At 70.2% G+C, this 55363-nt stretch carries 58 protein-coding genes and 1 tRNA gene (1 of these 59 cut by a window edge); 29 read left to right on the forward strand and 30 right to left on the reverse strand.

Features of this window, described 5'->3' with window-relative positions:
* Positions 1 to 435: 435 nt before the first annotated feature.
* Complete coding sequence (locus G5S38_RS04975) at positions 436 to 960, reverse strand: VOC family protein (protein ID WP_165065238.1); 525 nt, start codon at positions 958 to 960, stop codon at positions 436 to 438.
* A gap of 102 nt (positions 961 to 1062) precedes the next feature.
* Between G5S38_RS04975 and G5S38_RS04980 the strand changes: the two genes are divergently transcribed.
* On the forward strand, positions 1063 to 2040 hold the full coding sequence (locus G5S38_RS04980; protein ID WP_165065241.1) for a helix-turn-helix transcriptional regulator: 978 nt from the start codon (positions 1063 to 1065) through the stop codon (positions 2038 to 2040).
* Positions 2041 to 2106: 66 nt separating this feature from the next.
* On the opposite strand, the gene G5S38_RS04985 is transcribed toward G5S38_RS04980, so the two are convergent.
* The 7 genes from G5S38_RS04985 to G5S38_RS05015 all read right to left on the reverse strand — a co-directional run bounded on the left by G5S38_RS04985 (position 2107) and on the right by G5S38_RS05015 (position 10190).
* Positions 2107 to 4203, reverse strand: a complete 2097-nt coding sequence (locus tag G5S38_RS04985; protein ID WP_201276584.1) for a hypothetical protein — start codon at positions 4201 to 4203, stop codon at positions 2107 to 2109.
* A gap of 43 nt (positions 4204 to 4246) precedes the next feature.
* Positions 4247 to 5323: a glycoside hydrolase family 130 protein gene (locus tag G5S38_RS04990; RefSeq protein WP_165065244.1), complete on the reverse strand. Its 1077-nt coding sequence runs from the start codon at positions 5321 to 5323 to the stop codon at positions 4247 to 4249.
* Positions 5320 to 6168 (reverse strand): carbohydrate ABC transporter permease, encoded by an 849-nt coding sequence (locus G5S38_RS04995; protein ID WP_235928907.1) that lies wholly within the window; start codon positions 6166 to 6168, stop codon positions 5320 to 5322. Before G5S38_RS04995 ends, G5S38_RS04990 begins: the two co-directional genes overlap by 4 nt.
* Positions 6168 to 7154 carry a carbohydrate ABC transporter permease gene (locus G5S38_RS05000; protein ID WP_165065247.1) on the reverse strand — a complete coding sequence of 329 codons (987 nt, stop codon included), beginning with the start codon at positions 7152 to 7154 and terminating at the stop codon, positions 6168 to 6170. The genes G5S38_RS04995 and G5S38_RS05000 overlap by 1 nt, the downstream gene beginning before the upstream one ends.
* Positions 7155 to 7162: 8 nt before the next feature.
* Positions 7163 to 8461, reverse strand: a complete 1299-nt coding sequence (locus G5S38_RS05005; RefSeq protein WP_165065250.1) for an extracellular solute-binding protein — start codon at positions 8459 to 8461, stop codon at positions 7163 to 7165.
* Positions 8462 to 8515: 54 nt separating this feature from the next.
* Positions 8516 to 9559, reverse strand: a complete 1044-nt coding sequence (locus G5S38_RS05010; protein ID WP_165065253.1) for a LacI family DNA-binding transcriptional regulator — start codon at positions 9557 to 9559, stop codon at positions 8516 to 8518.
* A gap of 118 nt (positions 9560 to 9677) precedes the next feature.
* Complete coding sequence (locus G5S38_RS05015) at positions 9678 to 10190, reverse strand: GNAT family N-acetyltransferase (protein WP_165065256.1); 513 nt, start codon at positions 10188 to 10190, stop codon at positions 9678 to 9680.
* A gap of 147 nt (positions 10191 to 10337) precedes the next feature.
* Between G5S38_RS05015 and G5S38_RS05020 the strand changes: the two genes are divergently transcribed.
* Genes G5S38_RS05020 through G5S38_RS05045 form a run of 6 tightly spaced genes read left to right on the forward strand, consistent with a single transcriptional unit; the run spans position 10338 to position 13978 of the window.
* The gene (locus G5S38_RS05020; protein WP_165065259.1) at positions 10338 to 10973 is read left to right on the forward strand and encodes a MerR family transcriptional regulator; all 636 of its coding nucleotides are present in this window, start codon (positions 10338 to 10340) and stop codon (positions 10971 to 10973) included.
* On the forward strand, positions 10973 to 12049 hold the full coding sequence (locus G5S38_RS05025) for a hypothetical protein (protein ID WP_235928908.1): 1077 nt from the start codon (positions 10973 to 10975) through the stop codon (positions 12047 to 12049). Before G5S38_RS05020 ends, G5S38_RS05025 begins: the two co-directional genes overlap by 1 nt.
* Positions 12046 to 12411 carry a DUF2834 domain-containing protein gene (locus G5S38_RS05030; protein ID WP_328796237.1) on the forward strand — a complete coding sequence of 122 codons (366 nt, stop codon included), beginning with the start codon at positions 12046 to 12048 and terminating at the stop codon, positions 12409 to 12411. The genes G5S38_RS05025 and G5S38_RS05030 overlap by 4 nt, the downstream gene beginning before the upstream one ends.
* Before the next feature lie 9 nt (positions 12412 to 12420).
* Positions 12421 to 13110, forward strand: coding sequence for a nucleotidyltransferase domain-containing protein (locus G5S38_RS05035; RefSeq protein WP_165065262.1), 690 nt, complete (start codon positions 12421 to 12423; stop codon positions 13108 to 13110).
* The gene (locus tag G5S38_RS05040; protein ID WP_165065265.1) at positions 13107 to 13592 is read left to right on the forward strand and encodes a GNAT family N-acetyltransferase; all 486 of its coding nucleotides are present in this window, start codon (positions 13107 to 13109) and stop codon (positions 13590 to 13592) included. Before G5S38_RS05035 ends, G5S38_RS05040 begins: the two co-directional genes overlap by 4 nt.
* Positions 13592 to 13978 carry a hypothetical protein gene (locus G5S38_RS05045; RefSeq protein ID WP_165065268.1) on the forward strand — a complete coding sequence of 129 codons (387 nt, stop codon included), beginning with the start codon at positions 13592 to 13594 and terminating at the stop codon, positions 13976 to 13978. Before G5S38_RS05040 ends, G5S38_RS05045 begins: the two co-directional genes overlap by 1 nt.
* A gap of 97 nt (positions 13979 to 14075) precedes the next feature.
* Here G5S38_RS05045 and G5S38_RS05050 read toward each other — a convergent pair whose 3' ends face one another.
* The gene (locus G5S38_RS05050) at positions 14076 to 15380 is read right to left on the reverse strand and encodes an ABC transporter permease (protein ID WP_165065271.1); all 1305 of its coding nucleotides are present in this window, start codon (positions 15378 to 15380) and stop codon (positions 14076 to 14078) included.
* Positions 15377 to 16078, reverse strand: coding sequence for an ABC transporter ATP-binding protein (locus tag G5S38_RS15640; protein WP_165065274.1), 702 nt, complete (start codon positions 16076 to 16078; stop codon positions 15377 to 15379). The genes G5S38_RS05050 and G5S38_RS15640 overlap by 4 nt, the downstream gene beginning before the upstream one ends.
* A gap of 160 nt (positions 16079 to 16238) precedes the next feature.
* On the opposite strand from G5S38_RS15640, the gene G5S38_RS05060 reads away from it, so the two are divergent.
* The 4 genes from G5S38_RS05060 to G5S38_RS05075 all read left to right on the forward strand — a co-directional run bounded on the left by G5S38_RS05060 (position 16239) and on the right by G5S38_RS05075 (position 20940).
* Positions 16239 to 17513, forward strand: coding sequence for a histidine kinase (locus G5S38_RS05060; protein ID WP_165065277.1), 1275 nt, complete (start codon positions 16239 to 16241; stop codon positions 17511 to 17513).
* Positions 17510 to 18175, forward strand: a complete 666-nt coding sequence (locus tag G5S38_RS05065) for a response regulator transcription factor (RefSeq protein ID WP_165065280.1) — start codon at positions 17510 to 17512, stop codon at positions 18173 to 18175. The genes G5S38_RS05060 and G5S38_RS05065 overlap by 4 nt, the downstream gene beginning before the upstream one ends.
* Positions 18176 to 18265: 90 nt before the next feature.
* Positions 18266 to 19168: an alpha/beta fold hydrolase gene (locus G5S38_RS05070; protein WP_235928909.1), complete on the forward strand. Its 903-nt coding sequence runs from the start codon at positions 18266 to 18268 to the stop codon at positions 19166 to 19168.
* Entirely contained in the window at positions 19165 to 20940 is a 1776-nt protein-coding gene (locus tag G5S38_RS05075; protein ID WP_165065283.1) for a sensor domain-containing protein, read from the forward strand. Before G5S38_RS05070 ends, G5S38_RS05075 begins: the two co-directional genes overlap by 4 nt.
* A 189-nt stretch (positions 20941 to 21129) precedes the next feature.
* Here the strand turns inward: G5S38_RS05075 and G5S38_RS05080 are convergent, their stop codons facing one another.
* Positions 21130 to 22407: an LCP family protein gene (locus tag G5S38_RS05080; protein WP_165065286.1), complete on the reverse strand. Its 1278-nt coding sequence runs from the start codon at positions 22405 to 22407 to the stop codon at positions 21130 to 21132.
* Between the two features lie 119 nt (positions 22408 to 22526).
* Between G5S38_RS05080 and G5S38_RS05085 the strand changes: the two genes are divergently transcribed.
* On the forward strand, positions 22527 to 22898 hold the full coding sequence (locus G5S38_RS05085) for a hypothetical protein (RefSeq protein WP_165065289.1): 372 nt from the start codon (positions 22527 to 22529) through the stop codon (positions 22896 to 22898).
* On the opposite strand, the gene G5S38_RS05090 is transcribed toward G5S38_RS05085, so the two are convergent.
* The 6 genes from G5S38_RS05090 to G5S38_RS05115 form a co-directional block, all read right to left on the reverse strand.
* Positions 22888 to 23208, reverse strand: coding sequence for a DUF7882 family protein (locus G5S38_RS05090; protein ID WP_165065292.1), 321 nt, complete (start codon positions 23206 to 23208; stop codon positions 22888 to 22890). The genes G5S38_RS05085 and G5S38_RS05090 overlap by 11 nt on opposite strands.
* Before the next feature lie 3 nt (positions 23209 to 23211).
* Positions 23212 to 23415, reverse strand: coding sequence for a hypothetical protein (locus G5S38_RS05095; protein ID WP_165065295.1), 204 nt, complete (start codon positions 23413 to 23415; stop codon positions 23212 to 23214).
* Positions 23416 to 23465: 50 nt separating this feature from the next.
* A complete protein-coding gene (locus tag G5S38_RS05100) occupies positions 23466 to 24881 on the reverse strand; it encodes a CoA transferase (RefSeq protein WP_201276586.1) in 1416 nt (471 codons plus the stop codon).
* A gap of 9 nt (positions 24882 to 24890) precedes the next feature.
* Positions 24891 to 25865: a ribose-phosphate diphosphokinase gene (locus G5S38_RS05105; protein ID WP_165065298.1), complete on the reverse strand. Its 975-nt coding sequence runs from the start codon at positions 25863 to 25865 to the stop codon at positions 24891 to 24893.
* A 42-nt stretch (positions 25866 to 25907) separates the two neighbouring features.
* A complete protein-coding gene (glmU, locus tag G5S38_RS05110; RefSeq protein WP_165065301.1) occupies positions 25908 to 27353 on the reverse strand; it encodes a bifunctional UDP-N-acetylglucosamine diphosphorylase/glucosamine-1-phosphate N-acetyltransferase GlmU in 1446 nt (481 codons plus the stop codon).
* A gap of 47 nt (positions 27354 to 27400) precedes the next feature.
* Positions 27401 to 27472 (reverse strand) — tRNA-Gln (locus tag G5S38_RS05115).
* Positions 27473 to 27624: 152 nt separating this feature from the next.
* On the opposite strand from G5S38_RS05115, the gene G5S38_RS05120 reads away from it, so the two are divergent.
* Complete coding sequence (locus G5S38_RS05120; protein WP_165065304.1) at positions 27625 to 28116, forward strand: MarR family winged helix-turn-helix transcriptional regulator; 492 nt, start codon at positions 27625 to 27627, stop codon at positions 28114 to 28116.
* Between the two features lie 54 nt (positions 28117 to 28170).
* On the opposite strand, the gene G5S38_RS05125 is transcribed toward G5S38_RS05120, so the two are convergent.
* The 6 genes from G5S38_RS05125 to G5S38_RS05150 form a co-directional block, all read right to left on the reverse strand.
* On the reverse strand, positions 28171 to 30018 hold the full coding sequence (locus G5S38_RS05125; RefSeq protein WP_165065309.1) for an ABC-F family ATP-binding cassette domain-containing protein: 1848 nt from the start codon (positions 30016 to 30018) through the stop codon (positions 28171 to 28173).
* A gap of 60 nt (positions 30019 to 30078) precedes the next feature.
* The gene (locus tag G5S38_RS05130) at positions 30079 to 30501 is read right to left on the reverse strand and encodes a DapH/DapD/GlmU-related protein (protein ID WP_165065312.1); all 423 of its coding nucleotides are present in this window, start codon (positions 30499 to 30501) and stop codon (positions 30079 to 30081) included.
* A 212-nt stretch (positions 30502 to 30713) separates the two neighbouring features.
* The gene (locus G5S38_RS05135) at positions 30714 to 31193 is read right to left on the reverse strand and encodes a molybdenum cofactor biosynthesis protein MoaE (protein WP_201276587.1); all 480 of its coding nucleotides are present in this window, start codon (positions 31191 to 31193) and stop codon (positions 30714 to 30716) included.
* Positions 31186 to 31734, reverse strand: coding sequence for a MogA/MoaB family molybdenum cofactor biosynthesis protein (locus tag G5S38_RS05140; protein ID WP_165065315.1), 549 nt, complete (start codon positions 31732 to 31734; stop codon positions 31186 to 31188). The genes G5S38_RS05135 and G5S38_RS05140 overlap by 8 nt, the downstream gene beginning before the upstream one ends.
* Positions 31731 to 32237, reverse strand: a complete 507-nt coding sequence (gene moaC / locus G5S38_RS05145) for a cyclic pyranopterin monophosphate synthase MoaC (RefSeq protein WP_165065318.1) — start codon at positions 32235 to 32237, stop codon at positions 31731 to 31733. Before moaC ends, G5S38_RS05140 begins: the two co-directional genes overlap by 4 nt.
* Entirely contained in the window at positions 32230 to 33501 is a 1272-nt protein-coding gene (locus tag G5S38_RS05150; RefSeq protein WP_165065321.1) for a molybdopterin molybdotransferase MoeA, read from the reverse strand. The genes moaC and G5S38_RS05150 overlap by 8 nt, the downstream gene beginning before the upstream one ends.
* Before the next feature lie 151 nt (positions 33502 to 33652).
* Between G5S38_RS05150 and G5S38_RS05155 the strand changes: the two genes are divergently transcribed.
* Positions 33653 to 34516 (forward strand): MTAP family purine nucleoside phosphorylase, encoded by an 864-nt coding sequence (locus G5S38_RS05155; protein WP_235928910.1) that lies wholly within the window; start codon positions 33653 to 33655, stop codon positions 34514 to 34516.
* Positions 34513 to 35607: an NAD-dependent epimerase/dehydratase family protein gene (locus G5S38_RS05160; RefSeq protein ID WP_165065327.1), complete on the forward strand. Its 1095-nt coding sequence runs from the start codon at positions 34513 to 34515 to the stop codon at positions 35605 to 35607. The genes G5S38_RS05155 and G5S38_RS05160 overlap by 4 nt, the downstream gene beginning before the upstream one ends.
* 270 nt (positions 35608 to 35877) lie before the next feature.
* On the opposite strand, the gene G5S38_RS05165 is transcribed toward G5S38_RS05160, so the two are convergent.
* Entirely contained in the window at positions 35878 to 37614 is a 1737-nt protein-coding gene (locus G5S38_RS05165) for a molybdopterin-dependent oxidoreductase (protein WP_235928911.1), read from the reverse strand.
* 71 nt (positions 37615 to 37685) lie between these two features.
* Between G5S38_RS05165 and G5S38_RS05170 the strand changes: the two genes are divergently transcribed.
* From G5S38_RS05170 to G5S38_RS05185, 4 genes are all read left to right on the forward strand, one after another.
* Positions 37686 to 38582: an SMP-30/gluconolactonase/LRE family protein gene (locus G5S38_RS05170; protein ID WP_165065330.1), complete on the forward strand. Its 897-nt coding sequence runs from the start codon at positions 37686 to 37688 to the stop codon at positions 38580 to 38582.
* Between the two features lie 92 nt (positions 38583 to 38674).
* Positions 38675 to 39379: a glycosyltransferase family 2 protein gene (locus G5S38_RS05175; RefSeq protein WP_165065333.1), complete on the forward strand. Its 705-nt coding sequence runs from the start codon at positions 38675 to 38677 to the stop codon at positions 39377 to 39379.
* Entirely contained in the window at positions 39376 to 40026 is a 651-nt protein-coding gene (locus tag G5S38_RS05180; protein WP_165065336.1) for a TIGR04282 family arsenosugar biosynthesis glycosyltransferase, read from the forward strand. The genes G5S38_RS05175 and G5S38_RS05180 overlap by 4 nt, the downstream gene beginning before the upstream one ends.
* Complete coding sequence (locus G5S38_RS05185; protein ID WP_235928912.1) at positions 40023 to 40739, forward strand: methyltransferase domain-containing protein; 717 nt, start codon at positions 40023 to 40025, stop codon at positions 40737 to 40739. Before G5S38_RS05180 ends, G5S38_RS05185 begins: the two co-directional genes overlap by 4 nt.
* 6 nt (positions 40740 to 40745) lie before the next feature.
* Here G5S38_RS05185 and G5S38_RS05190 read toward each other — a convergent pair whose 3' ends face one another.
* Both G5S38_RS05190 and G5S38_RS05195 read right to left on the reverse strand, forming a co-directional pair.
* Positions 40746 to 41243 (reverse strand): hypothetical protein, encoded by a 498-nt coding sequence (locus G5S38_RS05190; protein ID WP_165065339.1) that lies wholly within the window; start codon positions 41241 to 41243, stop codon positions 40746 to 40748.
* Complete coding sequence (locus tag G5S38_RS05195; protein WP_165065342.1) at positions 41243 to 42493, reverse strand: molybdopterin-dependent oxidoreductase; 1251 nt, start codon at positions 42491 to 42493, stop codon at positions 41243 to 41245. Before G5S38_RS05195 ends, G5S38_RS05190 begins: the two co-directional genes overlap by 1 nt.
* 114 nt (positions 42494 to 42607) lie before the next feature.
* Here G5S38_RS05195 and G5S38_RS05200 point away from each other — a divergent pair, with 114 nt between their 5' ends.
* The 8 genes from G5S38_RS05200 (at position 42608) to G5S38_RS05235 (ending at position 49562) form a co-directional block, all read left to right on the forward strand.
* Positions 42608 to 44023, forward strand: coding sequence for a glycosyltransferase family 87 protein (locus tag G5S38_RS05200; protein WP_165065345.1), 1416 nt, complete (start codon positions 42608 to 42610; stop codon positions 44021 to 44023).
* A gap of 29 nt (positions 44024 to 44052) precedes the next feature.
* Positions 44053 to 44478, forward strand: a complete 426-nt coding sequence (locus tag G5S38_RS05205; protein ID WP_165065348.1) for a TOBE domain-containing protein — start codon at positions 44053 to 44055, stop codon at positions 44476 to 44478.
* Between the two features lie 104 nt (positions 44479 to 44582).
* Positions 44583 to 45281, forward strand: coding sequence for a molybdate ABC transporter substrate-binding protein (gene modA, locus G5S38_RS05210; RefSeq protein WP_165065351.1), 699 nt, complete (start codon positions 44583 to 44585; stop codon positions 45279 to 45281).
* Complete coding sequence (locus G5S38_RS05215) at positions 45259 to 46113, forward strand: ABC transporter permease (RefSeq protein ID WP_165065354.1); 855 nt, start codon at positions 45259 to 45261, stop codon at positions 46111 to 46113. Before modA ends, G5S38_RS05215 begins: the two co-directional genes overlap by 23 nt.
* Positions 46110 to 47180 carry an ABC transporter ATP-binding protein gene (locus G5S38_RS05220; protein WP_235928913.1) on the forward strand — a complete coding sequence of 357 codons (1071 nt, stop codon included), beginning with the start codon at positions 46110 to 46112 and terminating at the stop codon, positions 47178 to 47180. The genes G5S38_RS05215 and G5S38_RS05220 overlap by 4 nt, the downstream gene beginning before the upstream one ends.
* Positions 47181 to 47345: 165 nt before the next feature.
* Complete coding sequence (locus G5S38_RS15835) at positions 47346 to 48035, forward strand: hypothetical protein (protein WP_165065358.1); 690 nt, start codon at positions 47346 to 47348, stop codon at positions 48033 to 48035.
* A 193-nt stretch (positions 48036 to 48228) separates the two neighbouring features.
* Positions 48229 to 49305 carry a GTP 3',8-cyclase MoaA gene (gene moaA / locus G5S38_RS05230; RefSeq protein WP_165065362.1) on the forward strand — a complete coding sequence of 359 codons (1077 nt, stop codon included), beginning with the start codon at positions 48229 to 48231 and terminating at the stop codon, positions 49303 to 49305.
* Between the two features lie 2 nt (positions 49306 to 49307).
* Positions 49308 to 49562 carry a MoaD/ThiS family protein gene (locus tag G5S38_RS05235; protein ID WP_328796251.1) on the forward strand — a complete coding sequence of 85 codons (255 nt, stop codon included), beginning with the start codon at positions 49308 to 49310 and terminating at the stop codon, positions 49560 to 49562.
* Between the two features lie 15 nt (positions 49563 to 49577).
* Here the strand turns inward: G5S38_RS05235 and moeB are convergent, their stop codons facing one another.
* Positions 49578 to 50735 (reverse strand): molybdopterin-synthase adenylyltransferase MoeB, encoded by a 1158-nt coding sequence (moeB, locus tag G5S38_RS05240; RefSeq protein ID WP_165065365.1) that lies wholly within the window; start codon positions 50733 to 50735, stop codon positions 49578 to 49580.
* Positions 50736 to 50850: 115 nt separating this feature from the next.
* Here moeB and G5S38_RS05245 point away from each other — a divergent pair, with 115 nt between their 5' ends.
* Together G5S38_RS05245 and G5S38_RS05250 are read left to right on the forward strand one after the other, a co-directional pair.
* Positions 50851 to 52347 carry a glycosyltransferase family 39 protein gene (locus G5S38_RS05245; RefSeq protein WP_165065368.1) on the forward strand — a complete coding sequence of 499 codons (1497 nt, stop codon included), beginning with the start codon at positions 50851 to 50853 and terminating at the stop codon, positions 52345 to 52347.
* Between the two features lie 43 nt (positions 52348 to 52390).
* Complete coding sequence (locus G5S38_RS05250; protein ID WP_165065371.1) at positions 52391 to 52672, forward strand: hypothetical protein; 282 nt, start codon at positions 52391 to 52393, stop codon at positions 52670 to 52672.
* Between the two features lie 43 nt (positions 52673 to 52715).
* On the opposite strand, the gene G5S38_RS05255 is transcribed toward G5S38_RS05250, so the two are convergent.
* The 3 genes from G5S38_RS05255 to G5S38_RS05265 form a co-directional block, all read right to left on the reverse strand.
* Complete coding sequence (locus G5S38_RS05255) at positions 52716 to 53651, reverse strand: 4-(cytidine 5'-diphospho)-2-C-methyl-D-erythritol kinase (protein ID WP_165065374.1); 936 nt, start codon at positions 53649 to 53651, stop codon at positions 52716 to 52718.
* Between the two features lie 75 nt (positions 53652 to 53726).
* Positions 53727 to 54593: a 16S rRNA (adenine(1518)-N(6)/adenine(1519)-N(6))-dimethyltransferase RsmA gene (gene rsmA, locus G5S38_RS05260; RefSeq protein ID WP_235928914.1), complete on the reverse strand. Its 867-nt coding sequence runs from the start codon at positions 54591 to 54593 to the stop codon at positions 53727 to 53729.
* An 8-nt stretch (positions 54594 to 54601) separates the two neighbouring features.
* Positions 54602 to 55363 carry the 3' portion of a TatD family hydrolase gene (locus G5S38_RS05265; protein WP_165065377.1) on the reverse strand. It continues 198 nt past the right edge of the window, so only the last 762 of its 960 coding nucleotides appear in the window; its start codon lies beyond the right edge, outside the window; it ends in the stop codon at positions 54602 to 54604.

A 55363-nucleotide genomic window follows, 5' to 3' on the forward strand; every position in this document is an offset into this window, starting at 1 on the left:
GGGGGCGGGGCGCGGCGTGGGCGTGGGGGTGGGGGGGGCGCTCGGGGTCGCGCCCCCCGCTCTCGGGCGGGCGCCCGGGCCGAGGGGGGGCTCTTTGGCGGGGCCCCCGCTGCTCCCGCCGTTCCCATTCGGATCGATGGACGTGACGGTGACGCCGCTGCAGGGGCAGTGACAGAGACGGGGGTCAGTGGCGGGGGCAGTGGCAGCGACAGGGGCAGTGACGGTGACGCGGGGTCGCTTTCACCATTCAGGAACGCGCCGCGCGAGACGGCGGCGTGAGGGGGTGGATGCCGCGGTGACGGGCGATTTCGGAGGCGAAACGGGTGCTGCAGCATCCAATTTCCTGAATAGTGCAATTCCCGCAGAAGCTGTTCCTGAATGATGCAACTTCTGCGGGCGCCGTTCCTGAATGATGAAAGGTGTGTGGGGGCGGGGTCAGGCGGCGGCGTCGAGGATCCAGGTGATGCCGAAACGGTCGGTCAGCATTCCGAAACCCGGGCTCCACGCCGACGCGGCGAGGGGTTCGACGATGGTCGCGCCGGATGCGAGCGCGCTCCAGTAGCCCTCGACCTCGGCAAGGGTCTCGCCGCGCACCGAGACGAAGAACGGCTGGTCGGTGATGGTGACCCCGTTGGCGCGGTGGGTGGATGCGGCGGCTGGCCGGGTGCCAGGGTCGGCGCTCCCGGCGTCGCTCTTGGCGGAACCGGCGCTCTCAGCGGAACCCGCGCCCTCGGCGGCGCGGTCTCCCTCCCCCGGAATGTCGTACGCCATCACGCGGAAGCCCGCGTCGGAGACGACCTGCCCGAACACGACGTTCGCGGCACCGGGCGCTTCGGCAGGCATGCCGAAGTCCCCGTAGGTCGCGATCGTGAGGTCGCCGCCGAACACGGACTGGTAGAACTCGAGCGCAGCCCGGGCGTCGCCGTGGAAGTTGAGGTGGGTAGTGGTTGTGATGGTCATGACTGCTCCTTGTGAGATGACGCCGGGGCCATTCCCGACATCACTGACACTTCCACCCGTCTAGGACAGGTTCGGTCCTGCACTCGGCATAGCATCGAACTCGTGCCCACGACCACCGCCCGCCTGCTCGAACTGCTCTCGCTGCTGCAGCTGCGGCGGGACTGGCCGGGCCCGGTGCTGGCGGAGAAACTCGGCATCAGTCATCGCACGGTCCGTCGTGACGTCGACCGGCTGAGGGAGATGGGCTACAGCATCCATTCATCGATGGGGCCGGATGGCGGCTACCGCCTCGATGCCGGAACCGAGCTGCCACCCCTGCTCTTCGACGACGACCAGGTGATCGCGTTGGCGGTCGCGCTGCAGGCAGCCACGGCGTTCAACGCCGGAATCGAGGAAGCGGCCCTGCGCGCCCTGACCACGGTGCGGCAGGTGATGCCGTCGCGTCTGCGGCACCGGCTCGACGCGATCGAGTTCACCGCTATCGGGCGGGGGCCCGGCGAGGCGCCACCCGAACCGGTCGCGCCGGAGGTGCTGGTCGCGGTGTGGGCTGCGGTGCGCGCCCGGAGCGTGCTGCGGTTCGACTACGCGGGGTCCGATTCCGAACCGACGACGCCGCCGAGACGGGTCGAGCCGCATCACCTCGTGACCTCTCGAGGCAGGTGGTACCTCGTCGGGTGGGACCTCGACCGCGACGACTGGCGGATCTTTCGCGCTGACCGCATCGCCCCGCGGTCACCGACCGGCCCGCGCTTCGCGCCGCGGGAGGTGCCGGGCGGCGACGTCGTCGACTACGTGTCGGGGCGCTTCAGGGGTTCCGATGGGGGCAACCGGTGGCCGTGCACCGGAACGGTGATCGTGCACCGGCCGGCGAACGAGGTGCTGCCGTTCGTGGGCGACGGTGTCGCGGAAGACATCGGCTCGGGTCGGTGCAGGCTCGAAACGGGGTCGTGGTCGTGGGTGGCGCTCGCGGCATCCATCGGTCGATTCGATGCCGAGGTCGAGGTGGTCGGCCCGCCGGAGTTGCGGGAGGCGTTCGCGCTGCTCGCGGCTCGGAATGCGGCGAGCGTGACTGTGACCTGAGCGCGAGGGCGGCGTGAGCCCGGGGCGCCGACTAGACGACACCCCGGGCCCGGCACCCCATCACGATCAGCGTGTCACCACCACGAACCCTCCCCCAAGCAGCTGCACGGACGTCTCGCCGCGGATGTCGCGCTCCTCGACCAGCACGCCACTCGAGTCGTAGCTGCGGAGTACCGCGCGCGTGCCGCGTTCGCCGACCCTCGTGCGCTGCGCTTGCGGCGATGTCGAGTGCACGAGCTGGGTTGCTGCGGAATTGCCTGCAAGACTCAACCGCGACACGAATGGGCGCAGCATCACGGCGTCGAGGTCGACTGTTCCGCGGGCCGCCGTCACCTGCACCGAACTGCGTGAACCCTGCAACGCCGTGGCGAGGGTCTGCGGCAGGATCGCACCGGGCGCCGCCGTGATGCCCTGCTCGCCGACGCCGTGCCGGAGGAGTCCGAGCGGTCGCCTGTCGCCACGCCACTGCGATGACACCGTTCCTGGATACGGTTGCAGCGTCACTGGTTCGACGTGACGAGGGCCGTCAGCGACGCCCACCTCGATCGTGGCCGACTCTCCGCGTTCCATCCGGAGGTATGCCCCGCCGCCAACCTGCGATTCACCGGTCCACGCCGATTCCGGCGTCACGACCTCACCCGTGGTCGATGTCGCCCCCTCGGCCTGCACGACGGTCAGGCCGGAGCGGTCGACGACCTCGATCGCGCCCTGGGCTGCAGCTGAGACGTCTGGATTCGCATCGAGCGCGATCATCGACAGCAGCCCGTGGATAGTGCTCTCCGCGCCGCTGTTGCGGTTGATCGTCCCGTCGGCCTGCACCCCGTCGTAGGTGACACCGGTCGCCGGGTCGTAGACGGGCTCGGCGGCCTTGTTCATGCCGAAGTACCAGGCACCCATGATGCCGGCGAGTTGGCGTATGCCGTCACGGTCGGTGGCGTCGGCGACCGCGAGCAACGACTGCAGTCGCGAGTCCGCGCCGTAGGCGATCTGCACGGTGTCGACCGGAGTCGGGAACCAGCCGTTGTCCGGGCCACCCGCGGTCAGCAATGTCGGCGTGAACTGAACCGAGTCGGCGATGGCGGGCTGCAGCAGCTTCTCGTCGCCCAGAACGATGGATGCCTCGGCGAGCGCCGCTGGCATCTGCGACGCCCAGGCGTGCCACATCGACCGCGACTGGCCCCACGGAAGAACCGCGCCGTACGGCCAGGTCTGCACGTCGCCTGCCGCCATCTTCGCGATCCCCTCGGCGAGTTTCGAGAGTGCAGACCGGGCGGCCGCGTCGTCGGGCGCCGCCTCCGAATACGCGGCGAGTCCGAGCACGGCTTCGGCCGACGCATCCGCCCCATCGACGATCAGCCAGGCGGGGACACGCACGCCGTCGGCGATCTCGTACTGCCCGTAGGCGTCGAGCGTCTGCCGCTCGAGCGCGCCGACACTGAGCTGGAGTCGCTCCTGCAGGAACGCGGCGAACTCCGGATCCTCGGCGGCGAACGCGGCATACCCCTCGCCGAGCGCCCAGATGGTGCGGGCGAGCCAGTAGCTTTCGCCGCTGTCCGAGGGATCGGGCAGCTCGACGGGCTCCGGGCTCGGGTTGAACGTGCCGTCGGGTTGCATCCACAGCACGACGTTGCCTGCGTTCGGGCCCGTCGTGGTCTGGAAGTAGGCGACGCTGCGCAACAGCTCGTAGGCCTTCTCGCGGCTCTCATCGGAACCGGTCAGCTCCCAGTGCCGGAGGTAGACGACGGCGGTGCGGGTGATGTCGTCGGAGTTATAGGCGCCTTGGCCCCAGTACCCGGTTGCCGGGTCAAGCGGGCCGCCGCCGACCCGCTCGAAGGTACCGCCGTCCCGGGCGTCGGCGTAGGTCCACGGCATGGTGATGTCGGGCTCGGTGTCGAGGCGGTAGGTGGTGTGGCCATCGACCTCACCCGGCGTCGCGGTGTCGAGCAGGAAGTCGAGGTGCGCCACGTTGGTGAGCGCGGCGGGCGCGGGGGTGCCAGGGTCAGCGGGAGCACTCGGGCCGGGGTGACCGAGTGCGGCGCCGCGGGCGATCGAGCCCGCTGGCGTCGTGGTGACCGCCGCCGCTCCGGCCGGGATGGCGAGGGCGATGCCCGCCACCATGCTCGTGGCGGCGGCGAGGGCCATCCACCGTTTTCTGTTCTCCATTGAACTTCTCCTTGCGTGGTCGTGCGTTATGGGAGGAGCCGGGTCACGAATTGACCCGGTCGAGTCGCGCTACTCCGATCTTCGAATCGGCCATCCCGTAGAACACCCACTGCTGCCCATCGATGCTTTCGATGGCGGTGGGGAATACGACATTCGGCACGATGCCGCTGCGCTCGTCGTCGGTCTCCGGCGCGAGCAGGGGTTCGCTCGTTCTCGCGAGCACGATGGTGGGGTCATCGGCGTCGAGAATCATCGCGCCGGCTGCATAGTTGACCTTCTGCTGCTGCCCGAAGGCTCCCTCGATGACTCCGGTGACCCCGTGATAGATCACGAGCCAGCCCTCGTCGATGCGTACGGGCGGTGGCCCACCGCCTATCTTGAGCTCCTCCCAGGCGGTCTCCGGGCCGGCGAGAAAGCGGTGCCCCCGCCAGTTGACGATGGAGCGGATGTCGGCGAGCACCTCGTCGAGAGGCACGTAGCTGATCCAGATGCTCTGCCTGGTGTCGTCGACGCCGGCAGGTACGCGGATGCCCTCGCCGGGGCGTACTTCGCCAATGTCCCACATCGGTCGGTGCAAGACAGCGAGGCTGGTCACCCCGTCGGGTGCGGTGACGGGCTCGGGAAAGAAGACCGTGTCCTTGTTGTGGAACAGGTTGAGATCCATGTCGAGTGCATCGTCGTAGGCGAACAGCGCGGGCCCGAGTCTCGTCCATTCGCGCAGGTCAGTGGATGTCGCGACCGCCGTACGAGGACCGAGCGGCCCGAACGCCACGTAGGTCATCACATGGAGTGACAGCGCGGGGATGAACGTGACCCTCGGGTCCTCGACCCCAGAATTCGTGGCGCCCCGCTCCCACCCGCGGTCGGGTTCGAGCACAATGCCCTCTCGTTCGACGCCGACCGGAACGCCGTCCTCGAGGATGACCCTCGCAAGACCGACCCGGCTGACGTTGCCGGTCGCCACCATGCGGGGCAGCAGGTACAAAGTGCCGTCTGGCGCGTGCCCGGTAGCGGGGTTGAGCACCCCTTCTGCCTCGAGGGGGTTGCCCGGTTCGGGAGTCATGATGACGCCCGCCCTGGTGAGGGCATAGGGAAACTGGGTTTGGTTGTGTGTGGTCATCCTTTGACTCCTGAGCCGATGTCGTTGGAAATGAAGTAGCGCTGGAAGAAGATGAAGAGAAGTACTACAGGGCCGGCCAGCACGACGGCACCCGCAAGCGTCGCGCCGAACGGGTTGGCCGCCGAGGCCGCGACATTCGAGATGTAGTTCGCGAGCGATACCGCGAGAGGTTGCAACGCGGCATCCTTCGTAATCAGGAACGGCCAGAGGAACTCGTTCCACGGACCGATGAACGTCAGGAGCACCACGGTGATGATCGCCGGGCGCACGAGCGGCAGCGCGATCCGCCACAGCAGGGCCAGTTCTCCCGCACCGTCGATCCTGGCCGCTTCGAAGAGCTCCTTGGGGAGCTGCAGGAAGTACTGCCGGAAGATGATGACGGCGGCCGAATTGATGAAGAACGGCAGGATCATGCCGAGGTAGTTGTCCGACAGGCCGTAGTCGCGTGCGATCAGCACGTACAGCGGAATGATCAGCAACTGGAACGGCACCACCTGAACGAGCAGGGCGAGCGCGAACGTCGCTCCGCGTCCCCGCCACTGCAGCTGGGCGAGCGCGTAGCCCACGAGTAGTCCGAAGACCATGGTGCCGATGAGTACGCCACCAGTGAAGATGCCGGAGTTGACCAAGCCCTGGAACAGGTTGATCCGCTCGTTGATGGCGACGTAGTTCTCACCGGTGAGGTTGCCCGGGTTGGGAAATGCCCCCGCGACGGTCGGGTCCGGTTCGGTTTGCAGCGAGCCGATGACCATGTAGTAGAACGGGAACAGGAAGACGAGGGCGCCGATGGCGAGCACCGTGCCGCGCAACCTGACCTGGAATTTTGACATCGTGCGGTCGGTCATCAGTCCCTCTCCCCCGCGAATCGGTTCTGCAGGTAGGCGATGATGAGCACCAGCACAACCAGGATGACGCCGATTGCGGCGGCGACATCGGGTTGCCCCTGCTGCAAGCCCTTTTGATACATGATCAGCACCGGTGACGCGGATGCCCCGTTCGGGCCGCCCCCGCCGGTGAGCAGGTACGGCTCCGTGAAGAGATTCGCCCCGGTAACGGTGGCGAGCAACAGCACCAACACCGTCGCGGGTCGAACGCCGGGAACCGTGACTGAGAAGAAGGTGCGTATGGCACCCGCTCCGTCGGTCGATGCCGACTCGTACAGTTCCTTCGGTACCGCCTGGAGTGCCGCGAGGTAGAGCAGGATGTAGAACCCGAGGCCCTTCCAGGTCACGAAAAGCGCGATCGTCGGCATTGCCCAGACGCTGCTGATGAGCCAGGACGGATCGGGGGCCAGGGGCCCGAGGACCTGGTTGACCAGGCCGCTGCCGTTGAACAGGAAGATCCACACCGCGACGATGGCGACGCTCGCCGCGACGTATGGCAGGTAGAAACTCACCCGCAGGAACGTGCGAAACCGCACCACCTTGTTGAGCGCGGTCGCGAGCACCATCGACAGCACGACGGTCAGTGGCACGTTGATGATGAGGAACACGCCGACGTTGACGAACGACTGGCGCACGGCGGAGTCGCCGAGGGCGGTAGCGAAATTGTCGAGGCCGACGAATGGTCGGTCGACCTCGGCTCCGGGAGCAGTGAAGAAGAAGTCGTGGAAGGAGATCCACACCGAGTATCCGAGAGGGTACGCGAAGATGAGCCCGACGAACACGAGGTACGGCGCGCTGAATAGCAGGCCGATGGGGTTGCGGCCGAGGGGCCGCCCCCGGCGGTTGGTACCGCCGGGAGCACCCCTGCTGTCGCGCCTACTGCGCTTGCCGCCGGTTTCGGGGGCCGGGGACCCTGGGGTCCCCGGCGGTGTCGCGATGGCAGTCATGGCGTCGCCTACGGCTGCTGCGCGATCTCGGTGACCTCGGTGGCGACCGCGTCGAGGGATTCGCGCACGTCTCCCTCACCGAAGATCACCGACTCCGACCACGCGTCGCGGAACGCCTGCAGCATCTGTACGGTGTTCGGCCCGGGCGGCACTTCGACCGTGCGAGATGCCTGGTCTCCGAATGCGGTGTACGCCGGGTTCGCTTCGAAGTAGTCTGCGTACGTCTCCTGCAGGTTCTCGCGGAGCGGCATCTGGCCGGTCAGCTCGACCAGCTGGCCGTCCTGCTCCTCGCTGGTGGAGAACTTGAGTACGTCCCATGCAGTCGCCTGGTTGTCACACGCGGAGTACAGGCCGACGTTCTTGGCGTCGCTGAACGTCCAGGTCTCCTCGGCGCTGATGCCCTCGCTGGTGGGTACGGGAACCGAACCCCAGTTCACGCTGTCGTATACCGAGACCGCCCACGGGCCGACGATGGCCATGGCGGCGTCTTCATCGGCGAACGCGTCGCCCTGGGCCTGCTCCCTGCCGGACAGTCCCTCTTCGTACATAGTCGCCCAGAACTCAGCGACCTCGTATCCGGCCTCATCAGCGAATGTGGCTTCGCCATCCTCGACGATCTGGGTGCCGCCCGTCGCTGCGGCGTAGAGCGGGTAGAAATCGAACTGGGTCTGGAAGAACTCGCTGGTGGGTGCCGGCAGGATCGCGTTTGGCGCAACACCCGACTCGACCAGGGTTCGCGAAGTGGCGAGGAAGTCGTCGTACGTCGACAGGGCCGGGTTCTCGGCGTCGAGGCCTGCCGCGGTGAACATGTCCTTGTTGTAGAAGATGACAACGGGGTTCGATTTCCAGGGCATCTGGAAGTACGCGCCTTCGGTGTTCTGGTATTGCTCGGCGAGGTCGCCGCTGCGCTCTTCGATGTAGTCCGCACCGTCATCCATGCTCGACAGGTCGACGAGTCCGCCCTGCTTCTCGAACTGGCCGACGGCGGCAGGAGCTGTGTTGTAGATCAGGCACGGGGCATTGCCCGCGGTGATTGCGGCACCGATGACTTCCTCGCTGCTCGTTCCGGCCGGGATCTCCTGGCCGCTGATCTGCTCATCGGGGTTGTCGGCATTCCACGCTTCGACCATCTGCTTGCCCCATGCGACCTCTGATTCGTTGTTGGAGTACCAGATGGTGATGTCGCCTCGGCCGTCGGCGGAATCTCCTCCGCCTCCTCCGCCACTGCAGGCGCTGAGGGCCAGTATTCCGACGGCGAACACGGCCGTGGACACGACCGCTCGAGTGCCTCCCGTTTTCTGTGACACGGTTCTCTTCCCTTCGTTGCGAACGGCGTCGTTGCCGTTCTTCCTCGCGAGCGGCTACATGGCCGATCGGATGGTTGCGGTACCCGGGCGAGCGCTGGATTCTCTAATTACGAGCGTCGCGGGGGTGAGTTCGATGTCGTCGACGGTCTCGCCGGCGATGACGCGGAGCAGGGCCTCGGCTGCCTGGCGTCCCCAGGCCTGCGCCTCGGTCGTGACGGTAGTAAGAGCGGGATGGATGTACTGGCCGACTTCGCTGCCATCGAACCCCGTGATCGACAGGTCACCTGGCACCGTGAAGCCGGCGCGCTGGGCGATGCCGAGGCCGGCGATTGCCATCGGGTCGTTGGCATAGACGATGGCCGTCGGCCGGTCGGCGAGTGCAAGAAGGTCGCGTGTGGCGCGGGCACCGTCAGCCGCGCTGTAGTCCGTTTCGACAATGGGACCTGGCTGCAGGTCGAGGCCGGCGAGTGCCTGGGCGAATGACGCACTGCGGCGCGACCCATGCAGCATCCGGGACGGACCGCTCACGTGCGCAATGCGACGGTGCCCGAGCTCGACGAGGTGAGCGACGGCGGACTGGATGCCGGGTCCGTCGTCGAGCGAGACCGCGGGCAACGCCGACGGAATGTCAGGATGCCCGAGGGTGACCGCCTTGAGTCCCAGCGACTGCACGAGGGCAATGCGTGGGTCGGCGCGGCGGAGGTCGCTCAGGATGACGCCGTCGACGCGGGCGTGCGACGCGAGTTGGCGGTAGGTCGTGATCTCCGACGCCTCATCACCGACCATGCTCAGCACGAGCGCCTGGCCGACCGGCGCAAGTGCGCTTTCGACACCGGCGATGAAAGCGGGGAAGAACGGGTCGCCAGAGATGATCTCGGGGTCACGGGCGATGACCAGCCCCAACGCGAACGCCCGGTCTGAACTCAGCGACCGGGCTCGAAGACTCGGGCTGAAGCCGAGGTCCTTCGCGACCGCGAGAATGCGAGTCTTCGTCTCAGCCGAGACTCCGGGCCGGTCGTTCAGGGCGAACGAGACGAGTCCCTTGCTTACGCCCGCCTCGCGGGCAACGTCGGCGATGGTCGGTCGTTCTCCCACCACGGCTGCCCTCCCCCTCGAGTCACGGTCGAACCCTCAGTGTCCTTAACCGGTTTAGCCGGGACTCTATACCGGTTTAGTGGACGGGGGCAAGCATTTTCTGATCACGGGGGCGCGACCTCTACCCCACCGGGTACTTGAACCCGCGGTGCGACCCCACGAACCCGAGCCGGTCGTAGAACCGGTGCGCGTCGGTGCGCGCCTCGTCGGAGGTCAGCTGCACCAGCGACACATCCAGCGCGGGCGCCGCGACGTCGGTGACCCAGCGCATCATCGCGGTTCCGATACCCGCCGACCGCTGGTCGCTGCTGACGCGGACGGCCTCGACGGTCAGCCGGGTCGCCCCGCGACGGGCCATTCCCGGGATGCGCGTCAACTGCATGGTGGCAAGTGGATGCTGCGCCGCATCCACCGCGATGAGCAACTCGTTCGCCGGGTCGGCAGTCACGTTGAGGAGCGCCGCGCGGTAGGCCGCCGCATCCGCGTCGCTGGCCAGGTCGCCGCGGGAGGCGCTGATCGGATCGTCCGAGAGTAGGCGCATGAGCGCGGGCAGGTCGGACTCGTCGGCGCGACGCAGGGTGATGTGGCCGGAGCGCATGGCGAGGTCGACGGGGAGGGTCAGGGCGGAGAGCACGCGTTCATCCTCGCAGTCGCCGAGCGCCGCGCCGGGATCGCCGGGTGCGTGGCCAGGCTGGTGCCAGCCCGGCGGGCGGCAGCATCCACTTTCAAACACTGAAACTCCCACTGGTAGCACCACTATCGATAGCGCTACTATCAGTTCATGCTGATCGCCGAACTCGCGGAACTCTCCGACACCCCTCCCGCCACCGTCAAGTACTACGTGCGCGAGGGGCTCCTCCCCGCGGGGGCACGCGAGCGCGGCAATCGTACGAGCTACGACGAGTCGCACGTGCACCGGCTGCGCCTGATCCGCGCGATGCTCGAGGTCGGAAAGCTCTCCGTCAGCTCGGTCGCCGCCGTGCTCGCGGCGCTCGACGACCAGACCACCACGATCGGCGAGACGTTCGCCGTCGCGCAGAACGCGCTCTCGCGCGACGCCGTCTCGACCGTGAGCGAGCCCTCGCCCGAGAGCATCGCGCGCGTCGACGCCCTGGTCGAACGCGTCGGCTGGCCGCCGTGCGGCGACAACGTGGGCGTGCGGATCGTCGCACAGACCATCGACGGGTTCGCGAAGGCGGGGCATCCACTCGCCGACGACTACCTCGACCGCTACGCCGAGGCAGCCGCCGTCGTAGCCAAGGCCGACCTCGACGCCGTCACCCCGGGAGCCCCCGGAACCGACGACGAGGCCGACCTCACCGAGCTCATGGTGGTCGGCACCGTGCTCGGCGACACGCTCTCCCTCGGCCTGCGGCGCATCGCCCAGGCCACCCTGACCGCTGAGAGGAATCTCTGATGAGCACGAAACCGCGCACCAGCGCGAGCACAAACCCGCGCACGCGCACCAGCACCAGCACCACCCGGATCATGACAAGACCAGTGGATGCTTCCCCCGCCCGCTCCCCTTTGATGCGCGCCTATGACTGGCATCGACCCCTCATGCTGCTCGCCGCGCTGATGGCGGTCAGCACCGTCGTGTGCCTCGTCGGCATCGCGGTCGACTCCCGGCAGGTGCTCGGCGTCGACACCTGGATCAAGCCGCTCAAGTTCTCGATCTCCGGCCTCATCTACGGCGTCACCTGGGCGTGGCTGATCGCGCACCTCCCCCGGTTCCAGCGCCTCACGCACCGCGCCGGAACCGTGATCGCCGTCGCCCTCGCAATCGAGCAGGTCCTCATCGTGGGCATCGCCGCCGCCGGAACCACCAGCCACTTCAACGTCTCGACCGCATTCTCGACCGCGCTGTGGAGCATCATGGCGACCTCGATCACCGTGCTCTACGTCGCGACCTTCGTCACGACCGTGGCCGTGCTGTGGCTGCGCCTGCCCACCCGCTCCCTCACCATCTCCGTGCGCGCCGGCGCCCTCCTCGCGCTCGCCGGCATGGGGCTCGCGTTCCTCATGACGGGGCCGACCGCCGACCAGCTCAACGACTTCCAGGGCATCGCCGGCGCACACACCGTCGGCGCGAGCGACGGCGGACCCGGCCTCCCCCTCCTCGGCTGGAGCACCGTCGCGGGCGACCTGCGTATCCCGCACTTCGTCGGCATGCACGCGCTGCAGGTGATCCCGCTGCTCGCGATCGCCCTCGACGTGCTCGGGCGGCGCGCGAAGGTGCTGGCCGACGACCGCACCCGCACGCGCCTCGTCGTGGTGGCCGTCGCCGCGTACACCGCGACGCTGGCGGTGGTGACCGCGCAAGCGCTCGCGGGGCAGTCGATCGTGCAGCCCGCGGGCGTGTTCCTCGCCGCGGGGTGGGCTGTCGGCCTCGGGGCTGCGGTGGCGGCGGGGGTCGTGCTGGCGGTGGGCTGGCGGCATCCACTCGACGTTTCCGTGGACGAATCGCGCACCGACGCCGAGGTGCAGCGATGAGGTGGATGCGGGGCGGCTGGACCCCCGCCGCGATCGTCTACCTCGTGCTCGCGATCGCGGGACTCGTCGGCACCTGGACGTTCAACGTCATCGCCATCGTCGAACAGCGCGACTTTCTCGGCGAATGGTTCGGCAGCGGGCCCTCGGTCGGATCGCTCGGCGTCGACCTGGGCGTGGTGGCGATCGCGGCGGTCGTGTTCATGATCGCGGAGGCGGCGCGGCTGGGCATGCGCCGCGTCTGGGTGTACATCGTGGTGGTGCCGTTCGTGGCGATGGCGTTCGGCTTTCCGCTGTTCCTGTGCGCGCGCGAGCGGCACCTCGAGCGGGACCGGAGGCACGCCGCGACGCAGCCTGTCTCCTAGGCTGGAACGATGGATCCCATTGCCGCGGCGGGCCGCTTCATGGCCGCAACATTCCCCAACGCGGAGGCCGCCGTCGTCGCCGGCAGTGCGGCCAGGGGAACCCGCACGCGCACCAGCGACATCGACATCCTCGCGGTCGGCGGTGACGACCTGTTCGACGACGACCGCGACGCGCTCGCGGCGACCTTCGATTTCGAGGGGCAGCCGGTCGAGGTGTTCGCCTATACGCGCGAGGGTTTCGAGCGCTGGGCGAATCCCGGCATGACGTTTCGTCCGACGATCGTGCGGATGCTGGTCGAAGGCACCCCGATTCGCGGCGACCTCGAACTCGCGCTGCTGCGCGCACGCTGGAAGCCCGTGCTCGACGCCGGCCCCGACCCGTCACCGCACGAGCTCGCCCGCCGCCGCTACGTGATCACCGACCTGCTCGACGACCTGGTCGACGCACAGGACACCCTCGAGCAACGCGTGATCGCGGCATCCCTCTTCGAACGCACCGCCGAGCTCATGCTGCTCTCGCGCCACCGCTGGCTCGGGCAGGGCAAGCACCTCGTTCGCGAGCTGCGCGAATGGAACAGCGACCGCGCCAACGCCCTCGCCCGGCCGCTGCTGCAGCTCGATTTCGCCGGTTTCGCCGAGCGGGTGCAAGCCGAATTGGATGCCGCGGGCGGCCGTGTGCAGGCCGGATTCGTTCGGTGAACCAGCTGGTCATCGACCTGACGCAGCCCGGAACACCCTCCTCCGACGAGATCGTGCGCACCTACATGACCGACGTCATGACGCTGCACCGCGGCCGGCCGGTGCCACCGGAGGACGTCGATGGTGCGCTCGCGAGTGAGCCGTACCTCGACCTGCAGGGTGAGACGGGGGCGTTCCTGACCGCGGTGGAGGACGGGGCTGGCGGCTACCCGGTGGCGTGCGTCGGGGTCCGATTCCTCGGCGATGTGGCCGAGCTGACGAAGGTGTTCACGCGTCCGGGGGCACGCGGGCGGGGCGTCAGTCGGCAGCTGATCGCCCGCGTGGAGGAGCTGTGTCGGGAGCGCGGCATCCACACCCTGCGTCTCGATACCCACAGCAGGTTCGCCGCCGCGTGCGCGCTGTACGAGCGGCTCGGTTTCGTGCAGACGGCGCCGCACAACGACGTGTCGTACGCCGACCGCTGGTACGCGAAGCAGCTGTAGTGGGCGGGTCTGCGGCGGCACTCGACGTGCTCGAAGCGGTGTTTCCGTGGCTGGGGGTCGCGCTGTTCGTGGGCTCGCTGGTGATGGTTCTCGTGGTGTATCCGCGGCAGCTGCGAAAGCCCGATCGGCTGCGCGACCTGCAGCTGGGCCTGAACGCGACCCCGCGCATCACGATCGTCTCGGCGGTATTGCTCGCGGGATATGCACTGATGACGGCGCTGCTCGGCATCGCGTTCGTTGCAGCGGGCTACACCTTCGCGTGGGGCATGTTCCCGATGGCGGCCGCCGCGGTGCCGTACCTCGGCGCGTTCATCTACCTGTGGCGCCTGCCGTTCCCCGGTTTTGACGACGGGGACGACGTCGGCCACGGCACCGTCGCACACTGAGCGCCCGCACGGTGAGCGTCCCGCACGCGCAAGAGGGCCGACCCATCACGGGCCGACCCTCCCCCAGCACCGGACGCGAACCGCCCGGCACCACTCACTACTCGTACCGCAGCGACTCCACCGGGTCGGCCCGCGCCGCGCGAACCGCGGGGAACGTGCCGGCGAGGAACGCGATGCCCGTCACCAGCAGGATGATCGCCGCGACCGAGACCGGGTCGAACGCGATCAGCGTGAGGCCCGGCAGATCGGCGAGCAGGGTGTCGGCGGCCGCGGCGCTGATGCCGGAACCTGCGACCATCGCGATGCCGACGCCGATCGCGCTGCCGAGCAGTCCGAGGAACGCCGCCTCGAGGCTGAACAGGGTGAACACCCGGCCGGAGCCCATGCCCATCGCCTTCATCAGGCCGATCTCGCGGGTGCGCTCTTGCACCGACATGTAGAGGGTGTTGACGATGCCGAACGACGCCGCGAGCAGCGCGATGATCGCGAACGCGTTGAGCACGAGCACGATGCCGTCGATCACCGTCGTGACGATGCCGAGCTGGTCGGCGATCGTCGTGCCGGTGAAGCCCTCATCGGCCAGGTTGTCTTTCAGCACCTGGATCTCGTCGTCGGTCGCGGCCGGGTCGAACCAGACCGTCGCCGAGGTGTAGCGGTCGGCCTGTTCCGCGGTGAGTCCGGTGCTCTGCAGGTCGAACAGCGCATCGCCGAGGGCCTCGTTGGTGAGGATGCTCTGGCCGGTCGGGCTCGCCAGGGCCTCCTCGGTCACGCCCACCACGGTCGCCTCGACGGTGTGCTGGGTGCGCTCGGCGTCGGTGATCGCGAGGGTGACGGTCTGCCCCACGGCATCGTCGTCGCTCGAGAAGCCGAGCGGTTCGACGTAGGCCACCGGAATGGCGACCTGCAGCTCGGAGGCGTCGGCGTCGGGTTCCGCGCCCGCCGCGAGCACCGTGGTTTGGCCGGGCACCAGGCTGCCGACAGTCGCCGTGTACGGCGTTCCGTCATCGAACTGCACGTAGTCCGGGGTGATGGTGCGCTGCGCGTCGACCCGCAGCACCCCGTCGACGCCCTCGACGGTGTCGATATCGTCCGATGTCATCGCGGTGACCGACTGCCCGGGGATACCGGTGTCGACGGCGTTCGCGTCGTACTCGGCCGGTTCGTCGCTGCCGGCCCCGGGAAGGGTGGCGGCATCCTCGCTCGGCTTCGTGACGGTCATCGCGTCGGAGGCGCCGACCCCACTGACGGTGTCGGCGAGGTAGGCGTTGATTCCGGTGCCGAGCCCGCTGGTGAGGGTGAGCGTGAACGCGCCGACGAAGATCGCGAGGATGGTCAGGATGGTGCGGGTCTTCGACCGGAAGGTGTTCGAGACGGCCGAGCCGATCAGGGCGGTGGTTCTCATGCTGCGACCTCCGCACGGGAATCCTCGACGATGCGACCGTCGCGGATGAGGATGCGCCGGTCGCAGCGCGCAGCGAGGTCCTCGTCGTGGGTGACGACGATGAGGGTGATGCCGTGCTCGCGGTTGAGCCCGAACAGGATGTCCTCCACGACCGCGCCGGTGGCGGTGTCGAGGTTTCCGGTGGGCTCGTCGGCGAAGATGATGCGCGGGTTGTTGACCAGCGCACGGGCGATCACGGTGCGCTGCTTCTGCCCACCGGAGAGGTTCGCGGCCTTGTTCTTCGCCTTGTCGGCGAGCTCCAGCTGTTCGAGGGCGGCCATCCCGCGGCGCCTGCGTTCGGCACCGCCGATACCGGCGATCTTCATCGGCAGCACGACGTTCTCGAGCACCGTGTTGCTGCCGGTGAGGAAGAACTGCTGGAAGACGAACCCGAACGTCTTGTTGCGGGTTCTGTTGAGGCGCGACCCGCGCAGTTGTGCGGTGTCGTTGCCCTCGAGGGCGACCGTGCCGGAGCCCGGCACGTCGAGCAGCGCGAGGATGTGCATGAGGGTCGACTTGCCGGATCCGCTCTTGCCGACGATCGCGATGCTCTCCCCCTCGCTGATGTCGAAGCTCACTCCGCGCAGCGCGTCGAAGCGGTTCTGTCCCCGGCCGTACGACTTGTGCACGTCGCGGACCGAGATGATCGGGGTACTCAATGGGGCTCCTTGGTAGTGGTGTTCTGACGGTGTCCAGCGTGCCCGCGGCCCGCCCGCCGCACGTCCCCCACCGGCGGTCACTCGTATACCGCGATCGCGGTATGGGTGGATGCTGCGCCGGGGCGACCCGTCGGCCTCGCGCCTCCTGCACACTGGGAACGTGAGCAATCCCGACCGGAACGGCAGCGTGCACTCCGACGCGCCGCATTCCGCGAGCGACGCGACGACCGCGGCGCCCGCGACGTCTGCCGCGACGACCGCCGTGCCCGTCGACCCGCACCCGCGGGTTCCGAACTGGGTGAACGACGTCGTGCTCAGCGTGCTGATCCTCGGCGTGACGTTCGCGCCGGCGCCGGTGGCCGGCCTCAACCCGAGCGGCCCGCTGGAGACCGCGATCGTGCTGTCGCCGCTGCTGATCCTCCCGTGGCGCCGCCGCTGGCCCCTGCCCGTGCTCGCGGTGCTGCTCGGCCTGTTCGGCGTCGCAGCGTTGCTCGGCACCCTCTCCCCCGGCATCGGCATCGCGGTGGCCGCCGCGGTGTTCAACGTCACCAACCGGCTCCCCCGCCGCATCGGCCTCATCGCCACGGGTGTCGCCGTCGCCGCGGTGATCGTGCTTAGCCTGCCGGCGTCGCTCGGCGACGTGTTCGAGCCCCGGGTGGTGCAGTTCGGCCTGTTCGTGGCGCTCGCCGCGGCCGCGGGTGACGGCGGACGCTCCCGCCGCGACTACATCGCCGCGATCACCGAGCGCGCCGAGCGCGCGGAACGCACCAGGGAAGACGAAGCCCGCCGCCGCGTCACCGAGGAACGCCTGCGCATCGCGCGGGACCTGCACGATGCGGTCGCGCACCAGATCGCGGTGATCAGCCTGAACGCCGGGGTCGCGTCATCCACCATCGACAGCCGCCCGGAGAGGGCGAAGGAGGCCCTCGCGACCATTCGCGGTGCCGCCCGCAGCGTGCTCGGCGAGATCGGCGACCTGCTCGGGGTGCTGAGGGCGGACGACGACGTGGATGCCGCGGCACAGCCCCAGCCCGGACTCGACCGTCTCGACGAGCTCGTGGCCCAGTTCGCGAGTACCGGCCTCGACGTGCACACCCGCATCGACGGCGACCTGTCGCGCGTGACGGGAACGCCATCGCGGGTCGGCTACCGCGTGCTGCAGGAGGCCCTCACCAACGCACACAAGCACGGGGTCGAGCACCGCGCGCACGTGCTCGCCGAGGTCGACGACGCCACGCTCGCGCTGACGGTGACGAACCCGACCATGGGGGCGGGAAGTGTCACGGGCACCACCGACGACACGACGCGCTCGGGTCTCGGCCTGATCGGGCTGCGTGAGCGGGTGACCGCGGCGGGCGGCACCGTCGAGACCGGGCCCGCGGCCGCCGGCTGGAAGGTCGTGGCACGGATGCCGCTGCGGGAGGGCGCACGATGATCCGCGTTCTCGTGGTCGACGACCAGGCGCTGATCCGCCAGGCGGTCACCGACATCCTCGCCGGGCAGCCCGGCATCGACGTGGTGGGCGATGCGACGAACGGGCGCATGGCGGTCGCCCTAGCCGCGCAGCTGCGTCCCGACGTGATCGTGATGGACATCCGCATGCCCGAGCTCGACGGCATCGGCGCGACCGAGCGCATCTGCGGTGACCCGGCGCTCGCCGAGTCGCGCGTGCTCATCCTCACCACGTTCGAAGAAGACGAATACCTGGTCGCCGCACTGCGCGCCGGGGCGAGTGGGTTCGTGGGCAAGGGCGCGGAACCCGAGGAGATCGTGCAGGCCGTGCGCGCCGTGCACGCGGGCGACGCACTGCTGTCGCCCATCGCGACCCGCGCGCTCATCGACCGGTTCCTGAAGAGCGCCCCCGACGCCGACCCGACGACGGAACCCGCCCTGCAGCACCTCACCGACCGCGAGCGCGAGGTGCTGTTGCTCGTTGCCCGCGGCCGCTCCAACCAGGAGATCGCCGACGACCTGGTGATCTCCCCGCACACCGCGAAGACCCACGTGAACCGCATCATGACCAAGCTGCACGCGCACGACCGGGCGCAACTGGTGATCATCGCCTATGAATCGGGGCTGCTCACCCCCGGCAATTGACTGCAAGCCCCCGTTCAGCCGCGCCGACCCGTGCAACTATTGGCAAGCCTGGGTCAATCGCGGGGGTCGCGAACCAGCAGGGGGAACAGCATGACGATTCTGCACGGGGAACGCTCGCCCGAGAGCATGACCGCGAGCGCGGCCGAGAGCGCGGTCAGTGCAGCCGCGCCGAGTGCGCACGCGCGGAGCGTGCTGGCGCGCAACAACGTCTCGATCCTCGGCCCCGACGACGGCCCCGTCATGGTGCTCGTGCACGGATTCGGATGCGACCAGCACATGTACCGCCGCATCCTGCCGTTCTTCACCGACCGGTTTCGCGTCGTGCTCTTCGACCACGTCGGGTCGGGCGGCTCGGCGATGGACGCCTACGACCCGGTCGAGTACGCCACCGTCGACCGCTACGCCGCCGACCTGCTCGAGCTCTGCGACGCGCTCGGGCTGCGCGACATCACCCTCGTCGGCCACAGCGTCGGCGCGATGATGTCGATCAGCGCCGCGGTGCAACGCCCGGAACTGTTCAGCCGGATGCTGCTGCTCGCCCCGTCCCCGTCGTACATCGACGACGACGCGGCCGGCTACACCGGCGGTTTCTCGTCCGACGACGTGCAGGAGCTGCTCGCCTCGCTCGACGACAACCACCTCGCCTGGGCCGCGGCCATGGCGCCGATGATCATGGGCGCGGGCAATTCCGCGGAGCTCGCCGGGGAACTCGAGACGAGCTTCTGCCGCGTCGACCCGCGCGTGATGCGCACCTTCGCCAGGGTGGCGTTCCTCTCGGACATGCGCGGACGGCTCGGTGAGGTCACGGTGCCGAGCCTCGTCGTGCAGTGCGCGAACGACCCGCTCGCCCCGGTGTCGGTCGGGCGGTACCTGCACGAGCGGCTGGCCGGCAGCGAACTCATCGTGCTCGACGCCGCCGGGCACCTGCCGCAGGTGAGCGCACCCGTCGCGACCGCCGAGGCGATGCTGCGCTACATCGACGCGACGCCGTGACCGGCGGCGCCGGCGACGGGCCGGACTTCGAGGCGCTGTTTCGGGCGGCGCCGATCGGGTTCGTCGTCACGGCCCCCGATGGCCGCATCATCGACGTCAACGACGCGTTCGCCGCGTGGTCGGGCCTCGACCGCGATCGACTGCTCGGAACGCCGTTCCTTCGACTACTCGCGGTCGGCGACCGCATCCTGTTCTCCACCCACACCGCGCCATCGCTCGACCTCGCCGGGCGGGTCGCCGACGTCGCGGTGACCTTGCTCGGCCGCGACCGCGCACGGTTACCCGCGCTGCTCAGCGCATCCAGGATCGGCACGTCGACGGTCGGTCGATCGACTCAGCTCGCGGGAGGGTCGATGGATGCGGCATCCACCCTGTACCTGCTGGCGGAGCGGCGAGAGCGATCCTTCGAGGAGGCGCAGCTGATCTCGGCGGTGCACCGGGCAGAACACGCGGATTCCCGGCGCAAGGAGGCGCAGGAGGGGCTCGCGCACCTCGAGAACCACGACCCGATGACCGGGCTGCTCAATCGGCAGGGGCTGCTCGCCGCGCTGGTGGACCACCTCTCCGGTGCGCGCCACTCCGACGACGTGACCGTGCACTGGATCGGGCTCGACCACTTTCGGGTCGTCAATGACAGCCTCGGCAGGCCGGTAGGCGACCTCATCCTGGGCACGGTCGCCGACCGGCTGCGCGAGCGGTACGGCGACGGGGCAGTCGTCGCGAGGACCGGCGGGGACATGTTCGTCGTGGCATCCCGCAGCACGACGGGCTTCGCCGATGCGATCCTCGCCCTGCTCGCCGAGCCGATGATGGTCGACGACGTCGAGATCGTGATGTCGGCGAGCATCGGCATCGCGTCGGAGCGCCTCGCCGACCCGGTCGACCGTACCGCGGCGACGGCGGTGGCGGAGGAGCTCGCGCGCACGGCGTCGACCGGCATGTACGAGGCGAAGGCCGCGGGGCGGGGCCGCTGGAAGCGCTCGTCTACGGCGCTCGACCAGGCCGCGGTGAGCGAGATCCGCCTGCTGGGCGAGATTCGCGCGGCGCTGGCGGGCGATCAGCTGCGGCTCGAGTTCCAGCCGCAGCTCGACCTGCGCACCGGGCGGGTGCACGGGGTCGAGGCGCTCCTGCGGTGGGACCACCCCGAGCGCGGCCCGGTGTCGCCCGCCGGGTTCATCGAGGTCGCCGAGAAATCGGGACTGATCGCGCAGCTCGGCACCTGGGTGTGCCGCACCGCGATCGCGGAGGCGGTGGAGTGGGGCGCGGGTGCGCTGCCGCTGCAGGTGTCCGTCAACGTGTCGGCACGGCAGCTCGGGGATTCCGGGTTTGCGGGCGCCGTGGCATCCATGCTCACTGAATTCGCACTCGACCCCGCACGCCTGACCGTCGAGCTCACCGAGACCGGACTGGTGCTCGACACCGCCTCCGCCCGCGAGACGATGGCCGCGCTGCGGGCCATCGGGGTGCGGGTCTCGATCGACGACTTCGGCACCGGGCACGCCGGCTTCTCGTACCTGAAGGAATTCGAGATCGACGAGGTCAAGATCGACCGCTCGTTCGTCGACCGCCTCGACGCGACGCCCGAAGACACCGCAATCATCGTCAGCTGCATCGAGGTCGCGCACGCGCACGGGGCGACCGTCGTCGCGGAGGGCGTCGAGACGGCCGCGCAGCTCGCGCGCCTCACCGAGCTCGGCTGCGACGTCGCGCAGGGATTCCACTACGCGCGCCCGCTGCGGTCGGATGCCCTCGTGGAGTTCCTGGCGCGCTGAGCCGCCAGACCACCTCGCGCGCCCGCCCGAATCGTCCCTACCGAAAGTCCTTCTCCGGCTCCGTTCCGTTCAGCAGGTAGTCGCCGATCGCCGCCTCCCGGAAGATCGCCGGGTTGTGCGACGCGATTGTGCGGGCGTTGCGCCAGTGCCGGTTGAGCCCGGCACTGCTACGGAGGCAATCTCCTCGCGCTATCCGCCCGAACTCTGCCCGGCCGTGCAGGTCTCCTGCGCGGCGGTCTGCCCCTCGACCGCCTCGGAGAGTTCGACGCGGTCGTCGGTCTCCGGTGCGGCAGACGCGGATGCCCCGGGCTCGCCCGACGGCGTCGGGGTCGGGTTGACCGGAGCATCGGGGTCGGCGGTCGGCTCGCCCGGTGCGGTGACGTCGATGGTGCCGCGGCCGGTTCCGCCGGTGAGACCGATCGCCTGGTCGGCCTGGATCGCGGCGATGAGCTCGTCCGCCGCGTCGCTGATCGGCACCAGGCCGTTGCCCTGGTCGGCGGTCGGGTACTTGGCGAACACGACCTCCTCGAGCGGGATGTCGCGCAGCGCACCGGCGATCGACACCATGGTGTCGACGTTGCGGAGGCTGTTCGAGAACTCGAGGTTGTTAAGCGCGGCCGAGGCGATGCCGTAGAGCTTGACCGGGTTCGACAGCGTCTCCGAGCTCTTCAGCGTGCGCACCAGCGACGAGAGGAACTGCTGCTGGTTGCTGATGCGGGTCAGGTCGCTGCCATCGCCGACGCCGTAGCGCGAGCGGAGGAACTGCAGCGCGTCGCGCCCCGACAGCGAGTGCTCGCCTGCCTCGAGCTGGAATGAGATCTGCCGGTCGTCGATGTCGGTGGCGACGCACACCGGCACGCCCCCGACGGCGTTCGACATCGCGATCACGCCGTCGAACTCGATGACCGCGGCGTAGGGGATGTCGATGCCGGTGAGCTGGTTCACGGTCTGCACGACGCACGACAGGCCGGCCTGGCTGAGCGCCTGGTTGATCTTTGCGCCGTACTGCGGCTCGTACTGCGTGCCGTCGGGCCCGGTGCAGGCCGGAATGTCGACGTAGAGGTCGCGGGGAAAGCTCACCACGGTGGCGCGCTGGTGGTCCTCCGAGATGTGCAGCAGCATCGTGACGTCGTTGAGCACTTCGCCGCGCTCCCCGTATGCGGCGTTGCCGCCTCCGCTGTCGCTGCCGACGAGCAGCAGGTTGACGGCTCCCTCGATGGCGCCGATCTCCGGTGCGTTCTCGTCGTCTTCGCCCTCGAGGGCGACCCCGGGCTGCACCGCGGAGGCGAGCTGCGCCACGGCTATGCCGACGACCGACAGCCCGCTGACGAGCAGTACGGCGAGTGACGCGGCGACTATTTTCAGAACGAAGGCGAGTGGATGCTTGCGCCCCAGGTTTCCGTGACGGGCTACGGGCGTCGCCGACCCTTCCGCGCGGCGGCGGGCGGCAGGCGACGAGTCAGACATTCCGTCGATGGTAACGGAAAGGTATCGGCTGCCGCTGCACGCCGGCCCACCCCCGTTCGCGGCCCCCGGCAGCCCCCGCCCGCCTGACGCCTCGGCGCCCCGTGAAAGAATGAGCCGATATGAGCGACGACCACCCAGAACTCGCCGGCTACGAGCCGGGTGACGGGCGACCGTTGCGCAGCCGCCGGCTGCTCATCATGATGCGCGTCATCGTGATCGTCGGCATCGTCGCCCTCGTGCTCCCCGGCATCGTGACCATCGTCACCGTCGGGTCGTCGACGGCGTCCCGCGCCTGCGCCCTGTGGGTCGAGAGACTCGAACCCGGCGCGACCGGGTCGTCGGCACGCTTCGAACTGTTCGGTCCGGGCGGCGTCGGCTGGCAGTGCTACACGACGGGCCTGTTCGGCGGCGACGTGCTCGTCGCGTCGCTCGGACCGATCCCCAGCGGCGCGCGGCTGCCGGTGTCGGTGCCCGACACGATCAATTCTTAGGAACTTCGGTCTCCGGTGGTTCCGGGACGACGCGCAGCCCCGACGGGGTGTTCGACATGCGCACGAGGTTCTCGATCCATGCTCGGTTGAGGCGTGGCTCCTTGCTGCCCGCGAAGTCGAACTGCAGTGGAATGGTGGGGTGCACCCAGATGGTGCTGTGCCCGCTGCCACTCGCCGCGGAGTACTCCCACGAGAACGAGAAGCTCTCGCCCCTGCGCACCTTCGAGAGGATCACGACCTTGAGGTGGGCGAGCACGCGGTCGTCGAACTCGACCGCGACCGCCGGGTTGCCGTAGATGAACCTGCCCATGACCTATTCTCCCAACCCGTTGTCGATCTCGTCCATCACGGCATTGACATCCCTGGCGGTGCGGGTGGCGTCGCCGGTGGTCTCGGGAACGGCGTGCGGCTGCTGCGCGGGCGACGGCTCCGCGTCGGCCGCGGGCGCGTCGTCGCGCGGGGCCTCGGTCGCGTCGGCGGTCACGGGGGTGCCGCCGTCGTGCGGGTGTGACGTCATGGCTCGACCGTAGACCCTGGCGGTGAACGCGTGGGGATGGGTTACCTGCGCTACCAGGTGGCGTCGTCGGCCCCGAGGGCACGCGGGCCGCGGTCGAATGCCATCGGTGCGCCGTCGATGTCGAGCGGCGGCCGCAGCATCCGTGCACCGCCCCACGGCGTCTCGAGCGGCTCGGTCGGCTCGCACCGGTCGATGAGGGCGCCGCCGTCGGCCTGCTCTCCGCCGGCGACGAGCAGTTCGCCGACCCTGGCGAGCGAGGTGCGCACCGCCGAGCCGCGGTTCTCGGTGAGCGATTGGATGACGCCGCGCACGGCAGCGGCGGCGAGCAGGTACCCGGTCGCATGGTCCAGTGCCTGCACCGGCAGCGGGGTCGGCGTCTCGGCGGTCGCCCACGCCATGCCGCGGGCGGCGATGCCGTCGCTCATCTGCACGAGGCTGTCGAACCCGCGCCTGCCCGACCACGGGCCGGTGGACCCGTAGGCGGTGAGCGACACGTCGATGAGCCCGGGGCGCAGCTCCCGCCGGGCGGCGGCGTCGAGCCCGAGCGCGTCGAGGGCGCCGTCGCGGTAGCCGTGCACGAGCACGTCGGCCCCCGCGACGAGGTCGCGCAGCCGGGCGGCGCCGTCGGGGGTGGTCGCATCGATGCGAGCGGCGCGCTTGCCGAGGATCATGTTCGCGAGCAGGGCGTCTTCGTTCCAGTCCGGCGGGTCGATGCGCAGCACGTCGGCGCCGTACCCGGCGAGGAACCGCGTGGCGACGGGACCGGCGATCACGCGCGTGAGGTCGAGCACGCGCAGCCCGGCGAGGGGGCGCTGCCGGGTGCCGGCGAACGCGGCGCCGACGGTTCCCGGCTGGCCGGTCGCCCAGCCCAGCAGTGGCTCGGCCGCGACAGCGGAGCCCTGTGGATGCCGCGCCCACTCCCCGCGCGTTCGCATGACGGCGGCGCATCCACCGGCCTGCACGATCGCGGTCTCGAGGGCCTCGGCGTCCCACCTCGCGACGGCACGGCGGGCATCGACGTGGTCGGGATTCTCGGCGAGGCCCAGCACGCCGAGAGCCGCGGTCTGGTGGCGTGCCACGTTGGCGTGCAGGCGGATCCACTGGCCGTCGCGGGACCGGTAGTTGCGGGTGAGCGGATCCCACACGCTCGGTTGCGGCCAGTCGATCGGGGTGACGGCGGATCCGAACCAGGAGGAGGCGAGCGCCCGGTCGACCGTGGTGGCGGGCGGCGCGGCATCCATCGCCACTGCGCTACCCGACCCCGCGCTGCCCGACCCCGCGCCCAGCACCCCGGCGAGCTCCGCGACCGCGAGCCCGGCGACGCCGACTACCGCGACGGCGAGGTCGGTCACCCGGTACACCGACGGCAGGTCGCCGTCGCCCGTCACCGACAGCCGGCCGGCGCGGGCGGGGTCGGCGCGGAGGGCCGACTGGAGTTCGTCAGTGAACGGCAGAGCTGTGGTCACCTCAGAAGGTTACGCCGCTCCGTCGAACATCGAGGTGACGGATCCGTCATTGAACACGGCGCTGATCGCGCGGGCGATGAGCGGGGCGATCGGCAGCACGGTGAGGGTGTCGAAGCGCTCCTCCGGCGGAATCGGCAGGGTGTCGGTGACGACGACCGAGTCGATGAACTCGCTCTGCAGCAGGTCGATGGCGGGCGGCGAGAACACCGCGTGCGTCGCCGCGACGATCACGCGCGTTGCGCCGTGCGCCTTGAGCGCCTCGGCGGCCTTCGCGATGGTGCGGCCGGTGTCGATCATGTCGTCGACGATGAGGCAGGTGCGGCCCTTGACCTCGCCGACGATCTCGCGCACCTCGACCTGGTTGTGCACGCGGGGGTCGCGGCGCTTGTGGATGATGGCGAGCGGGGCGCCGAGCTTGTCGCTCCAGATGTCGGCGACGCGCACGCGGCCCATGTCGGGCGAGACCACCGTGAGGGTGGACGGGTCGAGGTCGGCGAAGTGCTCGAGCAGCACGGGCATCGCGAAGAGGTGGTCGACGGGGCCGTCGAAGAAGCCTTGGATCTGGGCGGCGTGCAGGTCGACGCTCATGATGCGGTCGGCGCCGGCGGCGTGGAACAGGTCGGCGATGAGGCGGGCCGAGATCGGCTCGCGTCCGCGGCCCTTCTTGTCCTGCCGCGCGTACGGGTAGAACGGGGCGACCACGGTGATGCGCTTGGCCGATGCGCGCTTGAGCGCATCGACCATGATCAGCTGCTCCATGATCCATTCGTTGATCGGAAAGGTGTGCGACTGGATGACGAACGCGTCGCAGCCGCGCACGCTCTCGTCGTAGCGCGCGTAGATCTCGCCGTTCGCGAAGGTGCGGGCGTCGGTGTGCACGAGCTCGGATCCGAGCTCCACCGCGATGTCCTTGGCGAGCTGCGGGTATGCGCGGCCCGAGACCAGCACAAGCCTCTTCTGTCCGTCGATCTTGATCTCGGCCACGTGTCCTGCTCTCTGCCGTTCAGGTGATGCCGGCGAGCCGACCTAGGACTCCGGGTCCGGCTTCTGCTCGTGCGCGGCCGCGGCCGCGGTAGCGGCAGCAGTACCGGCACGGTTCGTCTGGACCCAGTCAGTGATGTTGCGTTGCGGAGCCGCCGTGATCGACAGCGCTCCGGCCGGAACGTCCTTGCGAACGACCGTGCCAGCGCCGGTGTAGGCGCCGTCTCCGATTCTAACCGGCGCGACGAACACGTTGTGCGACCCGGTGCGCACGTGCGACCCCACCTCGGTGCGGTGCTTGTTCACGCCGTCGTAGTTCGCGGTGATCGTGCCAGCCCCGACATTCGACCCGACGCCGACGGTGGTGTCGCCGAGGTAGCTGAGGTGCGGAACCTTGCTGCCCTCGCCGATCACCGAGTTCTTGGTCTCGACGAAGGTGCCGATCTTGCCGTCGGCGCCGAGCACGGTTCCGGGCCGAAGGTAGGAGAAGGGGCCGACGGATGCCGCGGCTCCGATCACCGCGAGGGTCGCGTCGGTGCGCTTGACGACCGCGTACTCCCCCACCTCGCAGTCCACGAGCGTGGTGTCCGGCCCGACGATCGCGCCGCGCTCGATCGTGGTGGCGCCCTTGAGCTGGGTGCCAGGCAGCACCTCGACGTCTTCGGCGAGGGTGACCTTGAGGTCGATCCAGGTGGTGGCCGGGTCGTGCACGGTGACGCCCGCGAGCTGCCAGCGGCGGATGATGCGGGCGTTCAGCTCGGTCGCCGCCGCGGTGAGCTGGGCGCGGTCGTTGACGCCCGCGATGAGCCAGGGGTCGGAGACGGGCATGGCCGCGATGGCGCCGCCCGCCGCCTTCATGCCGGCCGCGGCATCCGTCAGGTATTTCTCCTTCTGGGCGTTGTCGGCGCCGATGCCGGCGAGCACGGTGCGCAGCAGCGGCACCCCGAACACGTAGACGCCGCCGTTGACCTCGCGCACCTCGAGCTGTTCGGGCGAGGCGTCCTTCTGCTCGACGATGGAGTGGAACCGGCCGGCGTCGTCACGCAGGATGCGGCCGCCGCCCGTGGGGTCATCGAAGTGCGCGCTGAGCAGGGTGAGGGCGTTGCCCGCGGCGCGGTGCGATGCGACCATCGCGGCGATGGTGCCGGCGTCGAGCAGCGGAACGTCGGCGCTGAGCACCACGACGTCGCCGGTGAACGTGTCGGGCAGCGCCTCCAGGGCGACCTCGACGGCGCGGCCGGTGCCCGGCAAGTCGTCCTGGTCGACGATGACCGCGGAGGGCAGGTAGTCGACGATCGCGGCGGCGACGGCGTCGCGTTCGTGGCGCACGACGGCGATCACGTGGGCAGCGTCGAGCTCGTCGGCGGTCGCGACGACGTGGCCGACGAGGGGCACCCCGGCGATGGAGTGCAGCACTTTGGCGCGGGCGGATCGCATGCGGGTGCCCTGCCCGGCGGAGAGGATGATCACGGCGAGGTCGGCATCGGTCATGGCGGATTCCTTCTGGTCGTGGGCCGCGGCCGACGCCGCGTTCTGGGCTCCGCCTCCAGGATTCGAACCTAGACCGAACAGCTCCAAAGGCTGTCGTGCTGCCGTTACACTAAGGCGGATCACGCCGTCGGACGCGGCTCAAGTCTGCCAGATCGATCGTGCGGCGGTAGCACCGCACCTCACTGCCGGATCGCTCGCACGGCCTGCCGGATCGCTCGCGCGGCGGTGGCACCGCGAATCGGCCCCGTGCCTGGCACGGGATAATGGCCTGATGCCGAGCAGCGACGAAGTGGACCGAATCGTCGACGCGTGGACCCGCGAGCGTCCCGACCTCGACTTCGCGCCACTGCAGGTGCTCAGCCGCGTGGGCCGACTGTCGAAGCACCTCGATCGGGCGCGTCGCACCGCGTTCGCGGCATCCGGCCTCGAGGCATCGGAATTCGACGTGCTGTCGGCACTGCGCCGGGCGGGCGAGCCGTACCAGCTGACACCCAAGGCGCTGCTGCAGCAGACCCTGGTGAGCAGCGGCACGATGACGAACCGCATCGACCGGCTCGTGCAGCGCGCGCTGGTGGAACGCCGCACCGACCCGAACGACGGCCGCGGCATCCTCGTCGTGCTCACCGCCGAGGGGCGCACCCGCGTCGACACCGCGATCAGCGAGTTGCTCGCGGCCGAGACCGAGGTGCTCGGCGGGCTGTCGGTGCTCGACCAGGAACGCCTCGCCGGGCTGCTGCGCAAGCTCAGCCTCGACTTCGACTGACGCGGTTCGCCGCTTGCGGGGCACGCCGTCCCCTTGCGGGGAGCGGTGAATGCCTCAGCCCTCGAGCAGCTCCGTGAGCTCGAGCCAGCGCAGCTCGAGGTCTCCCTGCGCCGTCTGCAGCGCGGTGAGCTCGGCCTGCAACGTGGCGAGGCCCGCGTAGTCGCTCTGGTCGTGCGCCGCGAACCTGTTGTGCAGGTCGGTGAGCTGGGTCTGGTACTTGGCGAGCTTGCGCCCGGCTGCCGCGAATTCCTTCTGCGCGTTGCGCAGCTCGGCACCGCCGAGGGACGGCTTGCCGGTGGCCTTGCCCGACGCGTCGGACGAGGCATCCACGCTGCCGCCCTTGGCCGTGGCCTTCGCCCCGCCGCCGCGTTCGACGGTGCGCAGCTTGAGATACTCCTCGACGCCGCCGGGCAGGTGCCGCATGCGGCCGCCGAGGATCGCGTACTGGTTGTCGGTGACGCGCTCGAGCAGGTACCGGTCGTGGCTCACGACGATGAGCGTGCCCGGCCAGGAGTCGAGCAGGTCCTCGATCGCGGCGAGGATGTCGGTATCGAGGTCGTTGGTCGGCTCGTCGAGGATGAGCACGTTGGGCTCGCCCAGCAGGATGAGCAGCAGCTGCAGGCGTCGGCGCTGGCCACCGCTGAGGTCCTTGACCCGGGTGGAGAGCTGCTCGCTCATGAAGCCCATGCGCTCGAGCAGCTGCCCTGGTGTGAGCTCCTTTCCTCCGGTGACGTAGGAGCTCTTCTGGTTCGCGATGACGTCCATGACGCGGTCGTCGAGGATGTCGGCGAGTTCGTCGAGCTGCTGGCTGAGGATCTTGACCTTGACCGTCTTGCCGCGCTTGACCCGGCCGACGGTGGGCTGCAGGGTGCCGGCGATGAGCGACAGCAGGGTGCTCTTGCCCGCGCCGTTGACACCGAGGATTCCGGTGCGCTCGCCCGGGGCGATGCGCCACTCGATGTCGTGCAGCACGGTGCGCCCGGTCGATGCGGGGGCGGCGGGGTCGGTGGGCGGGTACGTGACACCCACGTCGAGCAGGTCGACGACGTCCTTGCCCAACCGCGAGGTGGCGAGCTGGCTGAGGGTCACCGAGTCGCGCGGCGGCGGCTCGTTCGCGATGAGCTCGTAGGCGGCATCCATTCGGAACTTGGGCTTGGTCGTTCGTGCCGGGGCGCCGCGGCGCAGCCAGGCGAGCTCCTTACGGGCGAGGTTCTGGCGCTTCGACTCCATTGTCGCGGCCATTGCGTCGCGCTCGACGCGCTGCAGGATATAGGCCGCGTATCCGCCCTCGAACGGCTCGATGATGCGGTCGTGCACCTCCCAGGTGGCGGTGCAGACCTCGTCGAGGAACCACCGGTCGTGGGTCACGATCAGCAGCCCGCCCTGGTTGGCCGACCATCGCTTCTTGAGGTGCCCGGCGAGCCAGGCGATGCCCTCGACGTCGAGGTGGTTGGTGGGCTCGTCGAGAAAGACGACGTCCCAGTCGCCGACGAGCAGCTTGGCGAGAGCGACGCGGCGGCGCTGGCCACCGGAGAGCTCGCCGAGGCGGGCGGTCCAGGGCAGGTCCGAGAGCAGGCCGTCGATGACGTCGCGGATTTTCGCATCGCCCGCCCAGACGTGCTCCTCGAGGTGGCCGACGATGGCCTCGGCGACGAGCAGGTCGTCGCTGAGCACGTCGGACTGGTCGAGCATGCCGAGGGTGATGCCGCGGCGGCGGGTGACGCGGCCGCCGTCGGGTTCGATACGCCCGGAGAGCAGGCTCAGCAGCGTCGACTTGCCGTCGCCGTTGCGCCCGACGATGCCGATGCGGTCGCCCTCATCGATGCCGATGGTCACCTTGTCGAAGATGACGCGGGTGGGATATTCGAGGTGCAGGGACTCAGCCCCGAGTAGATGTGCCACTAGTAGAGGATAGGCGGGTGGGGAGGGGCCGAGAGCCGCCTCCCCCGTCTGTGCCGGTCGCTACGCCGCGCGGCGGTCGGCGATGATGCTGTCGGCGCGCTGGCGAGAGGAGATGACGGCGCCCGCGGGGATGCGCGAGTCGCGGTCGACGGATGCCCCGGCGCCGACGCGTGCGTGGCTGCCGATGCGGGAGTGGCTGCCGATGGTGGCTCCGGGGGCGACGACCGCGCCCTGCCCGACCCGAACGTTGACGCCGATCACGACGCCCGCGCCGACGGCGGCATCGGACTCGATCCAGACGCCGGCCCCGAGGCGTGCCGCCCGGCCGACCTGTGCGCCCGCCTCGACCCAGGCGGTCGAGTCGATGAATGCGGACGGATCTACCGTCGCGCCGCTGGCGACGAGCCCGCGGCCATTGGGGTGCTTGCGGTAGCGCGTGATGGTTCCGTTGTCGTCTTCGATTTCTTCCCAGACTGTGCCCATAGGAGTGCCCCTCGCAGAATGTGACCGGTGCGCTGGTGCGCGCACCGTTGCAGTGTTCAACACATGTTGAGTGGTCGGGATTCCTTCGCGCGCCCCCCTGCGGCTGATAGTCGCCTGTGAAGTTTCTATCAACCAGCTGGCGTCACGCTGGGGTCACTGCGGGGTGATGGGGCTGCGGGGTCATCGACGCCGGGCCCAGCGTGACGGCGAGCTCAGCCGAGGGACGCGACCCATTCGGAGGTGCCGTCGTCGAACTCCTGCTGCTTCCAGATCGGCACCGACTCCTTGACGGCGTCGACCAGGCGCGAGCATGCCGCGAAGGCCTCGGCGCGGTGGGCGGATGACACTGCGCACGCCAGCGCGACGTCGCCGATGCCGAGGGTGCCGACCCGGTGCGCGACCGCGATGGTCACCGGATACTCATCGGCCACGAAGTGCGCGACCGACGTGATGACTTCGCCGGCCGACGGGTGCGCGCTGTAGGTGAGCTCGTGCACGGCCTTGCCGACGTCGTGGTTGCGCACCACTCCGGCGAAGGTCACGACGGCGCCTGCGGTGTCGTCGGCGACGGCATCCGCGCACTCCTCCACCGTGATGGGGTCGTCGCTGATGCGCGCAAACACCACTCTTCCGAGGGGCGCGACGCGTCCGCCCGCGGTGTCGGCATTCTCGATCCTGGGTACATCACTCATCGTGGCGTCCTCCCGCTAGTTGGTCGATCACATGGTCGACGACCTCGTCGAGCAGCGCCAGGCCGTCGCGCACCCCGCCGGTGGATCCGGGGAGGTTGACGACGAACGCGTTGCCCGCGACCCCCGCCAGGCCGCGGCTCATCAGGGCGAAGGGGGTGACGGCGGATCCGCGGCGGCGCAGCTCCTCCTGGAACCCCGGCAGCAGCTGCTGCAGCACCGGCGCGGTCGCCTCGGGCGTGGTGTCGGTGGGCGCGATGCCCGTGCCCCCCGTGGTGACGATGAGGTCGGGGTCGACCGCGAGGGCGCGCTCGAGCGCCGCGGCAACGTCGGGGCCATCGGCGACGACGGAAGCGGCATCCACTTCGAATCCCCTCGCCCTCGCCCACTCGACGATGACCGGACCGGTCTCGTCCGCGTAGATTCCGGCGGCGGCGCGAGTGGATGCCACGATCACGACGGCCCGGCGGGTGCGCCTGCCCGCGCTGTCGGCTGCGGTGCCGGGCGCCGCGGTGTCGAGCCCTACCGCGCTGGTCTCGCTCATTCGCGCACCCAGTCGCCGGACTTGCCGCCCTGCTTCTCCAGCACGCGGATGTCGGTGATCGACGCGAGCTTGTCGACGGCCTTGATCATATCGTAGAGCGTGAGGGCGGCGACCGACGCCGCGGTGAGGGCCTCCATCTCGACCCCGGTGACGCCCGCCGTCTTGACAGTCGCGATCACGGTGACGCGGTCGCCCTCGCCCGTGATGTCGACCGTGATCTTGGTCAGCGGCAGCGGGTGGCAGAGCGGGATGAGCGACGAGGTCTGCTTGGCGGCGAGGATGCCGGCGATGCGCGCGGTGCCGACCGCCTCGCCCTTGGGCAGGTCGCCGGTGAGCACCGCCCGCACGACGTCGTCGCGGGTAACGAGCACGGCCTGCGCCACGGCGCGGCGGCTAGTGACGGCCTTGGCGCTGACGTCGACCATGTGCGCCGAGCCGTCGTCGCGCAGGTGGGTGAGGCCAGCGGCGGTGTCGGTGTCGGCTTGCGGAAGCTGGTCAGTCATCGATGCTCCAGACGTCGACGGTGTCCCCGGCAGCGAGGTGCGAGACCCCGACCGGCACGTGGACCAGGAGGGTGGATGAGGCGTAGCCGTGCAGCAGGTGCGAACTCGGGCCGCCGACGAGTTCGACCGCGCCCGTGGCATCCATTCGCCCCCGCCTGACCTGGTGCTTGCCCTCCGGCGAATCGAGATCGGCCGCGAGCGGCGCGCGCCAGGTGCGGCGGCGGGGCGGCAGGCCGTGCAGTTCGCGCAGCACCGGGCGCAGGAACATCTCGAACGACACCAGCGCGCTGACCGGGTTGCCGGGAAACGAGATCACCGGCACCTCGAACGCGACGCCGAGCGGGTCGAAGAGCGACGCGGTCCCGCACCCCTGCGGGCCGCCCGGCTGCATCGCGACCGAGTCGAACACCACGCCGGATGCTTCGAACAGGTCGCGGGCGACCTCGTAGATGCCCGCGCTGACACCGCCCGTGGTAACGACGAGGTCGGCCCACGGGGCGTGCTCCGAGAGCATTGCGCGGGCGGTGTCAAGGTCGTCGTTGGTGACCAGCACCGACTCGAGGGTGGCGTGGCATTCGGTGAGCGCGATGGCGAGAGCCATGCCGTTGGCGTCGTAGATCTGGCCGGGCTGCAGGGGTTCGCCCGAGGGGCGGAGCTCGTCACCGGTCGAGATCAGCAGCACGTGCACCGGACGCACGAAGTCGAGGGTGGTGACTCCGGATGCCGCCACGATGCCCCACTGCGCAGGCCCGAGCGTGCGCCCGGCGTGCACGAGCTCGGTACCCTCTGCCACGTCGGAACCCCTAGGCCGAATGTAGGCGCCGGGTTGCGGCATCCGGTCGAACCGCACGGTGGCCGGTCTCGCCGATCCGGCATGCGAGGCCTGCGGAAAGTGCGCGGGCGTCGCCGCCTCGATCGGGATGACGGCGTCCGCGCCACGCGGGATGGGGGCGCCCGTCATGATCGGGGTCGCTTCGCCCGGCCGGTGGGTGCGCGGGCCGGAACCGGCGGCGACGGGAGCGGCGACCGTGAGCGAGCGACCCGGCACGACGTCGGCGGCGCGCACGGCGTAGCCGTCCATCTGCGAGTTGTCGAACGGCGGCAGGTCGATGGGCGACACCACGGCGGTGGCGAGCACCCGGTGGTAGTCGCGGAACTGGGCGAGCGCGGCGGGCCCGAGGCCGGTGACGGCGAGTGGTTCGCGGTTCGCGAGGGGCGCCAGCAGGTCGCGGATGACTCGCTGGTGCTCGGCCACGGAACGCATTGGTCCATCATCACCCGTTTGCCTGCGGGGTGGGTACCGGCGGTGGTGCCCGGGTGCCGAGTGATTGACTGGGCGCATGAATGACGTCACAGCGCCAGTCTCCACAGTGCCACTCTCCACAGTGCCAGTCTCCACTGCGCCAGTCTCCACAGTGCCACTCTCCACAGCCACCGTCGCCGTGATCGGCGGGTCGGGGCTCTACAGCCTGTTCGACCCGGCCGACTCCGAGACCCGCACCATCGCGACCCCCTACGGACCGGCGCAGGTGACCATCGGCGACCTCGGGGGGCGTCGCACCGCCTTTCTCACCCGGCACGGAACGGATCACTCGGTCGCCCCGCACCTCATCAACTACCGGGCGAACATCTGGGCGCTCGCGTCGCTCGGCGTCACCGCGATCGTCTCCAGCGCCGCGGTCGGCGGGGTCAGCCCGGAGTACCCGCCGGGCACCCTCGTGCTCACCGACCAGTTCATCGACCGCACCCACGGGCGCGCCGACACCTTCTACGACCGCGGGTCGGTGCAGCACCTCGCCGCGGCCGACCCGTTCTGCCCGACGCTGCACGCCGTCGCCGTCGATGCGCTCGCCTCGATCGGCGACGAGGCACGCGACTCCGGCACCGTCGTCGTGATCCAGGGCCCGCGGTTCTCGACCCGCGCCGAGTCGCTGTGGTTCCGCGCGGCTGGCGCCCACACCGTGAACATGACGCTGTATCCGGAGGTGCCGCTCGCGGCCGAACTCGGCATGGGCACGGTAAACCTGTCGTTCGTGACCGACGCGGACGCGGGGCTGGCGCCGGCCGCGCGGGCCGGAGGGGACGCCTCGTCTGACGACGACGTCTCTGCCGAACTCGTGTTCGCGCGTCTCGCGGAAGCGCAGCCGCGCATCATCCGGGCCATCGAGGCCATCATCCATTCGATCCCGGAGGACTACTCGCCCCGAGAGCTCATCGCGCCTGCCGAGATCGCGGCCGTGCTGGCGCGCGAGACCGTCGCTGTGGAGACGGCGTCATGACCCTGCTCATCACCGGTGGAGCCGGGTTCATCGGATCGGCCATCGTGACCGCGGCACTCGACCGCGGCGACGACGTGCGCGTGCTCGACTCGCTGCGCGACGACGTGCACGGCGGGCAGCCCGACATCGATCCGCGCGTCGACTTCATCCGCGGTGACGTTCGCGACGCCGACGTGGTGCGCTCCGCCCTCGACGGCGTCGACGTGGTGTGCCACCAGGCGGCGAAGGTCGGCCTCGGCGTGGACTTCGCCGACGCTCCCGACTACGTGTCGTCGAACGACCTCGGCACCGCGGTGCTGCTGGCCGCGATGGCCGAGGCGGGCGTGATGCGGCTCGTTGTCGCGAGCTCGATGGTCGTCTACGGCGAGGGCAGCTACCGCGGCGCCGCCGGACTCACCCGCCCCGCGCCCCGCCGGGTCGAGGACCTCGACGCCGGCCGGTTCGACCCGCTCGACGCCGACGGCGGGGCGCTGGTGCCACAGCTCATCGCCGAGGATGCCCCGCTCGACCCCCGCAATGTCTACGCGATCACCAAGCTCACGCAGGAGTACCTCGCCACGTCGTGGGCCCGCAGCACCGGCGGGCGCGCAGCGGCACTGCGGTACCACAACGTCTACGGGCCGGGGATGCCGCAGAACACGCCGTACGCCGGTGTCGCGTCGCTGTTCCGGTCGGCGTTGCAGCGCGGCGAGGCGCCGCGAGTGTTCGAGGACGGCGCGCAACGCCGCGACTTCGTGCACGTGCGCGACATCGCCTCGGCGAACCTCGCGGCGATCGACTTCACGGCCGGGCCTGGCGCGGGCGGGCCGGGGGCTGCCGGGTCAGGGGCGATGGATGCCTCGTTCCGCCCGTTCAACGTCGGAAGCGGAACCGTGCACACGATCGGCGAGATGGCCGAGCAGTTGAGCATCCACGCGGGTGGGCCGGCTCCGGTCGTGACGGGTGAGTACCGGCTGGGCGACGTGCGACACATCACCGCGTCATCCGCTCGCCTGCAATCGGAGCTGGGCTGGACCCCGCGCGAGACCTTCGAGAGCGGCATGCGCGAGTTCGCGACGGCGCCCCTGCGCGCGGCGGTCACCCCGAAGTAGGTGTGGGTGCGGCCGGGCAGCCGCGCTACGAGACCGCGTGGCGCGGGACCCCGTGGCGCGGGCAGCTTTCATTATTCAGGAGTGGTTGGCCAGGGGTCGGGGGTGGATGCCGCGGTCCAGGCGCCTTTCGCGCCTGGACGCTGCACTTCCGCACCATTCGGCGCCCCTGTTCCTGAATATGGAGAGTTACCGGCCGCCGGTTCCTGAATACTGAAAGTTTCAGCCGGCCGGTTCCTGAATGATGAAAGCCGCGCTGCCCGACCGGCCGCGCTACGAGACCGAGACGGTCACGGAGTGCAGTCCGCTGCTGCCGTTGGGCGCGGGCGACGCTTCGACCTCGGTCTGCACGAGCCCCGCGGCATCCGTCGCCCGAACGGTGATGCGGTGGTCGCCGGGGGTCGCGTCCCACGGGTACGACCACTGCAGCCAGCTGTCGACGGTGACCTCGCGGGCGAGGTCGGCCTCGCGCCACGCGCCGTCGTCGATGCGCACCTCGACGCGCGAGACGCCGATGTGCTGCGCCCAGGCGACCCCGGCGACGACCACGTCGCCCGCGTCGACCCCGGAGCGTGGGGTGTCGATGCGCGACGACAGCTTGATCGGGCCGCGGTCCGACCAGCCGCGCGGCGTCCAGTACGCGATGTCGTCGGCGAACGTCGTGACCTTCAGCTCCACGACCCACTTCGTCGCCGACACGTAGCCGTAGAGCCCAGGCACGACCATGCGCACCGGAAACCCGTGCTGCAGCGGCAGCGGTTCGCCGTTCATGCCGACCGCGAGCAGCGCGTCGGTCGCGTCGTCCTGCAGCACCTCGAGCGGGGTCGACGCCGTGAAGCCGTCCGAGCTCGTCGACAGCACCATGTCGGCATCGGCGGACGGGCCGGCCATCGCGAGCACCTCGCGGATCGGATACCCGAGCCACAGCGCGTTGCCGATCAGGTCGCCCCCGACGGTGTTCGACACGCACGCGAGCGTCACGTAACGCTCGACGAGGGGCATCGCGAGCAGTTCGTCAAAGCCGATCTCGACCTCGCGGTCGACCATTCCGGTCACCCGCAGCCGCCATCCAGCCGGATCGAGCGACGGCACCTGGAGCGCTGTATCGATGCGGTAGAACTGGTCGTTCGGCGTGACGTAGGGCGTGAGCTCGGCGATGTCGAGCGCGCCGCCGTCGGGAATCGCGGGAGCGGGATCGGCAGCCCCGGGCAGCCGGATCATGTCTCGCAGGTCGCTCACGGCGGTGGCCGCGGCACTCATCACGCGCGCACCGGCCCCGACCAGCGCGCTGCCGACGCCGACCACGACGACCATGCGCAGAAAGCTGCGGCGCGCGTAGCGAACGCCAGGGGTCTGCGCCTGCAGCACCGGCAGCGGCATGTCGGCCGTCGCCCCGTCGTGCAGGTCCCGCGCCGACCCTGCCGCCTCACCCGCGCCGCCTGCACTGCCCGCACCGCCCGCACCGCGCGCCAGCTGCCCGCGCTCCGCGAGCTGCGACACCACGTGCGCCCGCCGCGCGACCACGCGGTCCCACACCACGAGCCGCGCGACCAGCAGCCGCAGCATCGTCGCGCCGGCGAGCGCCCCGGCGACCGTCGGAAGGGCGTGGAGAATGGATGCGTCGGCGCGCGTCACCGCCGCGAACACCGCGAGCGCGGCAATCGACCCCAGCACCGCGATCCCCCACGGCGGCCGCCGCAGCTGCAGGATGCCGGCCGCAACGGCAAGCACGACGACCACCGCACCGAGCGACAGGAACAGCACGAGCTTGTCCGCGGTGTCGAACAGCGCGATGACGAGGTCCTTGATGCCCGCGGGCACCAGGTCGATGACGAGCGACCCCACGGCGAGGATCGGGTTGCCGATACCGCCGAACAGCAGCGACACGACCTCGGCGACCGCGAGGGTGAGCAGGGCCGAGACGGTCCCGGCGACGGCGGCCCAGCCGGCGAGCCTGGTGGGGGCGATGCCCTGGTCGGCGGCGGGGCGAGTGGCGGCGAGCGAAGTCACGGCCTCAGGATAGGTGGGGCACCTGCCAGCCCGCCCGGCCAGCCCACCTCAGCCAGCACCAGGAGACCACGATGACGAACTACCAGGCACGACCGGCCACCGCAGAGTCCTTCCGGCTGTCGGAGGGTCCGCTCTGGGACGCACCGCGAAACCGCGTGCTCTGGGTCGACATCGAGGGCCGGGCCGTGCTCGAGGGGTCGCTCGCCGGCGACCTCGTGCTGGTGACCGCGCGCCACGAGTTCGACACCAGGGTCGGTGCCGTCGTGCCCGCCGCCGACGGCCGCCTGCTCGTCGCCGCGCAGGAGCAACTACTCGTCGTGCAGCCGAACGGCGACCGCACGCCTGGGCCGCGCTTCGTCACCTCCGGGGTCGACAGCCGCGCCAATGACGGATCCGTCGACCCCGCCGGGCGCTTCCTCATCGGAACCTTGGCCCTCGACGAGCGCGAAAAGCAGGAGTCGCTGTACCGCGTCGAGGACGACGGCTCGCTGACCACGATCGACGACGACCTCACCCTGTCGAACGGTCTCGCCTGGTCGCCTGACGGCGCCGTCTTCTACAGCACCGACACCACGTCGAAGACGATCTACTCGCGCAGCTACGACAAGGCGACCGGTGACGTCGGTGAGCGCCGCGTGCACCTGACGCTGGACTCCGGATCGCCCGACGGACTGTGTTGCGACGCCGACGGCACCCTGTGGGTCGCGGTGTTCGGCGAGGGCGAGATCCGGCACTTCGGCACCGACGGCGCGCTTCTCGATACCGTCACCGTCCCCGCGCCGAACACCACGAGCGTCGCGTTCATCGGCCCGAACCTCGACACGCTGCTCATCACCACGGGACGCGACAACCTCTCCCCCGAGGAGCTCGCCGAGTACCCCGACTCCGGCAAGCTCTTCACCGCCCGAGTCGGCGCGACCGGCCAGTACTCCACACCGTGGTCGGGTTCCTGGGCGGCGGACGCCTAGCCCGGTTTGTAACCCAGCCGCGGGTCATACCGCACGGCACGCCGCAGCACCACCCGCAGCGGTGCACAGCATCCACCTCGTACAGTCGGGGGATGACGAACCCGGGGGAACGCCCAGACATCACCGTTGACGTGGTGTTCCCCTGCCTCAACGAGGAGCAGGCGCTGCCGTGGCTGCTCGGTCGCCTGCCCGCCGGCTACCGCGCCATCGTGGTCGACAACGGGTCGACTGACCGCTCCGCCGAGGTCGCCCGCGAACACGGCGCAACGGTCGTCACCGAAGCCCGCCGCGGGTTCGGCGCCGCCGCGCACACCGGGCTGATGGCGGCGACCGCGCCCTACGTCGCCTTCTGCGACGCGGATGCCTCGATGGATCCCGCCGACCTGCCCCTCGTCGTCGACCCCATCCGCTCCGGCCAGGTCGAGCTCGTACTCGGACGCCGCCGCCCCACCACCCGCGCCGCCTGGCCCATCCACGCGCGCATCGCCAACCTCGTCCTCGCCCTGCTCATGCGCAATGCGACCGGCCTCCCCCTGCACGACCTCGGACCGATGCGCGCCGCGAACCGGCCCGCCCTCGTCGCCCTCGCCCTCACGGACCGCCGCAGCGGCTACCCGCTCGAGATGGTGCTGCGCGGCAACGCGGAGGGCTGGCGCATCCGCGAGGTCGACACCCCCTACGCGCCGCGCGTCGGGCGCTCCAAGGTGACCGGAACCGTCAAGGGCACCATCACCGCGGTGCGCGACATGTCGCGCCTGCTGCGCGAGCAGCGCCGCGCCGGGGTACCGACCTCGTGACGACCCTGGTACTCATCGCCAAGGAGACCATCCCGGGCAGGGTGAAGACCCGCCTGCACCCTCCGCTGACCCTCGAGCAAGCCGCAGAACTCGCAGCCGCGGCCATCGCCGACACCCTCGATGCCGCCGCCGGGGTACCCGCCGACCGCCGCGTTCTGCTCTTCGACGGAAACCGCGTGCCCCCCGGCTCCGAACACTACGACGTGATGACTCAAGTGAGCGGCGACCTCGACGAGCGCCTCGGCGCGATGTTCGACGCGTGCGACGGCCCGACCGCGCTCATCGGCATGGACACCCCGCAGCTCACCGCCGACCTGCTCGCCCCCATGTTCACCGACTGGCCAGCCGACGTCGACGCGTTCTTCGGCCCCGCCACCGACGGCGGCTTCTGGTGCCTCGCGCTGCGCGAACCCACCGGTGACCTGCTGCGCGGCGTACCCATGTCACGCGACGACACCGGCGAGATCCAGCTCCAGCGATTGCGCGATGCAGGACTCAGGGTGTGGATGCTGCAGCCCCTGACCGACGTCGACACGATCGACGACGCCCGCGAGGTCGCGGCCGACGCACCCCACACTCGCTTCGCGAACACCCTCACGCGCTTTCTCGCGTCCGACAGCACCAGCGCCGTGGAGGTGCCCCGATGAGCATCGCTGCGAACACCAACGACATGGCCAACGACATGGCCGAATCCGACGCCACCTTCGGCGCGGGCGGCTCTGAGCCGTACGCCACCGCGCTGCGCCGCAACGAGTCGGCAGTGCTGCACCTGCACGACGACCTCGAGGGCACCGTCAGCGCCTCGTCGACCATGGACGTCGCCAAGTGGAACGCCGACGCCGACGCCGCCGACCTCACCCTGCTGCGCAGCGTGACCGGGCCGGTGCTCGACATCGGCTGCGGCCCCGGCCGCATGGTGCGCGCCGCCCGCTCCCTCGGCATCGAGGCGCTCGGCATCGACGTGTCGCCGACCGCGGTCTCCATCGCGATCGACGCCGGACTCGCCGTCATCCAGGGATCGATCTTCGACCCGATGCCGTCCGAGGGGCAATGGCAGACCGCCCTGCTCGTCGACGGCAACATCGGCATCGGCGGCGACGTCTCCGCCATGCTGCAACGCTGCACGGAACTGCTGTCGCCCACCGGCGAGATCGTGGTCGAACTGCACGCCGACCCCGAGCACGATCGCACCTACCGCGGCATGCTGGTCGGAACCGACGGCACGGCGAGCGCGTCGTTCCCGTGGGCCGAGATCGGCCTCGAGCGCCTGCTGGAGCGTGCAGCGGCCCTGGGGCTCGTCTCGCGGCAGAGCTGGCTCGTCGCCGGTCGCAGCTTCGTGCGCCTCGCGCCCGCGGCGTAGGACGCGCTACGACCTCGCGCTGCCTGTCCGCGCCCTGCGCGCCCGCACCGCGAGGTACCCCGCGATCACCGCGGCGGTGAGCGCAGCCAGCACGACGTAGAACACGACGAGGTTGCCCGCGTAGTCCAGCGGCAGCACGGTCGGGTTGAGCGTTCCGACACCCTGCTTGTAGATCTGCGGGAACACCACCAGCGCGACGATCGCCCCGACCACGATGGCGCCCTGCAGGATGGCGAGCACCGCGACCGGCACGCGCCTGCCGGCCCTGCGCAGCACGAGCGAGACGCCGAGTACCCCGAACGCGATGATGCCGTCGTGGATGACCAGTGCGCCGATGAACCAGGCGAGGATGCCGAGGTACCGCGACGGGTTGACCTGGTCGAGCAGCACGACGCCGCCGAGCACGAGGCCCGCGACGCCGAGCACGATGAATCCGATGCGCCACGCCCGCATGGCCGCGGCAGACATCGGCGGGCGTTGCCCGGCACGAGAAATGCCCGACATCAGATCACCTCCAGCGAACTCAGCCACTTGGTCTGCAGCACCCCTGGCCTGGCCGGCGCGATCATGCGCGCCGGGTAGCCGTGGTCGATATCCAGCACGTCGCCGTTGAGCTCCAAGGCAACGAGGGTGAGCTCGTCGCGCACGAATTCCGGGCCCATCTCCATGACGGCGTAGATGCTGTCCTGCTCGAGGCTGGTCGCGCGAAAGTACACGTCGGGCCCGGCGCCGACCAGGTCGGCGAGGTCGCGCATGCGGGGTCCACGCCAGGTCGCCCACTGGCTCCAGCCCTCGACGCACGCGATCGGCAACCGCACGGTGTACTGCTGCATCGCGAGCAGGTCGTCGCGGCTGAATAGCATCGACCGGTCGCCGTTCGTCACGGTCAGCGTCCAGTTCGCGGCGTTCGCGGTGGTGAGCACGTCTGCCGCCTCGGCGGTGCGGTTGATCGGTACCCCGCTCGGGCCGGTACCCATCTTGCGAGGCCCGAAGGCGTTGGCGAAGTCCAGTACCCGAAAGGACTGGCCGGCGGTGAGGGCGACGAGGGCGGCGGATGCCACGGCGATCGTCGCCAGGAAACCCCGGCGACTGGTGCGCGCATCGGCGGGGCTCGGGTGCTGCCCCGGCGTCTGGTCGATCCACGCGAACACCCGGCCGGTGACACCGCGCGTGGCCGTGGCCGGAGCTTTCGGGGCGCCCCCGGTCGAGAACGTCAGCTGTCGCGCGACGCGCTCTGGCTTCTTGCGCCAGTGCTTGGCGATGACGGGCAGCTTGACGCCGATGTGGATCGCGAGCGACCCGATCACGACGAACGACAGCGCCCAGTGCGTCTGCCGGAACGGGAACGGGAACAGCGCGTAGAGCTGGAAGGTGTTGAGCAGCCCGATGGTGATCTGCACGAGCGATGCCGCGACGAACAGGGCGATCGACGCGCGTTCGAGAAAGTGCGGGAACGAGCGCACCGGCGGCGACTGGAACAGCTCGGGAAAGACCACGTAGAGCTTGCCGAGGATGAGCGGAAAGCACACGATCCCCGCGGTGATGTGGATGCCCTGGCTCACCTGGTAGAGCCAGGTCGGGCGGGTGGCGAAGTGCATCCACGGCAGCGGGTCCTGCAGAAAGTGGCTGTACAGGCCGGTGGCGAAGCAGACCACGAAGGCGAGTCCGAGCAGGCGGCCGAGCACGGTGGCCATGCGCGGCGTGCGCGACGGCGACGCGAGGGAGCGTCGCATGTCGTGCAGGAGGCGCTGCATAGTCACATTCAACCCCGCGGGGCCCTCGCGCTGCGTCGTCACCGGAGTACTCACGGCCTGTGTTCGTAGCCGAGGCGGCAAACGACGGCCCGGGGGTCGGCGAAGATAGTGCGCATGCGCATTGCCGTCACCGCCCTCCTGCTCGCGGTGACCACGGTCGTGACGGTGATCTCGATCACCACCCAGCCGTACTACGAGAACAAGTCGGGCGACGAGCTGCGCTTCATCGTCGGCATCACGGCGCTGCTCTGGCTGCTGTTCACGCTGTCGTTCCTCGCGCTCCGGCGGGTTCCGCTGAAGGCCGCCGTCGTTCTGGTGATCGCCGGGTCGGTCGCCATCGGCGGCGCGTCGATGGCGGGCCCGCCGAACACGAGCACCGACTCCGCCCGCTACGCGTGGGACGGCATCGTGCAGAACGCCGGCATCTCGCCATACGCCTACGTGCCGGCCGACCCCGCCCTCGAGCACCTGCGCACCGACTGGCTGTTCCCCGCCGCGACGATCGACGCCGACGGCGACCCGCGCTGCGTCGGTGAGCGCGTGATGCGCGCGGTCGATGCCGACACCGGCGAGGTCACCTGCACGACCATCAACCGGCCGACGGTGCCCACGATCTACCCGCCGACCAGCGAGCTGCTGTTCGCCGGCGTGCGCTTCGTCACCGGGCCGGAGCCGCAGTACTGGCCCATGCAGCTCGTCGGCCTGCTGATGAGCCTCGGCATCACCGGCGTGCTGCTGCGCGCGCTGCACACCCGCGGCAAGGATCCGCGTTGGGCCGCCCTGTGGGGCTGGAGCCCGCTCGCCGCGACCGAGGCGGTGACGAACTCGCACATCGACGTGCTGTCGGCGGTGCTCGTGCTCGCGGCGACGTTCGCGGTCGCCGCCGGTCACCGCTGGCGCGGAGGGATCGCGCTGGGCGCCGCCATCGCGGTGAAGCTCGTGCCCGTGATCGCCGCCCCCGCGCTGCTTCGTCGGCAGCCGTACAAGGTGATCGTGGCATCCATCGCCACCTTCCTGCTGCTCTACGTTCCCTACGTGCTGACCACGGGCATCGCGGTGCTCGGCTACCTACCCGGGTACATCAGCGAGGAGGGGTACTCAAGCGGCGACCGGTTCGTGCTGCTGTCGGCCTTTCTGCCCGGGGTCGCCGCGACCGTGCTCGCCATCGTGATCCTCGGGGTGACCGCCGGGCTGGTGTGGTGGAAGACACCGCCCACCTCGCCCTGGCTCGGCCAGCTGGTGATGATCGGCGTCACCCTGCTCGTGGTCGCGCCGCGCTACCCCTGGTACGGACTCATGCTGGTGCCGTTCATCGCGATGACCGGGCGCTGGGAGTGGTTCGCGGTGCCGCTCGCGCTCACCGCGCGGCTGCTGATTCCGACCACCGAGGTGGCGCAGGTCGCGATCGCCGTGGCGGTGGCCATCGTGGTGGCGGCGTCGGTGCATCGTGCGGGGCCCGGTGCGCTGCCCAGGCTGGGGCGCTGGCTGCGGCATCCACTTCGCGCACCTGAGGCGATATCGATGCGCTAGCGCCGCGAATGCGGCAGTAGCATGGGGTCATGAGCACCCACCTCAAAGTCAGCGAAGCCGCGGCCCTCGTCGGGGTGAGTGACGACACCATCAGGCGGTGGGCGGATGCCGGCAGGCTCACGCTCATCACGGCGGAGAACGGTCGCTACGTGATCGACGGTGCCGAGCTCGCGCACCTCGTGCAGCAGCTCGCCACCGAATCCCCGCTCGCGCCGCAGCCCCGGAGCCCGGGCGGCAAGCCATCCGCCCCGAGAACCTCGCAGCGCAACCGGCTCACCGGCATCGTGACGCGCATCACCAGGGACACCGTGATGGCGCAGGTCGAACTGCAAGCCGGCCCGTTCCGGCTGGTGTCGCTGATCAGCCGCGAGGCGGTCGACGAGCTCGGGCTCGAGGTGGGCTCCGTCGCCGCCGCGAGCATCAAGGCGACCTCGGTCGGGATCTCGCTGCCGTGAGGGGTGGACGATCTGCCGCGACGCGGACGGGCGCCGCAGCAGCGGCCGCGGCGGGTGTCGCGCTGCTACTCGCCGGGTGCGCCGGCACGGCCCCGGGCGACGCGATGACCAGCACCGGCACCGACACCAGCGCCGACGTCACCGTCTACGCCGCCGCCTCGCTCACCGAATCCCTCGGGCGAATCGCCGACCGGTACGAGGCTGCGAATCCCGGCGCGACCGTGACCCTGAACTTCGCCGGCTCGTCGGCGCTCGCGCAGCAGATCATGTCGGGCGCCCCGGTCGACGTGTTCGCCTCGGCGAGCGCCGACACCATGCGGGTCGTGGTCGACGCGGGGCTCGCCGACGGCGACCCGGTCGTGTTCGCCGGCAACACCCTCGAGATCGCCGTTCCGCCGGGCAACCCCGCCGGGGTCAGCGGGCTGACGGACCTCGCGAATACCGCGCTCACCATCGCGCTGTGTGCCCCCGAGGTGCCGTGCGGCGCGGCATCCACTCGCGTCCTCGACGCCGCGGGCATCACGGCCGCGCCAGACACGCTCGAGACCGACGTGCGGGCGGCGCTCACCAAGGTCGAGCTCGGCGAGGTCGATGCCGCACTGGTGTACCGCACCGACGTGCTCGCCGCGGGCGACGCGGTCGAGGGCATCGAGTTCGCGGGGGCGGCCGATGCGGTCACCGACTACGCGATCACCAGGGTGATGGATGCCGCGAACCCGGCCGCAGCCGCCGCATTCGTCGACCTCGTGCTGGGCGACGACGGCAGGCGGGTGCTCGCCGATGCGGGGTTCACGAACGGGTAGCCCGGGGCTGCGGGCACCGCGGTCACCGGACGCCCGCCGCTCCGGCATCCCCGCCGCGCTGTGGGCCCCGGCCGTGCTCGCCCTCGCATTCCTGGTGCTGCCGCTGGTCGCGCTCGTCGTGCGCGTGCCGTGGTCGCGCCTGCCCGAGCTGCTCGCCGCCCCCGAGATTGCGACGTCCCTCGGCCTCTCGCTGGGCAGCGCGGCCGCCGCGACCGCGCTGAGCCTGCTGTTCGGCATTCCGCTGGCGTGGGTGCTGGCGAGGAGCGCGCACTGGAACCCGGTCGCCCGGCGGTCGCTGCGCGCGCTCGTGACCGTGCCGCTCGTGCTGCCCCCGGTGGTCGGCGGCGTCGCGCTGCTGCTGCTGCTCGGGCGCCGCGGCCTGCTCGGCCAGTACCTCGACGCGTGGTTCGGCATCCAGCTGCCGTTCACCACCGCGGCCGTCGTGATCGCGCAGACCTTCGTGGCCATGCCGTTCCTCGTGCTCGCCGTCGAGGGCGCCCTGCGCGGGGCAGACCGGAGGCTGGAGGATGCCGCGGCCACCCTCGGCGCATCGGACTGGTTCATCTTCCGCCGGGTGACGCTGCCCCTCATCGCGCCGGGAGTCGCCGCCGGCGCCGTGCTGTGCTTCGCCCGCGCGCTCGGCGAATTCGGGGCGACCATCACGTTCGCCGGAAACTTTCCCGGCGTCACGCAGACCATGCCGCTCTCGGCCTACCTGGCACTGCAGAGCAATCCCGACGCTGCCTATGTGATTTCGCTCGTGCTGCTCGTCGTGTCGGTGCTCGTGCTGGTCAGCCTTCGCGACCGCTGGGTCAGCGGGGTGACCGCGTGAACGCGGCCGGCCTCGCGGCCGGGTTCACCGTCGACCGCGGCACCTTCCGCCTCGACCTCGAGCTCGCGGTGCCCCCGGGCGGGGTCACCGCGATCGTCGGTCCGAACGGCGCGGGCAAGTCGACGGCCCTGCGCACCATCGCGGGCCTGGTGCGCCCATCGACCGGGCGGGTCTCCCTCGCCGGACGGGTGCTCGACGACGCGGCATCCATGACCCACCTGCCCCCGGCCGCCCGCGGCATCGGCGTCGTCTTTCAGGACTACCTGCTGTTTCCGCACCTGACCGCCGCCGAGAACGTGGCGTTCGGGCTGCTCGCGCAGGGAATGCCCCGGCGTGACGCCCACCGCACGGCACGGGAATGGCTCGACCGGTTCGGCCTCTCCGCGCACGCAGACTCCCGCCCCGGCGCACTGTCGGGCGGGCAGGCGCAACGGGTCGCCCTCGCCAGGGCACTCGTGCTCGAGCCGGCCCTGCTGCTGCTCGACGAGCCGCTCGCCGCCCTGGATGCCGCGACCCGACTCGACGTGCGCGCCGACCTCGTCGAACGGCTGCGGGAGTTCGGCGGGGCGACCGTGCTCGTGACGCACGACCCCCTCGACGCGGTGGTGCTGGCCGATGAGATCGTCGTGCTCGAGCATGGGCGGGTGGCCCAGCGGGGCGCCCCGACCGAGGTCACCCGCTCCCCCGCCAACGACTACGTGGCGCGGCTGGTCGGCCTGCACCTGCTGCGGCTCGCGCCGACGACGGAGGGCGCCGGGCGCGGGGGCGACGGTGCTGTCGGCGGCGGCAGCGGCGAGCGCACGGTCGTGGTCTCGCCGTCGGAGGTGCGCGTCTCGGTCGAGCGGCCGGCGGACGCGGCATCCATCACCGGCGAATCGGGCAGCGCGACCTGGGAATGCCGCGTGACGGGCGTCGAGGAGCTCGGCGGGCGCACCCGGATCCTGCTGGAATCGATCGCCGACGGGCACCGATTCTCTGCCGAGCTCGCGCTGCGCGACGTTCCGCCGTTCGGCTACGGCGTCGGTTCCACGGTGTGGGCGACACTGCCGATCGCGGCCCATCGCTGAAAAACCCCGGAATTCCGGGCTTTTCGCTCGCCGTTAGCTGGACGTTTGCTGGGACAGATAACGGAAAGGTCACGGAACGAACCAATTCCAAACCGATTCGCGCACCGGGGCCGAACTCCTGTCAACACCAACCGCAAGACACACTCCAGCAAAGGATGAGAAATCATGCGCAAGATCTACAAGTCCACGATCGGCATCGCCGCCGCCGCACTCCTCGTCGGAAGCCTCGCCGCCTGCTCCACCGCAGAAGCCGAGCCCACCACGGATGACGCCAGCGCCAGCGCCAGCGAAGAGCCCATGGCCGACCCCGAGCCCCTCGCCTCGATCCCCGAGCTCGGTGGAGTCGACACGCAGGTCACCCTCGACCAGGGCTTCGTCGACGCCCTCACCAGCCTCGGCCTCACCCCCGGCGTCATCGGCACCGCGACCCTCACCGACGGTGTGCTCGCGTTCCCGATCACCGGCGGAAACGTCGACTACTACGACCCCGAAGAGGACTACCGTCCCTACGTCCAGGGCTCCGTCGAGCACGATGGATCGGGAATCTCCCTCACCGCCGGCGAGACCGTCGTCGAGCTGACCGACTTCCGCATCGACCCGGGCACCTCGCAGCTGTTCGGCACCGTCACCGCGAACGGCGAAGAGGTCGGACAGGATGTCTTCATCTTCAACCTCGACGGCACCACGCTGAACCCGCTGGCCGAAGACGCTGACGGCAACGCCGTTCTCGAGGGCACCACCGTGCTCATCAGCGAGGACGCCGCTCCCCTGCTGAACGAGACCTTCGGAACCGACGCCGTCACCGACGAGCTCGTCGTGGGAATCGCCAAGATCACCGCGGCACCCGCCGAGTAGTACCCCGCCTCCGGGCGGCCAGCACGACAGCAACACCGCAACATCATCCACAGCCAGAGGGCCCGTCGCGAACATCGCGGCGGGCCCTTTGGCGTTGAGGCGAGTTCGCGAACTGACAGGGCCAGGGCATGATCGAGACGATCGCACCACCGCGGTGGACCATTCACCCATACGGGTCGCTTACGGTTGAACCATGAGTGTTTCCCTCGGCATGCCGATGATCCCCGGCGTCAGAGCGCAAACGCCGCCCCGCCCCACCACCGCCCCCGGCCTGCTCGACAAGTACGGGCGCGTCGCGACCGACCTGCGCATCTCGCTCACCGACCGTTGCAACCTGCGCTGCACGTACTGCATGCCCGCCGAGGGCCTGCCGACCCAGCCCGCCAGCTCGCTCCTGCAGGCACACGAGATCGGTCGCCTGGCCCGCATCGCCGTCGAAGAGCTCGGCGTGCGCCAGATCCGGTTCACCGGCGGCGAGCCGCTGCTGCGCAAGGACCTCGTCGACATCATCGCCGCGTGTGCCGCCCTCGAGCCGCGCCCCGAGATCTCGCTCACGACCAACGCCATCGGACTCTCCAGCCGTGCCGCCGCCCTCAAGGCCGCAGGACTCGACCGCATCAACGTGTCGCTCGACACCGTGCACGCCGACACCTTCCTCGCCGTGACCCGTCGCCCGTTCCTCGACCGCGTCATCGCGGGCATCGACGCCTCCGCCGCCGCCGGCCTCACCCCGATCAAGATCAACGCGGTTCTGCTGCGCGACGTCAACGACTTCCAGGCCGTCGAACTGCTCACCTGGGCCCTGCAGCGCGGACACCAGCTGCGCTTCATCGAGCAGATGCCGCTCGACGCCGACCACGCGTGGGAGCGCGGCACCATGATCACCGCCGAGGAGATCCGCGGCCGCATCAGCGAGCTCTACACGCTGGTACCCGACGAGGAGCCCCGCGACGGCGCGCCCGCCGAGCTGTTCCGCGTGCTCTCACGGGAGAACGGCACCGACCTCGGCACCGTCGGCATCATCGCGTCGGTCACCGAGGCATTCTGCGCCGACTGCCGCCGCGTGCGCCTCACCGCCGAGGGAGGAGTGCGCAGCTGCCTGTTCTCGCACACCGAGACCGACCTGCTCACCCCCATGCGCGAGGGCCTCGACGACCGCGGCGTCGCCGACCTCTGGCGCGACGCCATGTGGGCCAAGCCCAAGGGCCACGGCCTCGACACCGGGCTCTTCGTGCAGCCCGCCCGCTCCATGAGCGCGATCGGCGGCTGACCGTGCCCGACGTGCGCATGCGCTTCTTCGCCTCGGCGAGGGCCGCGACCGGCCTCGACGAGACCACCCTCAGCCTGCCGACCGGCGCGACCATCGGTGACGCCCTCTCGCGTCTCGACGCGGCCCCCGGGCAGCCCCTCGACCGGGTGCTCGCCCGCTGCTCGTTCCTCGTGAACGCGGTCGCGACGACCGACCGCGCAGTGACACTGGGCGACGGCGACCTGGTCGACGTGATGCCCCCGTTCGCCGGGGGCTAGCGATTGACTGCGGCCTCAGTACCGCTGCCCGTCGGGGTCGACCAGGTCGAGCCACGACTGGATGCCGCCCCGCAGCGACACCGCGTCGATGCCCGCCTTCCCCAGCGCCGCGACGGCCGCGGCCGACCGCACTCCGGACTTGCAGTACACGACGACCGGACGTCCGCTCGCCGGCACCCGCTCGCGCACCAGCCCGGGCTCCGCCAGCAGCTCGGCGAGCGGCAGGAGCGTCGCACCCTCGATGCGCACGATGTCCCACTCGAACGACTCGCGCACGTCGACGATGCCGTCGGTGCCCCGCGCGACGAGGTCGGCGACCGAGATCGTGGCGCCGTCGTCGTTCCCCGCCGCGGGAACACCGCAGAACAGGGCGTAGTCGATGAGCCCGGTCACGGGCTGGCGTCCAGGGCTGCGGCTGACCCGCATCTCACGCCAGTCTCCGGCGAGGGCATCCAGGGTCTGCACCCGGCCGAGCAGCGGTTCGCCGACGCCGGTGATGAGCTTGATCGCCTCGGTCGCCATCATCGAGCCGATGGTTCCGCACACCGAACCGAGCACGCCAGCCTCGTCGCACGACAGCACGTCGCCGGGCGCGGGCGGGGTGGGGTGCAGGTCGCGGTAGTCGAGGCTGCGGCCGTCGGGCGCGTTCTCCCAGAACACGGTGACCTGGCCGTCGAAGCGGTACACCGAACCCCACACGTATGGCATGCCGAGCATGGCCGCCGCGTCGTTGGCGAGGTAGCGGGTGGCGAAGTTGTCGCTGCCGTCGAGGATGAGGTCGTACCCGGCGAACAGGTCGAGCGCGTTCGAGCTGTTGAGGCGCAGGTCGTGCTCGTGAACGTCGACCAGGGGGTTCGACTCGGCGATACCGCGGGCGGCGCTGGCGGTCTTCTTCTCGCCGATCGACGAGGTGCGGTGGATGACCTGGCGCTGCAGGTTCGAGGTGTCGACGACGTCGAAGTCCACGATGCCGATGGTGCCGATCCCGGATGCCGCCAGGTACTGCAGCGCGGGCGATCCGAGTCCCCCGGCGCCGATGACCAGCACTCGCGCCGCGGCGAGACGCTGCTGCCCCTCGACGCCGAGCCCGGGAAGCATGATGTGCCGCGATCCGCGTTCCACCTGCTCGCGGCTGAGCTCCACGACCGGGTTCTGCAGCGCCAGCAGCGGCATGGGAGCCTGCGATGCTCCGAGAGCCTGCGATTCTTCAAAGGCCAGGGTGGCGATGACTGACCTCCTGCGACGCGAAACCGGTGCGACCGACCGGCTATCCAGTCTAACGACCGCAATGCGCGGCAGCCGTGCCACGGCCCCCGCGCTGGTCGGCCTGCTCGGCCTGCTGGTCTCGCTGATCGGCATCGGCACCCCGTCGGTCTGGTACGACGAGGCCGCGACCATTACCGGCGCGACGCGCAGCTGGCCGCAGCTGTGGGAGATGCTGCAGAACGTCGACGTCGTGCACGGGGCGTTCTACGCGCTCATGCACGTGGTGTTCGACGTCATCGGGTACTCCCCCGTGACGCTGCGGCTGCCCAGCGCGATCGCGATCGGCGGCGCCGCGGCGCTGACCGTCGTGCTCGCGCGGCAGCTGGGCGGGAGCCGCTGGATCCCCGTCATCGCGGGGCTCGTCTTCGTCTTCCTCCCCCGCACGGTCTGGATGGGCGGCGAAGGTCGCTCGTTCGCCATCTCGGCCCTGTTCGCGGTCGCGATCACCGTGGTCACGGTGCACGCGCAGCGACGCGCACGCTGGCGCTGGTGGGTGCTCTATACCGCCCTGATCGTGCTCGGCAGCCTGTTCTACGTCTACCTGACCCTGATCGTGGTCGCCCACGGCGCCGCGATGCTGTGGTGGTGGCTCGCCGCCGGGCGCCCCGTCATCGCCGAGGTGTTGCGCTGGGCGGTCGCGGCGGTCGCGGCCGCGGTCGCCCTGCTGCCGCTGGTCTCGCTGGTGGCCGACCAGAGCGGACAGCTGTTCTGGATCGACCCCCTCTCGGCCGAGACCTGGCCATCGGTGTTCGTCGTGCAGTGGTTCACCGGCTCGGTGCCGATGGCCGTCGTCGGCTGGACGCTCATCGTCGCGGGCGCCGCGATCCTGCTCCGTCGAGCCGCTGGCCGTAGCGACGGGCACACCGCCGCGCCGCGCCTCCCCGCCGCCGCGGTGCTCCTGCCCGCCGTCGTGCTGCCCGCCGCCGCGCTGATCGTCATCACCGCGGTCTCCGACCCGCTGTACTCGCCCCGCTACGTGAGCATGTGCGCGCCATTCGTCGCGATCGTGATGGCGACAGCGATCGACGCCATACGCCCGCGCTGGGCGGCATCCATCGTCGTCGTGCTGCTGGTGGCCCTGTCGGTGCCCACCATCGTCGCCCAGCGCGCCCCCGAGGCGAAGCAGCAGTCGTCGTGGGCCGAGGTCGCTGACCTGATCGCCGCCCAGCGTGCAGGAATGCCGGTGGATGCCACGGTCGGCGTCATCTGGGGGTGGGTGCGCTACCACCCCACCGCGACCACGAAGGTGATCGACTACGCCTACCCCGACGCCTTCGAGGGCGTGATCGACGTCAACGTGAACACCCCGGCCGCCGAGACCGGCGAGCTGTGGGAGACCCGCACGCGCGTCGACGAGTCGCTCGACCGCATCGCCGATGCCGACGTGGTGTACCTGATCACGAGCATCAAGCGCGACAAGCGGCCGGGAATCACGGCGACGCTCGTGGCCGACGGCTGGCGCGTGGCAGGCGAGTACGCCACGACCGACATCAACATCGTGAGGTACGAGCGGCCGTAGGAGTTGTCTTTAGTCAATCAAAACAACTGCTAATGTTGATGTCATGACTTCGCTGACCAACACGGCCAACTTTCCCACCATCGACCTCGGCGCCATGCGCACCCAGGGCGCACGCCGCACCCGCACCGGCTCGATCCCGACGACGTCTGCACCCACCACCGCGAGCATCGCGCGAGTCGGCAGCTATGTCTCGGGTGCCGTCGCGATTGACGACATGACCTCCGGCTACGTCACCGCACCGAACGCCCGTACGCGCGCCGTCGGAAGCTACGTGAGCACTTTCGCCGCGAGCACCCGCGCCGTCGGAAGCTACATCACGCTCTAACGCCGCACCCTGCGTCGAATTGCCCGCTACTGGTTTATGCCCGCTACTGGTTGATGATGCGCGCGCCGTGCACCGGGCCGGTGGCCCGCACGACGGTGAGCCTGGCCGCGCTGAGCGCGATCTGCAGCTCGAGGGCGCTGTCGAGGTCGGCGGCGAGGAACGCGACGGTCGGACCAGATCCCGACACCATGCCGGCCAGGGCACCGTTCTCCTCGCCCAGCTCGATGATCGCGCCGAGCCCGGGCTCCAGGTGCAGCGCGGGGGCCTGCAGGTCGTTGTGGAGCACCTCGGCGAGCATGTGCGGGTCGCCCGCACGCAGCGCCTGCAGCACCTCGGCGTCGACCTGGGGCTGCACCTCGGCGGGAAAGATGTCCTGCGCGTGCCGGTCGCGGTGCCGGTCGAGTTCTGAGTAGACCATCGGGGTCGACAGGCCGAATTCGGCGAGGGCGAGCACCCACTGGAAGTTGCCCTTCGCCAGCGCCGGGCTGAGCTGGTCGCCGCGCCCGGTGCCGATCGCCGTTCCGCCGGTGAGGGCGAACGGCACGTCGGCCCCCAGCTCGGCGGCCAGCGTGAGCAGCTCGTCGCGGCCGATGTCGGTGCCCCACAGGGTGTCGCACGCGAGCAGGGTGGCCGCCGCATCCGCCGATCCCCCGCCCATGCCCCCGGCGATCGGAACATGCTTGTCGATCTCGAGGCGAACCCCGCCGCGGTACCCGGTGGTGCGCGCGAGCAGCACGGCCGCGCGGATCGCGAGGTTCGACGCGTCGGTCGGGAGGCTCGAGGTGTCGATCGTTCCGGCGAAGCTCACCGAGAAGTCGTCGGCAGGGTACGCCCGCACGTCTTCGCTCAACGACACCGCCTGATAGGCGGTCGCGACGTCGTGAAAGCCATCGTCGAGGAGTGCTCCCACTTTGAGGAACACATTGATCTTTCCCGGGGCCCTGGCATGCACCACCGTGGAATTCGCCTCAACGGTCATTCTTCCAACCTAGTCGGATAACCCGGAGCGGGTATTCACGCGCGCGTCACGCGACTCACGCGCGGGTCTCGCCACTCACTCTGCCGCGCGGACGATGCGCAGGAAGTCGTCGACGGTGAGCTGCTCGCCGCGGGTGGTCGGGTCGACACCGGCCAGCGTCATCCGTTCCGCAGCAACCGTCGAGTCGCCGAGCACGCCAGACAGCGACTGCCGCAGCATCTTGCGGCGCTGCTGGAATGCGGCATCCACGAGCGCGAAGGTCGCGAGGCGTTCCTCCTCGGTGCCGATCGGCTCTTCGCGCAGGGCGAACGACACCAGGATCGAGTCGACGTTCGGCACCGGCCAGAACACCTGCCGGCTCACCTGGCCCGACGTTCTCCAGTGGCCGAACCACGCGGCCTTGACGCTGGGGCTGCCGTAGACCTTCGACCCCGGGGGCGCGGCGAGGCGCTGCCCGACCTCGGACTGCACCATCACGAAGCCGCTGCGAATGCCGCGGAAGGTCTCGAGAAAGTGCAGCAGCACCGGCACCGAAATGTTGTACGGCAGGTTCGCGACGAGCACGGTCGGGTCGCCCGGCAGCTCGGTGACACGCATCGCGTCGGCGGTGACCACGGTGAGGGGCGCTCCCGGCTGCATCGTGTCGACGGTGAGCGGCAGCTGGGCGGCGAGCCGGTCGTCGATCTCGACGGCGATGACGGATGCCCCGGCCTCGAGCAGCCCGAGGGTCAGCGAGCCGAGCCCCGGTCCGATCTCGACCACCGTGCTGCCCGCCTCGATCCCGGCGGATCGGACGATGCGCCGCACGGTGTTGGCGTCGATGACGAAGTTCTGGCCGAGCTTCTTGGTGGGCTGGATGTCGAGCAGCGCGGCGAGGTCGCGGATCTCGGCGGGGCCGAGCAGCTTGCCCGGGAGTGGGCCAGGGGCGATCGAGTCAGTCACGCGATGCGTTAGGCGAGCTGCGCCGGGTCGACCGCGTCGTCCCAGGGCGAGCCGGCGTCGCCGGAGACCGGTTCAGCGTCCCACTGGCCGTAGACGAGCTCGGTGTTTGACGAGATCTGCGCGGCCAGCACCGAGACGTCGGTACCGAGGTGGTCGGCCATGAAGCGCAGCGTGTAGGGAATCAGGTACGGCGAGTTGGGGCGTCCGCGCAACGGCGCCGGGGTGAGGAACGGGGCGTCGGTCTCGACCAGGATGCGGTCGCGGGGAACCACCTCGAGCGCCTCGCGCAGGTTGCCAGCGTTCTTGAACGTGATGTTGCCGGCGAACGAGAGGTACCATCCGTTGTCAGCGCAGAGCCTGGCCATGTCGGCGTCGCCGGAGAAGCAGTGGAAGACGGTGCGCTCGGGCGCCCCGACCCGCAGCAGGGTCTCGATCACGGCGTCGTGCGCATCGCGGTCGTGGATCTGCATCGCGAGGTCGTGCTTCTTCGCGATCGCGATGTGCGCCTCGAAGGAGCGGTGCTGGGCGCCGCGGCCCGACTCCTCGGTACGGAAGAAGTCGAGTCCGGTCTCGCCCACGGCGCGAACCCGGGGGCGACCGGCGAGCTCGTCGATCTGCGCGATGGCGTCGTCGAGCGTACCTGCGGCCTCGTAGCGCGGGGCCTCGTTGGGGTGGATCGCCACGGCCGCGAGCATGCGCGGTTCACGGGCGGCCATCTCGGCCGACCAGCGGGAGGTCTCGACGTCGCCGCCGACCTGCACGACACCGCG

The sequence above is a fragment of the Marisediminicola senii genome, assembly GCF_011057645.1.
GTDB lineage: Bacteria > Actinomycetota > Actinomycetes > Actinomycetales > Microbacteriaceae > Marisediminicola > Marisediminicola senii.

Coding starts and splice junctions, on each gene's coding strand:
- G5S38_RS04975 (WP_165065238.1), bottom strand. CDS start 960: ATGACCATCACAACCACTACCCACCTCAACTTCCACGGCGACGCCCGG.
- G5S38_RS04985 (WP_201276584.1), bottom strand. CDS start 4,203: ATGGAGAACAGAAAACGGTGGATGGCCCTCGCCGCCGCCACGAGCATG.
- G5S38_RS04990 (WP_165065244.1), bottom strand. CDS start 5,323: ATGACCACACACAACCAAACCCAGTTTCCCTATGCCCTCACCAGGGCG.
- G5S38_RS04995 (WP_235928907.1), bottom strand. CDS start 6,168: ATGACCGACCGCACGATGTCAAAATTCCAGGTCAGGTTGCGCGGCACG.
- G5S38_RS05000 (WP_165065247.1), bottom strand. CDS start 7,154: ATGACTGCCATCGCGACACCGCCGGGGACCCCAGGGTCCCCGGCCCCC.
- G5S38_RS05020 (WP_165065259.1), top strand. CDS start 10,338: ATGCTGATCGCCGAACTCGCGGAACTCTCCGACACCCCTCCCGCCACC.
- G5S38_RS05025 (WP_235928908.1), top strand. CDS start 10,973: ATGAGCACGAAACCGCGCACCAGCGCGAGCACAAACCCGCGCACGCGC.
- G5S38_RS05030 (WP_328796237.1), top strand. CDS start 12,046: ATGAGGTGGATGCGGGGCGGCTGGACCCCCGCCGCGATCGTCTACCTC.
- G5S38_RS05035 (WP_165065262.1), top strand. CDS start 12,421: ATGGATCCCATTGCCGCGGCGGGCCGCTTCATGGCCGCAACATTCCCC.
- G5S38_RS05050 (WP_165065271.1), bottom strand. CDS start 15,380: ATGAGAACCACCGCCCTGATCGGCTCGGCCGTCTCGAACACCTTCCGG.
- G5S38_RS05065 (WP_165065280.1), top strand. CDS start 17,510: ATGATCCGCGTTCTCGTGGTCGACGACCAGGCGCTGATCCGCCAGGCG.
- G5S38_RS05070 (WP_235928909.1), top strand. CDS start 18,266: ATGACGATTCTGCACGGGGAACGCTCGCCCGAGAGCATGACCGCGAGC.
- G5S38_RS05080 (WP_165065286.1), bottom strand. CDS start 22,407: ATGTCTGACTCGTCGCCTGCCGCCCGCCGCCGCGCGGAAGGGTCGGCG.
- G5S38_RS05085 (WP_165065289.1), top strand. CDS start 22,527: ATGAGCGACGACCACCCAGAACTCGCCGGCTACGAGCCGGGTGACGGG.
- G5S38_RS05090 (WP_165065292.1), bottom strand. CDS start 23,208: ATGGGCAGGTTCATCTACGGCAACCCGGCGGTCGCGGTCGAGTTCGAC.
- G5S38_RS05095 (WP_165065295.1), bottom strand. CDS start 23,415: ATGACGTCACACCCGCACGACGGCGGCACCCCCGTGACCGCCGACGCG.
- glmU (WP_165065301.1), bottom strand. CDS start 27,353: ATGACCGATGCCGACCTCGCCGTGATCATCCTCTCCGCCGGGCAGGGC.
- G5S38_RS05120 (WP_165065304.1), top strand. CDS start 27,625: ATGCCGAGCAGCGACGAAGTGGACCGAATCGTCGACGCGTGGACCCGC.
- G5S38_RS05130 (WP_165065312.1), bottom strand. CDS start 30,501: ATGGGCACAGTCTGGGAAGAAATCGAAGACGACAACGGAACCATCACG.
- G5S38_RS05135 (WP_201276587.1), bottom strand. CDS start 31,193: ATGAGTGATGTACCCAGGATCGAGAATGCCGACACCGCGGGCGGACGC.
- G5S38_RS05140 (WP_165065315.1), bottom strand. CDS start 31,734: ATGAGCGAGACCAGCGCGGTAGGGCTCGACACCGCGGCGCCCGGCACC.
- moaC (WP_165065318.1), bottom strand. CDS start 32,237: ATGACTGACCAGCTTCCGCAAGCCGACACCGACACCGCCGCTGGCCTC.
- G5S38_RS05150 (WP_165065321.1), bottom strand. CDS start 33,501: ATGCGTTCCGTGGCCGAGCACCAGCGAGTCATCCGCGACCTGCTGGCG.
- G5S38_RS05160 (WP_165065327.1), top strand. CDS start 34,513: ATGACCCTGCTCATCACCGGTGGAGCCGGGTTCATCGGATCGGCCATC.
- G5S38_RS05170 (WP_165065330.1), top strand. CDS start 37,686: ATGACGAACTACCAGGCACGACCGGCCACCGCAGAGTCCTTCCGGCTG.
- G5S38_RS05175 (WP_165065333.1), top strand. CDS start 38,675: ATGACGAACCCGGGGGAACGCCCAGACATCACCGTTGACGTGGTGTTC.
- G5S38_RS05185 (WP_235928912.1), top strand. CDS start 40,023: ATGAGCATCGCTGCGAACACCAACGACATGGCCAACGACATGGCCGAA.
- G5S38_RS05190 (WP_165065339.1), bottom strand. CDS start 41,243: ATGTCGGGCATTTCTCGTGCCGGGCAACGCCCGCCGATGTCTGCCGCG.
- G5S38_RS05195 (WP_165065342.1), bottom strand. CDS start 42,493: ATGCAGCGCCTCCTGCACGACATGCGACGCTCCCTCGCGTCGCCGTCG.
- G5S38_RS05200 (WP_165065345.1), top strand. CDS start 42,608: ATGCGCATTGCCGTCACCGCCCTCCTGCTCGCGGTGACCACGGTCGTG.
- G5S38_RS05205 (WP_165065348.1), top strand. CDS start 44,053: ATGAGCACCCACCTCAAAGTCAGCGAAGCCGCGGCCCTCGTCGGGGTG.
- modA (WP_165065351.1), top strand. CDS start 44,583: ATGACCAGCACCGGCACCGACACCAGCGCCGACGTCACCGTCTACGCC.
- G5S38_RS05215 (WP_165065354.1), top strand. CDS start 45,259: ATGCGGGGTTCACGAACGGGTAGCCCGGGGCTGCGGGCACCGCGGTCA.
- G5S38_RS15835 (WP_165065358.1), top strand. CDS start 47,346: ATGCGCAAGATCTACAAGTCCACGATCGGCATCGCCGCCGCCGCACTC.
- moaA (WP_165065362.1), top strand. CDS start 48,229: ATGAGTGTTTCCCTCGGCATGCCGATGATCCCCGGCGTCAGAGCGCAA.
- moeB (WP_165065365.1), bottom strand. CDS start 50,735: ATGCCGCTGCTGGCGCTGCAGAACCCGGTCGTGGAGCTCAGCCGCGAG.
- G5S38_RS05245 (WP_165065368.1), top strand. CDS start 50,851: ATGCGCGGCAGCCGTGCCACGGCCCCCGCGCTGGTCGGCCTGCTCGGC.
- G5S38_RS05250 (WP_165065371.1), top strand. CDS start 52,391: ATGACTTCGCTGACCAACACGGCCAACTTTCCCACCATCGACCTCGGC.
- G5S38_RS05255 (WP_165065374.1), bottom strand. CDS start 53,651: ATGACCGTTGAGGCGAATTCCACGGTGGTGCATGCCAGGGCCCCGGGA.